Genomic DNA, 42,310 nt, shown 5'->3' on the forward strand with positions numbered 1-42,310 from the left:
AAAATCCCGACTAACCCCACCCCCAAGCTCATGGATCCTGCGAAGAAAATCGCTAAGCCACCCATGAATCCCAACAGAAAAAATATCCTCGATCCGAGTGAATTTAAGCTCGGCATGCAGTTTCCCCGCCCGCCGCTCCGTCTCCACTGACTGCGCATTGCGCACCTGCGCCAGCAACGAAACCACCTCCCGCAAACTGGCCGCCAGCGACCGCGGCATATCCGGATGCACGATCAGCAACTCGGCCACGCGCTCCGGCGTGACCACCGAGCGATAGACCTTGCGATACATCTCCAGCCCCGACACCGAGCGCAATACCGCAGCCCACTGGTAGAAGTCGTCCTGCTGCAGCCCGAGGTCGGTGGCCTGGAACTTGACGTCAAGAATGCGGGCGGTGTTGTCGGCGCGCTCCAGGAAAGTGCCCAGCCGCATGAAGCAGTAGGCTTCGTCCTTGAGCATGGTGCCGGCTTCCACACCACGCGTGAGATGAGAGCGGAACTTGACCCACTCGAAGAACTGCGCCGGATCGTGGCGCAGGATGCCGTCGGCAACCATCTGCTGGACATCGAGCCAGGTGGTGTTGATGGTCTCCCACAGCGGCGTGGTGAGTGCGCCGCGCACGGCGCGGGCATTTTCGCGGGCGGCGCGCAGGCAGGACATGATCGACGCCGGGTGGCTCAGGTCGCGCACCATGAAGTCGATCACTTCCTCGTGYACGACCGCGCCGTGGTGCTCGGCGAATACCGGCGTGAGCTCCGTCACGTCGAGCATTGCCAGCCAGCCTTGCTGCGCCACCTCGGGCGATTGCGGCAGCATCGAGGCCTGGTAGTTGACGTCGAGCATGCGGGCGGTGTTTTCCGCGCGCTCGGTGTAGCGGGCCATCCAGAACAGGTGGTCGGCGGTGCGGCTTAGCATGATGATTCCCCCATTTCTCGGCAAACCCAGGCTACTGACAAGCAATTGGCTTGCCAGCCGCTGACCGCGGCGCGGTGCCTACTCGACCGGCAGCACGCTGACCTCCACTTCCACATCGTGCGCGCCGCCGCCCACGATGACGCCGCGCAGCAGCGAGACGTCGCTATAGTCGCGCCCGAACGCCAGCGTGACGTGGCTGGTGTCGGCCAGCACGTCGTTGGTGGGATCGAGATCGACCCAGCCGGCCAGCGGGCAGTACACCGACAGCCAGGCATGGGAGGCGTCGGCGCCGATCAGCCTGGGCTGGCCGGGTGGCGGCTCGGTGCACAGGTAGCCGCTGACGTAGCGCGCCGCGAGGCCGAGCGAGCGCAGGCAGCCGATCATGACTTGGGCGAAATCCTGGCACACGCCGCTGCGCAGGCCGAAGGCTTGCAGCGCCGGGGTATCGACCTCGGTGGCGGTGGTCTGGTATTCGAAGTCGGCGTGCACGCGATGCATCAGGTCGATGGCGCCGGCCACCACGGGCACGCCGGGCGCGAAGCTGGCGAGCGCGTAGGCCTTGAGATCAGGATGCAGCGCCACGTTGGGCGAGGCGAAGCAGAACTCGCTTTCCGGCAGGAAGGGCTGCCCGGCGCGAAAGCGTAGCGCGGCGGCCGCCGTCTCCCACGGCATGCTGGCGGCGGGGTCGAGCGACGTCCAGCGCGGCGTGAGGCTGACCGTGCTCTCGCAGGCGAGCTGCATATAGTCGTGCGGCACGTCGATGGTGAAGTACAGCACGTTGTTGCCGAAGGCGTCGATGTCCGCATGCTCGTGCGACGGCGGCGGCTCGATCTGCGTGCTGTGCGCGTGCACCGCCTGCCACGGGCAGGTCACCGGAAACACCACGGCGCGCTGCTGGGCGTTCTCCACCGGCGCGGAGTAATCGTAGATGGTTTTGTGATGAATCGTCAGCACGGAGGCCACGCGTCCTGGCGCGGGCTCGGCCACGTCTTGCGCCTGGCTCATCGTCGCATTCATGGTTGCGCTCATGGTTACGCCCCGACGCGGGTGCCGGYCATGCCAGCATGGCTGAAGTAGCGCGCACTGATTTCGTCTGAGAGACGCACCATCATGTCAGTCAGTTGCTCGCATAGTTGCACCRGATTGGTGTATTTCCCGTCGGGGCCGCGCTGGCATAGTGCTTCCCAGCCGGGCAGCGTCTCCACGGTGGGCAGCCATTGCGGCAGTGGCACGCGCCCGGTGCCGGCCGGGCTGGCCGGCGGCGAGATCTGGCCGAGCTTGACGCGCAGCCGCGCCAGCAAGCCGTAGAGCCCGCGCGGGTTGGTCGGCTCGATCACCAGCTGGTCGACCAGCGCGGGCACATCGGAGCGGCCCGGGTACAGCGCGCGGAAGGTCAGCGTGCTGTCGAACAGATGCAGCAGCAGATCGAAGCAGGTCCGGTGCAGCAGCGCGCCGTTGTGCGCAAACACCCGCAGGAAGGTCGAGAGCGTGGCCACGCGCTCGATATGGCGGCCGATAAACAGCAGGCGCCAGGCTTCGTCGCGGGTCATGCGGTCGCCCTGCGCGCCGCTGATGGCGGCTAGCTGCATGGACAGGCGATCCAGCGCCGCCAGCACGCGCGGGCGGTCATAGTTGCCCGTGTCGCCACCGGGGATACCGGAGCTGCTGGGGCTCCCAACGGACGCCGCCTCCATGGCATCGCCAAAATCGTTGCGCGCGGCCAGGATGGTGCGCCAGTGATCGTTGGACAGCCGGTTGCGGATTTCGGTGGCGGCGTGCACGTGGCTGGCCAGGTTCTGGCCCACGCTGGTCCAGCCGGCGCTTTCCGCCAGCGCGGACACCAGGCTGCGCTCGAACACGCGCAGCGAGGCGCGCGGCTGCGGCGCGCCGGTCGGCAGCAGGCCGCAGGCGAGCACCAGTTCGCCGATCACGTCGAGCGCGCTGTCGTCGCGGTCGTCGCTGCTTTCGATCGAGCYCAGCACCAGCCGGCACAGGCGTACGTTGTTTTCCGCGCGCTCGGCATAGCGGCCGGCCCAGAACAGGTTCTCGGCGGCGCGGCTGGATACCGCCAGCGGCTTGGCCGCCGGCCCGGGCGCCGCGCCGGCCATGGGGAACTGCAGCGGCGTGCCGCCCGGCTGCGCCGGCTGGCTCGACAGCACCCAGGTGTCGACGCTGGAGCCGCCGAGCTGCATCGATACCGCCGGCTGCCCCTCGCCCGCGAGCCGGGTGAAACCGCCCGGCATCACCTGCCAGCCACCCCGTCCGTCGGCAATGGCGTAGACCCGCAGCATGGCGGCGCGCGAGCCGATATGCGGCCCTTCCCAGCGCGGCGCGTGCGACAGCGGCAGGTCGGCCTGGATGGTGAACAGATCCGGCACCTGCTCGATGCGCTCGCGCCAGTCCGCCAGGCGCTGCAGGCCGCGCTCCATGCCCAGGCGCGGGCCTTCCCACGGCTGCGCCATGCCGCGCGGGTAGGTTGGCATCAGGAAGGCTTCGGTGAATTCCCCGAGCGCCTCCTCGCGCGCCGTGGCCTCGCCACACCACCAGCTGGGCACACCCGGCAGCAGCAGTTCCTCACCCAGCAGCGCGCGGGAAATGGCCGGCAGGAAGCCGTGGATGGCCGGCGTCTCCAGGAAGCCCGAGCCGGGCGCATTGGACACCAGCACGTTGCCCGCGCGCATCGCCTGCAGCAGCCCGGGCACGCCGAGCGTGGAATCCTGGCGCAGCTCGACCGGATCGCAAAAGGCGTCGTCCAGGCGGCGCAGCACCACGTCGACGCGCTCCAGCCCGGCCAGCGTCTTCAGGTAGACCACGTCGTTGCGCACCGTCAGGTCCTTGCCCTCGACCAGCGTGATGCCGAGGTAGCGGGCCAGGAAGGTGTGCTCGAAATAGGTTTCGTTGTAGGGCCCCGGGGTGAGCAGCACGATGTGCTTGCTGACCGAGGCGGCGGCGTTGCCCGCGGATTCCGGCGCGGGTGGCTGCGCCGCGGGCTGCTGCGCCAGCGTGGCCACCAGTTGCGAGAACGCGGCGGGCAGGCGCCGCACCMGCAGCTCGCGAAAGGCATCGGCGAACAGGCTGGAGATGATGAGGCGGTTCTCCAGCGCGTAGCCCATGCCGGAAGGCGTCTCCGTGCGGTGGGCCATCACCGTCCAGCCACCCTCCAAGGTATGCGCGAGGTCCACCGCGACGATATGCAGGAAGTTGCCGCCCGGCGGCTGGTAACCCTTGAGCGGGCGCAGGTAGCCGGGATGGCCAAAGACCAGGCCGGCCGGCAGCAACCCCTTGGACAGCAAAGACTGCGGCCCGTAGATGTCGGCCACCATGGCATTGGCCAGCTCAGCGCGCTGCGCCACGCCGCGCTCGATCCGCTGCCAGTCCTCCTCGGTCACCAGGAAGGGCAGCAGGTCCAGCGCCCAGGCGCGCGCGCCTGCCTTGTCCGTGTAGTCGGCGTAGACGTTGTAGGTCACGCCGTTGTCGCGGATCTGGCGCGCCATGGCGGCGGCCTGCTGGTCGAGGCCGTCGATGCCCTCCTCGCCCAGTATCTGGAAAAAGCGTGCCCAGGGCTCGCGCAGCCCGTCCCCGCATGCCCCCAGTTCATCGAGGTGCCCGGGCGGCACCGGCCGCGCGCGGTGCATCACCGCGTCGACGGCAGGGGCGGTTTCATCAAAAGGCAGGGACGGCTGAAGAGACACGGGGCGCGGCTTTGGGGGCTGCCGGATCAGCGTTGTCGCAAATCCAGCGTGAACGGAAACTCGAGGCTGCGCCGGGGCGGTTCCACGCGCATCACGCCCGGCGTGTGGCCAAGCGTGAAGAAGCGTGTCAGGCGCCGGCTCTCAGCCTCGTACGCATTGACCGGGAAGGTCTCATAGCTACGCCCGCCCGGATGCGAAACATGATACTGGCATCCACCGATGCTGCGCCCCATCCAGGTGTCGACAACGTCGAAAGTCAGCGGCGCATGCGAGGCGATGGTGGGGTGAAGCGCAGACGGCGGCGCCCAGGCGCGGTAGCGCACCCCGGCCACGAACTCGCCGACGCGCCCGGTGGGCTGCAGCGGTACCGCGCGGCCATTGACGGTGACCACATGGCGGCTGTCGTTCATGCCCAGCACGCGCACCTCGATGCGCTCGAGCGACGAATCCACGTAGCGCACGGTGCCGCCGGCACTGCCCTCCTCGCCCATCACATGCCAGGGTTCGAGCGCGGTGCGCAGCGTCAGCGACAGGCCGCCGGCCGCGAGCTCGCCCACGCGCGGGAAGCGGAACTCGAAGTGCGGCGCGAACCAGGCGTTGTCGAATGCGAAGCCGGCTTCGCGCATCTCGGTGAGCACGTCCTCGAAATCCATCTGCACGAAGGTGCCGAGCAGGAAACGGTCGTGCAGCTCCGTGCCCCAGCGCGTGAGCCGCCCGCGATAGGGCTCGCGCCAGAAGCGGGCCACCAGCGCGCGCAGCAGCAACTGCTGCACCAGGCTCATGCGCGCATGCGGCGGCATCTCGAACGCGCGCAGCTCCAGCAGGCCGAGGCGGCCGGTGGGGCCGTCGGGCGAGTAGAGCTTGTCGATGCAGAACTCGCTGCGGTGGGTGTTGCCGGTGACGTCGATCAGGATATTGCGCAGCGCACGGTCGACCAGCCACGGCGGCATGTGCGCGCCGACCCCGCCCTCGGCGCCCGAGAGCCGGTCGAGCTGGTGCTGCAGTTCGGCAAAGGCGATCTCGAGCTCGTAGAGCTGGTCGTTGCGCGCCTCGTCCACGCGCGGCGCCTGGCTGGTCGGGCCGATGAACATGCCCGAGAATAGGTAGGACAGCGAGGGATGGTTGTGCCAGTACGCAATCAGGCTGGACAGCACATCGGGGCGCCGCAGGAAGGGGCTGTCGGCCGGCGTGGCGCCGCCCAGCACGAAGTGATTGCCGCCGCCGGTGCCGGTGTGCCGCCCGTCGAGCATGAACTTCTCGGTGCTGAGGTAGGTCTCGTGGGCAGCCTGGTAGAGGAATTCCGTATGGTCGACCAGTTCGTCCCAGTTGGCGGCCGGATGGATGTTGACCTCGATCACGCCGGGGTCTGGCGTGACCTGCAGGAGCTTGAGGCGCACGTCGCGCGGCGGCGGGTAGCCTTCGAGCACGATCTTCACGCCCAGCCCGGCGGCGGTGGCTTCCACCGCCGCCAGCAGCTCCAGGTAGTCCTCCAGCACGGTCAGCGGCGGCATGAAGACGTAGAGCATGCCGCGCTTGTCGCCCGCGGCCGCTTTTTCGGCCTTGGGGCCGGCGGCGCGGCTGGGATGGCGCACTTCCACGCACAGCGCCGTGCGGGTGATCCAGCCCGCGGATTCGCCGCGCTCGGGCACGCGCGCCAGGTCCGCCGCCAGGGCAGCGGGCGCGGCCGTGCCGCCGATCATGCCCGCCCCTGGCCTGGCCCCGGCACGCGTTGCCGCTACCGAGCCGGGTGCGGGGTAGGCCGCGGTGCTGGCGCGGAACGCCGCAGCCTGGCCAGGCTCGGCGCCTTGGCCGGCAAGCCCCGGCAACTGCGCGCGCAGCTGCGCCCCGGAGGGCAGCGGCGAGCGCGCCGCGAACGGGTCCTGGTCGAACTGCCACGGGTAGTCGGCCTCGCTGACCCAGGGCAGGGCATCCAGCGGCAGGCGGTAGCCCATCGGCGAATCGCCGGGCAGCAGGTACATGCGGTCGTCGCGGAAGAACCACGGCCMGCTGATCCAGCGGTGGGCGGCCAGCGCCGGGCCATCTTCCAGGCCGGTGCGGCGCAGCGGCAGCACATAGCCGGTGGGCCGCGCCAGGCCGCCATCGAACACGCGGCGCAGGCGCATGCGCTCCATCTCATCGTCGAGCCGCGCCTCCAGCGGGTCGACGTTGACCGGCAGGCGGCGCTCGCGCCAGAGGTAGTACCAGGTGTCCTCATAGCCGGGCTGCACAAAACCGGGGTCGATCCCGAGGCGGGTGGCCAGGCTATCGAGGAAGCGGCGCGCGTCGGCCTCGGTATAGTCGGCCGGCTCGCGCTCATCGGCGAACAGCGACGGGTCCTGCCAGCAGGGCTGGCCGTCGGCGCGCCAGCAGATCGACAAGGCCCAGCGCGGCAATTGCTCGCCCGGGTACCACTTGCCCTGGCCGAAGTGCAGGAAGCCGCCCCTGCCATAGCGCGCGCGCAGTTTATGCACCAGTTCGGTGGCATAGGCGCGCTTGGTGGTGCCGAGCGCATCGGTGTTCCATTCCGCGCCATCGCGATCCTTGACCGCGACAAAGGTCGGCTCGCCGCCCATGGTCAGGCGCACATCTTGCGCGTTGAGCTGGATATCGACCTCGGCGCCCACGGCCGCCACCGCCTGCCACTGCGCCTCGGTATAGGGCTTGGTCACGCGCGGCGATTCATAGATGCGGGTGATCGACATCTCGTGGTGGAAGGTCACCTCGCTCTCGTCGACCGCGCCGCTGACCGGCGCCGCGCTGCCCGGCTCGGGCGTGCATGCCACCGGGATATGGCCCTCGCCGGCGAGCAGGCCGGAGGTGGGGTCGAGCCCGATCCAGCCCGCGCCCGGCAGGTAGACCTCGCACCATGCGTGCAGGTCGGTGAAGTCCACGTCGGTGCCGCTGGGGCCGTCGATGGATTTCACGTCGGGCGCCAGCTGCAGCAGGTAGCCGGACACGAAGCGCGCGGCCAGCCCCAGGTGGCGCAGCGTCTGCACCAGCAGCCAGCCGGAATCCCGGCACGACCCCGAGCCGGTCTCCAGCGTCTGCTCCGGCGTCTGCACGCCGGGCTCCATGCGAATCAGGTAGCGGATGTCCTCTTGCAGGCGCTGGTTCAGGGCCACCAGGAAATCGCTCGTGGTCTGCTTGTTGCGCGGAATGCTCTCCACGAAGGCGGCAAAGCGCGGCGTCAGTTCGCCCTTGACCATATAGGGCGCCAGCTCGTAAGCCAGGCCAGGCTCATAGGTGAAAGGAAAATTCTCGGCGTAGGGCTCGAGGAAGAAGTCAAACGGGTTGTAGACCGCCATCTCGACCACCAGGTCGACGGTGATCTTGAACTCGGTGGTCGGCTCGGGGATCACCAGCCGGGCGAGGTAGTTGGCGAACGGGTCCTGCTGCCAGTTCACGAAATGCTGCTCGGGCTCGATGCGCAGCGAATACGAAAGGATCGGCGTGCGGCAGTGCGGGGCAGGACGGAGCCTGACCACCTGCGGCGAAAGCTTCACGGGCCGGTCGTACCGGTAGTGGGTGACATGGTTCAGTGCGACGTGTGTTGCCACTAGTGCCTCCCATTGGCGCAGGTTTCGTGTTGTTGTCTCAAGCAAGAGTTGTACCGCCCCCGGCGGCGCACCTCGGATTGCAGCCCTCGGCGGCCGCCCGTGCATGGCAACATGCCCAGACTACCGCAGCATTACATCGCGCCAGCCTGTTTTGCCTTCAGTCCCTGCTCGATCAGCGAGCGCAGCTTGGCCAGCGCCCCGGGGTCGCCGTGCGCGGCAGCGCGGGCGTACCAGATCTTGGCCTGCTCGATGTCCTTCTCGACCACGCCGGGCTCGCCACGCTCGTAATAGCTGGCGACAATGTACTGGGCACCGCCGTCGCCCGCCGTGGCGGCGCGCGTGTACCACTCGAAGGCCTTGCCGTAGTCCCGCGCCAGGCCCCGTCCGGTGAAGTAATTGGTCGCCAGTTCCACCTGGGCCTGCACATGGCCGCCTTCGGCCGCGCGGCGGTACCACTGGTTGGCGGACTCCAGCGAGCGCGGCACCAGCTCGCCGTGCTCGTACATCTCGCCAAAGGTGAACTGGGCCTGCGTCATGTCGTTCTCGGCCGCGCGGTGCAGCCAGATCAGCGCCTCCTCCTGGCGCACCGGCGTGCCCTCGCCGCGCAGCAGCATCATGGCGTAGTTGTACTGCGCGAGCCGGTTGCCTTGCTGGGCCGCCTTGGCGAAATCCCGCAGGGCCGAATCGAAGGCGCCGGCGTCGTAGGCGGTCACCGCCTGGCGCGTCAGTTCCTGCGCCGGCGCCGGGGGCTGGCGCGCGGCTTGGGCGTGCTGGAAGGCAAACAGGCAGAGGGGAAGCAGCGCGGCAATGGCGGCGGCGCGCAATCGCGAAGGAAAGCGGCCAGGAAAGTGGGCAGTGAAGCGAGCAGTAAGGCGCGCAGTGAAGCGAACAGGAAAGCGACGGACAAGCGGCATGGCAGGCTCCAGGCAGGGCACGCGCTGACTCCAAGTCTACAAGTGTAGGACTCCGAAGTCGCCAGGTGCAGTCGGAAGCGGCCGGCCAGACCTTACGGTTGGCGCCACCAGTTCTGCGCCGGTTCCGCAGGCGCGGGTACGCTGCTGGGCAGTGCTTGCGCCTGCGCCAGCAAGGCCTCGGCCTCCGTGTGCAGCCTGGACAGGCAACGCGCCAGCACCCGCGCCTCCTCCGGATCCAGGCAGGCGGCCAGGCGGGCGTTGAAGGCCTGGGCCTGCGCAAAGGCAAGTTGGTAGACCGCCTCGCCCTGCTCGCTCAGTGCAAACGCCGCCGCCMGCTTGTCCTGGCCGCGCGTGGCGCGCTGCACCAGGCCGCGCGCCATCAGGGCGTGCACGGCGCGGCTGGCCAGCACCTTGTCCAGCCCGGCGCTTTGCRCCAGCTCCGTCAGGCGCGTGCCCGGCTGCTCGCCGAGAAAGGCCAGCATGCGCCACTCGCGCCGGCTCACCCCGGCCGCGGCGCGCAGGTGATGCCCGCTGGCTTGCAGGGCAACGCGGGTCAGGTGATAGAGGCGGTAATTGAGGAAGTCCGCCAGACGGGCGGGATGCTGCAGCGTTTCGCCGGCGTCCCGCTCCCTGCGCTCCTGTGCCTGTGCCTGTGCCTGTGCCTGTGCCTGTGCCTGCTCGCCCGCCTGGCTGCCGTTCATGCCGCACCCGCAAATTTAGTTGATTTTGTCAATTATATGGCTGGGTGTTAGCGTCTGTGCCGCTGCATAAGAACTGGCGGGCCGCGCGCTAAGCGCATCCGCCGGGGTATGGCCGGGCAGGCATGGGTCCAGGAACGAAACGCGCACATCGTTGCGCGAAATCCTTCTTTGGCGCCTGCGGGCCATATCGATAAATTGGCCGGCTTCCCGCCGATGCCGAACCAACAGGAGAACCCGTGAAACCCGCCAAACTGCTGCGCGCGCTAGTCCCCACCCTCGCCACCATGACCGCACTGGCCACCCTGTGCCTGGCCAGCGCGCCGGCCAGCGCCCAGAACGACCGCCCGCTGCGCATCCTGGTGGGCTACCCCGCCGGCGGCACCGCCGACCTGGCCGCCCGCCTCATTGGCGACAAGCTGCGCGAGGAACTCAAGCAAACCGTGGTCATCGAGAACAAGCCAGGCGCTGGCGGCCGCCTGGTCATGGACTATGCGCGCACCCTGCCCGCCGACGGCAACACGCTGGTGGTCGCCAACTCCGCGGTGATGACCATCGCCCCGCTGACCTACCGCAAGCTGAACTACGACATCCAGCGCGATTTCGTGCCGGTGGCGCAAACCGCTAACTTCCAGCTGGCCCTGGCCACCGGCCCCGGCGCGCCGGCCAAGACGCTGAAGGAGTACATCGAGTGGCTCAAGGCCAGCCCGGCCAAGAACAATTCCTACGCCTCGCCGGCGCTAGGCAGCATTCCGCACTTCTTTGGCTTGCTGATCGGCAAGCAGGTGGGCGTGGAGATGTTGCACGTGCCATTCAACGGCTCGGCGCCGCTGATGAATGCGCTGGTGGGCGGGCAGGTGCCGGCCTCGGTCGATACGCTCGCCGATCTCACCGAGATGCATCGTGCGGGCAAGATCCGCGTCCTGGCGAGCTCAGGGACGCATCGCTCGGTGGCATTGCCGGATGTGCCCACGTTTACCGAGCTGGGCTACAAGGACATCGAGGGGCTTGGCCGGTACGGGTTCCTGGCGCCGGCCGGCGTGCCGAAGGCAACGATCGACCGGCTGAATGCGGCGATCGTGCATGCGGTGCAGTCGGCGGATCTGAAGGAGCGGTTCCTGAAGCTGGGGCTGGAGCCGCAAACCGGGAGCGCGGAGCAGTTCGGCAAGGTGCTGGCGGCGGATGCCGGACGGTGGGGGCCGGTGGTCAAGGCCTCTGGCTATACCGGGGATTGAAAACACCACATCATATTCCACCATATTTATTCATTTCATGAATGTTATTTTCTACATGGATTGAATAGACTCAAATTTACATTACGTTATTTATTGAATTGATGCCGATCAGGTCAGGGTCAGCGGCCCGACCGGCATCCACAAAGCCATGGCCACCCGAAACACCCTCTTCATCATGTGCGACCAGCTGCGCCAGGACCACCTGGCGTGCTACGGCCACCCCACCCTGCGCACAAAGCATATCGATGCCCTGGCCGCGCGCGGCGTGCGCTTCACCAAGGCGTTCGTCACCTCCGGCGTTTGCGGCCCGAGCCGCATGAGCTTCTACACCGGGCGCTACCCGAGCAGCCACGGCGCCACCTGGAACCGCGTGCCGCTGTCCGTTGGCGAAGTCACGCTGGGCGAATACCTGAAGGACAGCCACCGTGCGCTGGCGCTGGCCGGCAAGACGCACGTGATGCCCGACAACGCCAACATGAAGCGCCTGCATCTCGACGGCGGCAGCGAGCTGGAAACGCTGCTGCGCAGCGGGCACTTTGTGGAAGTCGACCGCCATGACGGCCACCACGCCGAGCCGCACAGCGCTTATGCCGAGTGGCTGCGCAAGCAAGGCTACGACAGCGCCGACCCGTGGACGGACTACGTGATCAGCGCCGAGAACGCGCAAGGCGAGATCGTGTCGGGCTGGCAGATGCGCAATGCCGGCCTGCCGGCACGCGTGGCGCAAGCGCATTCGGAGACGGCTTATACGGTGGGCCAGGCGATGCAGTACATCGCCGCGCGCGGCGACGACCCCTGGGTGCTGCACCTGTCGCTGGTCAAGCCGCACTGGCCCTACATGGCGCCCGCGCCCTACCACGCGGCTTATTCGCTGGACGACTGCCTGCCGCTCAAGCGCCACGAGGCGGAGCTGGACAACCCGCATCCGGTGCTCGACGCGTACCGCACGCAGGAAGAATGCGCCAACTTCATGCGCAGCGAAGTCTCGGACACGGTGCGTCCCGCCTATCAAGGCCTGGTGCAGCAGATCGACGATCGCCTGGGCGAGTTGTGGGAACAACTGGAGCGTCTGGGCCGCTGGGAAGACACGCTGATCGTGTTCACGGCAGACCACGGCGACTTCCTGGGCGACCACTGGCTCGGCGAGAAGGAGCAGTTCTACGACACCGTGCAGAACATCCCGCTGATTGTCTACGATCCCTCGGCCGAAGCCGACGCCACCCGCGGCAGCGCGGATGCGCGCATGGTCTCGGCCGTGGACGTGGTGCCGACCGTGCTGGACGCGCTGGGCCTGCCGCCGGCCGACCATCGCGTGGAAGGCCGCTCGCTGCTGGATCTCACGCGCGAGCGCGGCAATGGCCAGTGGCGGGATTTCGTGGTGTCGGAGCTGGACTACGCGTATCGCGGCGCGCGGATCGCGCTGGGCCGGCCGCCGGGCGAGTGCCGGGCGTGGATGGTGCGCAATGCGCGCTGGAAGTATGTGCACTGGCAGGGATTTCGCCCGCAGCTGTTCGACCTGGAACGCGACCCGGACGAGTTCTTCGACCTGGGCGAGGATGCCGGCCACGAGGCCATCCGCTCGGCAATGCGGCTGCACCTGCTGGAATGGTTCTGCACCCTCAAGCCGCGCACCACGGTGAGTAACGACGAGGTGGCGGCCAAGACCAATGTGTATAAGCAGGCGGGCGTGTTTTTTGGCGTTTGGTGAGGTGGTTTAGTTTGGTGAGGTGGCTTGGATCGTGGCGCGACGTGCCGGGATACCGCCGGGGAGGGGTAAAGATTCCCGCCGGTCTGGCCGTAATACCGCTTAGGCCACCCTGGGCGCCAGTGCCAGGGCAACGGCCAGGAGGGGGGAGCCTGGGCTGACGCCGTCGAACCTTGTCAGGCAAGCACGGAGATTCCTCGCCACGATCATCGAACGCAACCGCTGCAAGGTTTTGAAATGGGCAATGTAGTCCTGCTCGAGGATGAGGTCGAGCTGCGCGAGGAAATAGCGGCTTTCCTGCAAAAGCGAGGCTGGACGGTCAGCCAGGCCGRCAGCCTGGCGCAATTCCTGCCCCTGGCCGTGCAGGCGGACATCGCCGTCATCGACGTCATGCTCCCCGACGGCACGGGTTTCGATGCGGCCAGCCGCCTGCGCCGCGAGCGCCCCGGCTGCGGCATCGTCATGCTCACGGCCCGCGGCGAAACGCAGGACAAGCTGCACGGCCTGAACGGCGGGGCGRACCACTATCTGGTCAAGCCGATCAAGCTGCTCGAATTCGACGCCATCCTGCGCGCCTTGAGCCGCCGCGTCGTCTCCAACTGGTGGCTCGACCGGCAGGCCAGCACGCTGGTGGCGCCGGCGGGAGCCCGCATGGCCGTGTCGTCCAACGAGAGCAAGCTGCTCGAAATGCTGGCGCGCCATCCCACCCAGCCGGTCGATCGCCGCCAGATCGCCGAAGGCTTCGGCTTTGACTGGCTGAGCTACGACGAGCGCCGGCTGGAGACCATGGTCAGCCGGCTGCGGCAACGCTGGCGCAGCGAATCGGGCAGCGAATTGCCCCTCAAGACCGCCCACCGCAAAGGTTATACGTTCGCCGCGCCCATCGCGCTGGCCTGAGCCTGCAGGCCCGGCAGCGCCGACGGCAAAAAGATCGTGGCGCGGCAGCCCTGCCCGGGCGCGCTGTCCAGGGTCAAGGTGCCGCCCTGCATTTCCACCATGCGCCGGGCCAGCGACAAGCCAAGCCCGGTCCCCGGCTTCTGGCCCGCATTCTGGCCGCGATAAAAGCGCTCGAATACGCGCGGCAGGTCCGCCGCCTCGATGCCGGGGCCATTGTCCTGCACTTCCAGCACCACGCCTTCGGCCACTTCCCGGCCCCTCAAGACCACCCGGCAGCCCGCGGGCGTGTACTTCACCGCGTTGTCGGCCAGCGTGCGCAATGCCAGCCGCAGCAGGCTGGCGTCGCACAGGAAGGCTTCTGGCAAGCGCTCTCCATCCACCTCCAGCCGGTGCCCCTCCGAAAGCAGTTGCGCCGCCGCCGCGGCATCCGCCAGCAAATCCGACAGGCTGGTGGGCGACGGCCGGGAACCATGGCGCAGCAATTCGAAGCCATCTTCATGCAGGGAGTCATTGAGCAGCATGGTCAGGCGTTGCGTGGCGCGCAGGATCTTCTGGTACCGGGCCGAGGTCTGCGGGTCATCATGGGCATCGTCCAGGTCCAGGTTCTGCGCCGTGGCATCGATCACCGCCAGCGGCGTGCGCAGTTCATGCGAGACCGTGGACAGGAACTGCCGCTGCTCCTCCTGCGCGCGCCGCTCCAGCGACAGCGACGCTTCCACCTGCGCCATGGCATCCCTGAGCGCCTGGGTGCGCAAGGCGACCTTGACCTCCAGGTCGCGCTCGGCCTGACGGGCCACGCGCAAGGCTTCGGCCTGGGCGGCCTCCTTTTCGGCACGCATGTCGGTGTAGCGCCAGCTGATGGCCGAATTCATGATAAGCAGGAACGCCATCATGCCCAGGTAGTTGGCGTTATCGACGAACGCGCCGGGATCGATCGCGCCGACATTACGCGCCAGGCGCAGCACGGTGCCGCCAAAAAGCAGAACCAGGACGAACAAAAGCACACGCGCGGCCTTTTGGCCGCGCCAGGTCATCGCCGCGGAAGCGATCAGCAGTATGCCCATGGTGACGAGGCCCCAGAGCAGCGCCAGTGGGCGTATCCACCAGACGTTACCCAGCAGCAAACAGGGGGTCATGACCAGCGCCACGCCCCAGGCCAGCAGCGAAAAGCCGATCGCCCAACGCCGCCACGGCGACTCGTACAGGCCCAGGTAGTGCGCCGTGAACAAGGTGCCAAGCGGCGTCGCGAAAAACCAGCTCACCACGTAGACGGCATCGCTCGTCAGCGGCCATCCAGGCAGGAGGTACTGATACGTGAAGCCCTCGGCGGACAGCGAGGTGAACAGATTGGCCAGCACAGTCAGGCTGAACAGGCCAAAGGAAAGATTGCGCGTTACCCAATAAAACCAGACGCTGGTAATCAGCAAGACCAGGTGCGCTGCGTAGAACAAGCCAAACAGAAGCAGCTCGGTGCCGATAAAGGAAATGAACGCTTCTGGCGACCACGCCACCAGGGGAAAGCTCATCGTGCTGGTACTGCGCACGCGCAGATACAGCGTGACCGGCTTGTCCACCGGCAAGTCGAGCTGAAACACCGGATTGCGGTAATCCACGTCGCGCCCCGCCACCGGCCGCCTGTCGCCGGACACCCGCTGCGCGTATCCACCCGCCGCTAGTGGCTCGAACAGCGTGACGTCGTCCAGCAGCGCCGAGCGCAGCTCCAGCAACCATACCGGCGCGGCTTGCTCGGGGCGCGTCAGGGTGATGCGCAGCCAGACGGCCCCCTTCACGTAGCCAAGGGCGGGAGGGGAATACTGCGGCTGGAAGGCCGCCGCGAACTCCGGCCGCGATAGCTGCTCGATGGTCAGCACATCCTGCGGATCGCGCAGCAGCTCCCAATGCTCGCCCAGAGAAACCTCTCCCGCCTGCGGCAGACGCATGTCTGCCCACGCCGCGGAGTGGCAGAGCCAGCACAAGAGAACGATCCAGAATAGCCGAAGCATTGTCCCTTCAAGTCGCGTTTCGCGGAAAAGGCCACGACTATATCCCAGCAAGGATCGGGCCTTTTCGCTTTCCTTGGCAATGTCAGGATTTGTCAGTTTTGCGGTTGTTCCACTGGATAGGATCGGCGCTGATCAAAGCACTCGACTCCTAATCGCCATGCGTAATCCAGCCCTTCGCACTCACTGCGATATCCAACATGGCGTCACCGATGGGAAGCAGTCCGTAACGATGTCAGTGACGACACCGCAAGACAAAGCGCCGCGGCCCCGCTCCGCCACCCACGGCGCCGTCGCCGCCGTGGGCCTGGCCGCGTTCCTGCTGGCCGCGACCATCGTGCGGACCGACCGGCCCTTCGGCGATAACATGGTGCATTCGGCCCTGTTCATCGTCGGGGTGACGGCAGCGGCCATCTTCCTGCTCGACCTGATCTGGCAGAAGGTGCACTTGCGCGCCGCCACCGGCCTGGATTTCTCCCGGGACAATCCGTCGTGGCACCGCAGCCTGACCAAATTGGCGGGCCTGCTTGGCAGCATGGGCTTTGTCGGCCTGCTGTACTGGCTGTTCCCCGAATACCATGCGGCCTTCTACGCGCGTTACCTCTCCATGCTGGCAATCGTGCTGCCGGGCTGGGCCGCGCTGGCGCTGCCCTATTTCTTCTTCGTCGACCGCAAGATGGCCCGGCCCCTGGACGGCTACTGGCACATGGGCAAGCTGGTCACGTTGCAGTGGGGCAAGGTGGATGGCAAGGTGGCGGGGCAGCATCYGCTAGCCTGGTTGATCAAGGGCTTCTTCCTGCCCCTGATGTTCACCTATATGTGCAATGACCTGGCGCGTTTCATCGCCGCCGACTTTGCGCTGCTGGCGAGCTTCAAGGCCTGGTTCGACCTGCTCTACGGCTTCGTGTACTTCATCGATGTCGGCCTGGTGGTGATGGGTTACCTGATGGCGCTGCGCATCACCGACACGCACGTGCGCTCGGCCGAGCCGTCCATGCTGGGCTGGGCGGTGGCGCTGGTATGTTACCAGCCGTTCTGGTCGCTGGTCGGGCGGCAATACCTGCATTACGAGACCGGCCTGCAGTGGGGCGCGTGGCTTTGGAACACGCCGCTGCTCTATGGCATCTGGGGCAGTGCGATCCTGGTGCTGACGGCGATCTACGTMTGGGCGACGGTGAGCTTCGGCGCGCGGTTCTCGAACCTGACCCACCGGGGCATCATCACCAACGGGCCTTACCGGTGGACCAAGCACCCCGCCTAGGTGGCCAAGAACCTGTCCTGGTGGATGATCTCCATCCCCTTCATGGCCCAGGGCCCGGCGGATGAAACGCTGCGCCACTGCCTGCTCCTGCTGGCCTTGAATGGCATCTATGCGATGCGGGCCATGACGGAAGAGCGGCATTTGTCCCAGGATCCGGACTATGTGGCTTACGCCAGGTGGATCGACCACAACGGCATGTTCCGCTTCCTGCGCAATCTGCCCGTGCTGGGGAATCCGCGCTACAGGGCACCGGTGTCGCTTGAGCCGGCCGCCTGACTACCCATCGGCCGCCATCCTGTTGCCGGCAGAACGCGTTACCCCACGAACCGATATCCCACCCCCACCTCCGTCATCAGGTGCGAGGGCTGCGCCGGATCGGCTTCCAGCTTGTGCCGCAGGTGCCCCATGTACACCCGCAGGTAGTGGCTGCTCTCCGAGTGCGCCGGCCCCCAGACCTCGCGCAGCAGTTCGCGGTGCGTCATGACCTTGCCGCGATGCGCGATCAGTACGGCAAGCAGGCGATACTCGATCGGCGTCAGGTGCACATCCTGCCCGGCGCGGGTGACCACGCGGTTGGCCAGGTCGATCTGCACCTCGCCAAAGCCGATCTGCGGCGTGCCTTGCGGATTGGTCTTGGCGTGGCGGCGCAGCAGCACGCGCACGCGCGCGATCAGCTCGCCCACACCGAAGGGCTTGGTCAGGTAATCGTCCGCGCCGGCGTCCAGCGCGGCGATCTTGTCGTCCTCGCCGGAGCGCGCCGATAGCACCAGCACCGGCACTTCGGTCCAGGTGCGCATCTCGCGGATCAACGTCATGCCGTCGCCATCGGGCAGGCCCAGGTCGAGGATCACCACGTCGGGCTGGCGCGTGCCGGCATCGATCAGGCCGCGCTTGAGCGTCTCGGCCTCATGCACGGCGCAGCCTTCTGCCTGCAGCGCCTCGCGCACGAAGCGCCGGATATGCGGCTCGTCTTCGACCAGCAAGACAGTCGGCGAAAATTCAAATGCCATTTCAGTTGGACTCCTTGTTTGCCGCATCGCGCGCGGCCAGCCCTGCGCCGTTGCCCGGCGTGGCGAGTAGCGCCGGCTCAAGTGCCTCGGGCGGCTCGGGCTCGATCGCAGGCGGATTGCCGCGCGGCAGCGCCACGACAAAGCGTGCGCCAGTGTGGTCCGCGTTCACGCTCTCCACCCAGATGCGCCCGCCGTGCACCTGCACGATGGCCTCGCACACGGCCAGGCCGAGGCCAACGCCCGCGGTCGCGGACTCGCGCTCGCCGCGCGTGAATTTCTGGAAAATCGAGAGCTCTTGCCCGCGCGGCACGCCGGGGCCATCGTCCGCCACCGCAAGCCGCACCTCCGCTTCGACCACTTCGCCGCAGATGCGGATGCCGGTGCCCGGCGGCGTGTACTTGGCAGCATTCTCCAGCAGGTTGCACAGCACCCGCTCCATCAGCACCGCATCGCACTCCACCAGCGGCAGCGCCGATAGATCCGCGACCGACACGCGGTGCCGCGACAGCGCATCGCGCATGCCGGCCAGCGCCGCGCCCACCAGCTCTTCGAGCGACTGCCACTCTTTTTGCATGCGCACATCGCGGCTTTGCAGCCGCGCCATATCGAGCAGGTTGACCACCATGGTGCGCATGCGCAGGGCTTGCTCGCGCATGGCACCGACGGTCTCCGACAGCGACGGCGGCAGCGGCGGCTCGGTGCGCTGCATAGTCTCGGCCATGCCGATCAGGCTGGTCAGCGGCGTGCGCAGATCATGCGAGACGGCGGCCAGCAGCGAGCTGCGCAGCCGCTCCGACTCCATCGACACCAGCGCCTGCTGCGCCACCTCCACATAGTGCAGCCGCTCGATGGCGATGGMGATCAGCGTGGCGAACACGTCGATCTGCCGGCGCCGCTCGGGCCGCGCGAAGGCGCGCCACTCCTGCGGCTCCACCGCCAGCACGCCGCGCGTCTGCATCGGCGCCTTGAGCGGCAGGTAAAGCACCGTGCTGCCCGGCAGCGTGTGGGTGCCGGTGCCGGCGGGCTGGCCGTGATCGAACACCCATTGCGCCAGCACCGGATCGATCGCGTCATTGCCGCGCTGCGTGGGGTCGATCACCGGCGGCATCAGCCGCCCCTTGGGCGAAACGAGGAAGAACGCCGAGCGCGCGCCAAGCGCGGCTTGCAGGAAGCGGCTGCTGATGTCGATGATCTGCTCGGGCATCAAGGCAGCGGACAACTCGCGCGCCAGCTCGTACAAGGTGCGCGCATCGGTCTCGCGCTCCACCGACACCTGGGCCTGCTCGCGCAGCCCGGCGGTAAGCTGGCCGATCACCAGGCCCACCGTCAGCAACACCGCGAACGTGACGAGGTACTGCACGTCGCTCACCGCGAAGGACATGCGCGGCGGCACGAAGAAAAAGTCGAAGGCCGCCACCGACAGCACCGAGGCCAGCGCGGCGGGGCCGCGGCCGTGGCGCAGCGCCACGCCGACCACGGCCGCGAGGAACAACATCGCGATATTGACCAGGTCGAACCACGGCCGCGTCAGCGCCGACATCAAGCTGGCGCCCCCGCACCATGCCACCGCCCACAGGTAGTCGATGCGGTGCGCCACCACGCTGCTGTCGTCGATGCGCGCCGCATCCTCGCGCACGTCGGCGCGCCCGAGCGCCGGTTGCGCGCGGCCGCGCGTATCGGCGCCCATGGCATCGGCGGCCACGCGGATCACGTCGATCTCCGGGCAGCCGAGCGCCAGCGAATCGGCAAAGCTATGGCGCCCGAACAGCCAGGCGCGCGCACCCAGGAACGGCGACAGGCCGAGTGCCAGCAGCGCCCGGCCGCGCGCCAGGAGGCTGCCGCCGCTGCGGCGCCAGTTGCCGGGGGCCCGCCCGACCACCACCTTGGTGAGGTTGTGGCGCCGCACATAACCCGCCACCGCCTGCACGATATCGCTGCCGGCCAGCGTCTCGGTGCGCGCGCCCAGCTCTTCRGCCAGGCGCATCGCCTCCTCGATATTGGCGCGCTCGTGCTCGGCAAGCGGCGCCAGGCGCGGCGTGGCCACCGTGACCACGTGCCAGTCGCAATCGAGCTGCCCGGCCAGCCGGCGCGCGCTCTTGACCACCTGCGCGGCATCGTCGCCAGTGCCAATGCACGCCAGCACCGCCTCGCGCGTGCGCCACACCGGGCGGATGGATTCGGCATGGCGGTATGCGCGCACGTCGTCGTCGACGCGGTCGGCGGTGCGGCGCAGCGCGAGCTCGCGCAACGCGATCAGGTTGCCCTTGCGGAAAAAATTGGTGGCCGCGGTGCGCGCCTGCTCCGGCAGGTAGACCTTGCCGTCGCGCAGGCGCCGCAGCAATTCGTCGGCGGGCAGGTCCACCAGGATGACTTCGTCGGCATCATCGAAGACCGTGTCGGGTACCGTCTCCCACACACGGATGCCGGTGATGCCGCCCACCGCCTCGTTGAGGCTGTCCAGGTGCTGGACATTGACAGTGGTCCACACATCGATGCCGGCCGAGAGCAGTTCCTCGATGTCCTGCCAGCGCTTGGGGTGGCGGCTGCCGGACGCGTTGGAGTGCGCCAGTTCGTCGACCAGGACCAGCGCCGGGCGCCGGGCCAGCGCGCCGTCCAGGTCGAACTCCTGCAGCACGCGGTCGTCCAGCTTGTGATGCGGCATGGCCTTCATCGGCAGCCGCTCCAGTCCCGCGATCAGCACCTCGGTCTCGGCGCGGCCATGGGTCTCCACCACGCCGATCACGACATCGCTGCCTTGCTCGCGCAGCGCCCGGGCGGCGGTCAGCATGGCGAAGGTCTTGCCCACGCCCGCGGACGCGCCGAAATACACCCGCAGCTTRCCGCGCGCGGCGCGCTCCCCCTCCTGCTGCATGCGTTGCAGCAAGGCGTCGGGATCGGGCCGGCCGGGGGCGTCGCGCTGGGCGGTGTCAGGCATGGTGGGGGTCATTGCCCGGGAGGAGGATGGATGAAAACGATTGTGCCACGCTTAGCCGTAGCGAAGGCCGCATCTCCCTGCTGCGCTGCGCGGTAGAGTGAGAGCCCCTTCACCGCTTCCCGCCATCCAGCGCCAGGTTCAACTGGAGCACATTCACCACCGGATCCCCCATCACCGCGAGCAGCGGCTTTTCTGTGTTGGCCGCCACCAGCGCCTCTACGCGCTCCAGCGGCAAGCCACGCAGCCGGGCCACGCGTGCCGCCTGGTACTGCGCCGCAGCCGGGCTGATCTGCGGATCGAGGCCACTGCCGGAAGCCGTGACCAGATCCACCGGCACGGGTGCCTTGTTGCCGGGGTCCGCCTCGTGCAGCGCGTCGATACGGGCGCGCGCGGCATCGGTCAGGGCCGGGTTGCTCGGGCCGAGATTGGAGCCGCCGGAAGCCGCCGCGTTGTACGGCATGGGCGCGGTGGCCGACAAGCGGCCCCAGAAGTACTTGGGATCCGAGAACGGCTGGCCGATCAGTTCCGAGCCGACGACACGGCCATCCTTGACGATCAGCGAGCCGGCCGCTTCATGCGGGAACACGGCGCGCGAGATGCCGGTGATCACGCCGGGGTACAGCAGGCCGGTGACGGCCGACAGCACGACGAAGATCGTCAGCATGGGGCGCAGCAGGCCACCCTGGATGGGCGTGGCGGGCTGGGCGGGTTGGACTTGCGTATTCATGGATGGCTCCGTTTATGTTCAGCGCGTTCGATGCGTGCAATGCGTGCGATGCTGCGCTCAGACCCAGCCGAACAGGGTCAGGATCATGTCGATCACCTTGATGCCGGCAAAGGGCACCAGGATGCCGCCGAGGCCGTACACCAGCAGGTTGCGCCTCAGCAAGATGGCCGCGCCGAGCGGCCGGTACACCACGCCGCGCAGCGCCAGCGGGATCAGCACCACGATGATCAGCGCGTTGAAGATCACCGCCGACAAGATGGCCGAGGCCGGCGTCGACAAGCCCATCACGTTGAGCTGGTTGAGCTGCGGGTACGTGGTGGCGAACGCTGCCGGGATGATGGCGAAGTACTTCGCCACATCATTGGCCACGCTGAAGGTGGTGAGCGAGCCGCGCGTCATCAGCATCTGCTTGCCGATCTCGACGATCTCGATCAGCTTGGTCGGATTGCTGTCGAGGTCGACCATGTTGCCGGCTTCCTTCGCCGCCTGCGTGCCGCTGTTCATCGCCACCGCCACGTCGGCCTGCGCCAGCGCCGGTGCGTCGTTGGTGCCGTCGCCGGTCATCGCCACCAGGCGGCCTTCGGCCTGGTAGTCGCGGATCAGCTTGAGCTTGGCTTCGGGGGTGGCTTCGGCAAGGAAGTCATCGACGCCGGCTTCCGCTGCGATCGACGCGGCGGTGAGGCGGTTGTCGCCGGTGATCATCACCGTCTTGATGCCCATCTTGCGCAGCTCGCCAAAGCGCTCGCGAATGCCGGCCTTGACGATGTCCTTGAGCTCCACCACGCCAAGCACGCGTACGTGCTCGCCATCGGTGCTGGACTCCGCCACCACCAGCGGCGTGCTGCCGGCGCGGGCCACGTCGTCCACAGCCTGCATCACGGCATCGGGGAACTTGCCGGCGCGCTCGGTCACGTACTTGCGCACGGCATCGGCGGCGCCCTTGCGCACGCTGCGCCCGCCGGCGTCCACGCCGCTCATGCGGGTCTGCGCGGTGAACGGCACGAAGATCGGGCGCAGCGCGCTGATATCGGGCGTGGCGGCACCGGCCTGCTGGCGCGCCAGCGTGACGATGCTGCGGCCTTCCGGCGTTTCATCGGCCAGCGACGACAGCCAGGCGGCTTCGGCCAGTTGCTGCGCCGACACGCCGGGCGCGGCGATAAAGCGTGAAGCCTGGCGGTTGCCGTGCGTGATGGTGCCGGTCTTGTCGAGCAGCAGCACGTCCACGTCGCCGGCGGCCTCCACCGCGCGGCCCGAGGTGGCGATCACGTTGGCTTCCATCATGCGGCTCATGCCGGCCACGCCGATGGCCGACAGCAAGCCGCCGATGGTGGTCGGGATCAGGCACACCAGCAGCGCGATCAGCACGGTGATGGTGACGGGCATGCCGGCCTTGGCGACGAACACGCTGTACACCGAGAACGGCTGCAGCGTGGCGGTGGCCAGCAGCAGCACGATGGTCAGGCCCACCAGCAGGATGGTCAGCGCCAGTTCGTTCGGCGTCTTCTGGCGCTTGGCGCCTTCCACCATGGTGATCATGCGGTCGATGAAGCTCTCGCCCGGATTGGTGGTGATGCGCACCACGATCCAGTCGGACAGCACGCGCGTGCCGCCGGTGACCGAAGAGAAGTCGCCACCGGATTCGCGGATCACGGGAGCCGATTCGCCGGTGATGGCGCTCTCGTCCACCGAGGCCACGCCTTCGATCACGTCCCCGTCGCCGGGCACCATGTCGCCCGCCTCGACCAGCACCACGTCGCCGCGGCGCAGCGCGGCAGCGCCGCGCGCCTCGGTGGCGCCGGCGGCGCGGTAGTCGCGCCGGCCTTCCTTGACCAGCTTGGCGGTGACGGTGGTCTTGAGTCCGCGCAGCGCTTCGGCTTGCTGCTTGCTGCGGCCCTCGGCCAGCGCTTCGGCAAAATTCGCGAACAGCACGGTGAACCACAGCCACACCGACACGGCCAGGATAAACCCGGCGCTCTCGCCACCCGCCGTGGCGGGCGAGAACAGCGCGCGGAAGAACACGATCGTGGTCAGGATGCTGCCCGCATAGACCACGAACATCACCGGGTTGCGCAACTGGTCGCGCGGCGAGAGCTTCTTCACCGAATCGAGCAGGGCCGGCTTGACGAGCTCGGGGGCGAACATGCCGCCGCGCGGGCGATGATGGCCGCCGCTCTTTGGCGTGGCCAGGACCGGCGTGACCACGCTGGTGGCCGGGGTAGTGTTTGCCGGTGCCACGCCGGCGTTCTTGCTGCGCGTCACCATGGATTCTTGTTGCATGCGTTTCTCCATTACTTGCTAGCCGCCGAGACCGCYGGCGCCTGCAGCTGCTCCGCCACCGGGCCCAGCGCCAGCGCCGGGATATAGGTGAGCGCGCCCACCATCAGCACCGAGCCAACCAGCAGCACCACGAACAGCGGGCCGTGCGTGGGCATGGTGCCCCCCGTCACCGGCAGCCTGCGCTTGGCCGCCAGCGAGCCCGCCATGGCCAGGATCGGCACGATGATCCAGAAGCGGCCGAACCACATCGCTGCCGCCAGCGCCACGTTGTAGAAGGGCGTGTTGGCGGACAAGCCGCCGAAGGCGCTGCCGTTGTTGTTGGCAGCCGACGAGAACGCATAGAGGATTTCCGAAAAGCCGTGCGTGCCAGGGTTGAACACACCGGCGCGGCCCGGCTCCACCATCACCGCCACCGCCGTGCCCAGGAGCACCAGCAGCGGCGTGACGAGGATCGCCACCGCGGTCATCTTCATCTCAAAGGTCTCGATCTTCTTGCCCAGGTACTCCGGCGTGCGGCCGATCATCAGGCCCGCGATGAACACGGCGAGCACCGCGTACACGAGCATGCCGTACAGGCCCGAGCCCACGCCGCCGAACACCACTTCGCCAAGCTGCATCAGCAGCATCGGCACCAGCCCGCCGATGGCGGTGAAGGAATCGTGCATGGCATTGACCGCGCCGCACGACGCCGCCGTGGTGATGGTGGCGAACAGCGCGGTGGCGGCGATGCCGAAGCGCGTTTCCTTGCCTTCCATATTGCCGCCGGCCTGCAGCGCGCTGGCCGCATGGTCGATCGGCAAACCCGCCAGCGCGGCGTTGGCCTGCTGCTCGGAGGCCGCCGCGACGCATGCCATCACGATGAAGATCACCGCCATCGACGCCAGGATCGCCACGCCCTGGCGGCGGTCCTTGACCATCTCGCCGAAGGTGAAGCACAGCGCCGCCGGGATCAGGAAGATGGCCAGCATCTCGATCAGGTTGGCAAGCTCGGTCGGGTTCTCGAACGGATGCGCCGAGTTGGCGTTGAAGAAGCCGCCGCCGTTGGTGCCRAGCATCTTGATGGCWWSCTGCGAAGCCACCGGGCCCATTGCCAGCGTCTGCTTGTCGGTCTTCATGGCCTCCATCACCGGCGCGCCCTTGGCGTCGAGCACGGGCTGGCCGGCTGCGTCCACCTTGGGCTGGCTGTACTCGACCGGCGTGACCAGGCTGACTTCCTTGTAGCTGTCGAAGTTCTGGATCACGCCCTGGCTGACCAGCGCCAGCGCGATCGCGGCGGAGATCGGCACCAGCACGTAGAGCGTGCAGCGCGTCATGTCGACCCAGAAGTTGCCGATGGTGGCCGCGCTCTGGCGCGCAAAACCGCGGATCAGCGCGAACACCACGGCGATGCCGGTGGCCGCCGAGAAGAAGTTCTGCACCGTGAGCGCTAGCATCTGCGTGAGATAGCTCATGGTGGATTCGCCCGCATAGCCCTGCCAGTTGGTATTGGCGACGAAGCTCACGGCGGTGTTGAAGGCCGAGTCCGGCGACACCGCGCCGAAGCCTTGCGGGTTAAGCGGCAGCCAGGCCTGCATGCGCTGCAGCGCATAAACCACCACCACGCCCAGCATGTTGAAGGCGATGACCGCGATGGCATATTGCTTCCAGCCCATCTCGGCATTGGCGCGCACGCCCGCCACGCGGTACAAAACGCGCTCAAGCGGGCGGCCCCAGGCCGTGGCGAGGTAGCGGTCGTCTTCCATCGCGCGGCGGATATAACGCCCCACGAAGGGCGCGAGCGCCAGCAGGATGGCTAGGTAGAGGACCAGTAGTCCCAGGAATTCGGTGGACATCAGAATTTCTCCGGCCGGAACAGGGCGATCAGGAGGTAGATAAAGACAGCAACGGCGAGCACGCCGCCCAGCAGGTCAGCCCAGTCCATCACAGCCTCCTGTCGGTGGCGCTGTCCTTGCGGCGCGCGTCGGCGGCTTCTCCGCCTGGCCCCTCGGCCGCGCCCAGCGGTTTGCCTGCAAGCGCGGCGCACAAGAGCAGCAGTGCGCCAGTCAGCGCACCAAACAGCAACAAACCAATGAAATAGATCCMGTCCATGGCAACACACCGTGAGTGATTCACAGATGGCAGATTAGGGATCGAGCGGTAAAAACGGGGTAGAGAGGGAAGGCGGGGGTGTAAAGAAGATATAAAAATCGCGTAAAAACGGTGCGAAAGCGCGTGGCGGCCGCCAGGCATCGGCGCCAGCTTTTAAAAAAAAAGCCCCGCAGGCTGTTGGCCTTGCGGGGCTATGCAGGTCGCCGAAGCCGGCTGTGGCGCCGGCCGCGTCAGGAGCGCCTGATCCGTTGCATCGGTTATGTGGTCATTAGTACGATCAGTGATATGGCCAGTGATAGGGTCAGTTGTAAGTAAAGACCGCCGACTTGTTGCTGTTGTCCAACATGCGGTACCCGAACAGCAGCCCGCGGTTGGTGGTGGCCGTGAAGGCCGGCACCGCCGCGTTGACCACGATCGAGGTCGCGCCCCTGGGCGCCGGCGTGGATGTACTCCAGGTGCCGTTGTTGTCGACCGTGGCGGCAACGCTGCCGATCTGCTGGGCGGAGACGTTCTGCACCCAGTCCGCCGTCAGCGACGTCTGCGCACCGGCCAGGCTGGCGTTGGACGGGTCCAGCGCGGCCAGCGACTTGCTGCCCAGCGTGTTCCACGGCAGGTTCACCCCTTGGGTGGCCGGCACAAGGTCGCTCAACAGGGTCTTGTTGTAGCTGTAGGTCGGCGTGGTGTTGGTGCCATGGAACAGCTCGATGCGGTACTTCGCGCCCTTGACCACCTTGGAGGCATCGGCGTTGTCCGCCGCCTGCGCCCACACCAGGCTGACAGGATTGCCCGCCAGGGTGCTGGCCGCGCTACCGCTGAGGCCCGCGGTCCGCGAGAACCAGAAGTTCGGGCAGTTGTACGACGGCGAGGGCGGACTGAACTCGTTGCCGCACTGGGCGGTGACGGGCACCGTGCCGGTCTTGTTGCTCACGTCCATGTAAGTCTGGCCCACCTCGGCCGGGACCGGCGCGATATAGACGATGCCATTGCTCGGCAAGCCGGGCCCGGTCACGCGCGCATAGCTCAGGGGGGCGTTGTTGACGACGCTGCCCGGGCCCTTGGCGTTGATCAGGAACTGGATGCCGCTCTGGAAGTGGCTGTAGTTGTTGTTGCTCTTGTTGAAGCCCGGGTTCATCTGCTCGACGCGCCGGATCTGGAGCTTGAGCGTGACGTCGACCGGCTGCTGGTTGCCGACCAGCCACCAGGTCGACGGATGCGCGCTGGACGCGCCGCCCCCGATATCGCGGGCCGTGGTGATGATGTTGCCGGGGTTGCCGCTGGCGTCAAGGTACCGGATGTTGAAGATGGCTTCGTCACGCCCCGAGGCCGTCGATGCGGCGGGATAGAACGCCATGATTTCCGGCACGCTGAACTGCGCGCCCGTCATGGTATCGCTGGTCAGGATGCCGTAGAGCAATTGCCCGAAGTAGTAGCCGTTGTGCAGGAAATCGACACCGGCCGCATTGCTGACGTCGGCAGCGATGTTCTGGCATGCGGACGCCACCCCATTGACCTCCGGGCCGCCTTGCGACGCGCTCAGGCTGGCATTGGAGGACGTCACGCGCTGCGCGACGGGCAGTGCGAAGCAGGCTGAGAGCCCCTTGGCGACCGCTTGCGCTGCCTGCGGCAGGGCCGCGACGCCGGCGGGCGGCGCTTTGAGCGTGCCGCCCGTGCTGGTGGCGGTGGCGATAGCCACGGGCGTCGGGTTGTCGACGGTGGCCAGCGCCAGCTTGCCGGTGGCCGGATCCGTGACCACCTTGACGATATCGAGCACCTGGTCGGCGGTATTGCCCACGCCGGCGGACGTGGCGGCGGTGATGGCGGTCGAGAACGGATCGTAGCTGGCGGGCGCGCCGATGGCGGCGAGCACGCTGGCGAGCTGCGCGACCACATTGGCGGTGACCTTTTGCAAGGCAGCGGTGTCCACCGTCTTGCCACTGACGAACGTCAGCGGATTGCCGTCGGCAGCGAGTTGCGCCACGATGGCCGTGGTCAGCGGCGTGGCGTTGATGGTGAGCTTGGCGCCGGCAGCCGGCGTGACGGTGCTCACGCTGACCAGCGGCGCGGTGTTGCCCGTGGGGTCGGTGACGACCACGAAGAACGGCGCCACCTCGCCCGTCTTCAGGGTACAGGTGTAGGTGCCCAGCGCGCTGGTGGTKATCGCGGCTTCCTGGCAGGGGGACGCGCCCGCGCTGTCGGTAATGGCCACATTGGCATTGGCCAGCGCCGCGCCGGTGGCGGCCGTGCCGGTCACTGCGGCCGCGGCCAGGACCGGCTTGTCGCCGGTGGAGCCGCTGCTTGTGCTATCGCTGCCGCCGCCACCGCAGGCGGCCAGCGCCAGCAGTGCCGCGCCGCTCAGCGCGACCCCGAATGTCTGAAGTTGGAGCTTCATTGGATTTCCCCCCTGAGAATGGATTCCGGTGTTTCTTCTGCTTTTTTTGCCAGCGCCGTGCCGGCAACATGATTTACGGCAGGACCCTGTAATTCGTTAGCCGGCCGATGGCAGCGGTCTTGCGGCCCCCGGCACGGGCAAGACTAAGCAGCCGGCCAGCAGGTGGGAATCCCATAAACATGGCATGGCGCCCCGCCCCGGACTGCGCAGGGAGGATCGGTGGGGATTAACGGGGGCTTCGTGGGGGCGGCAGGCGTGGCAACCGGGTTGCGGCGCCGCGCAGGTCAGATCCAGCCGGACTTATGCAGCTTGCGCCAGAGCCCGCCGCAGGCCAACGCGGTCACCCCGATCACGGTCGGATACGCATAGTGGAATTTCAGCTCCGGCATGAAGTTGAAGTTCATGCCGTACAAGCTGAACACCACGGTGGGAATCGCCAGGATGGCGCCCCAGCCGGCCAGGCGCTTGACCACTTCGTTCTGGCCCACCGTGACCAGCGCCAGGTTCACCTGCACCGCGGTGGTCAGCATCTCGCGCACCACGTCCAGGCTGCGCACCAGGCGGCTGGCATGGTCCTCGATGTCGCGGAAGTACGCGCGCAGCTCCTTGGGGACCAGGTCCTCGTGCAACCGGATCAGTTGTCCGCAGATCTCCTCGATCGGGTAGACCGCATTGCGCAGGCGCAGCACCTGGCGCTTGATGTGGTACAGGTGCTCGATCGCGGCGCGGTCGAACTCGTCGCGGAAGATGCCTTGCTCGAGCTGCTCGAAGCCGTCCTCGAGCCGGGTGACGATGGGCATGTAGTGGTCCACCACGAAATCCATCAGCGCGTAGAGCACGTAGCCCGGGCCGTTGGCCAGCGCGCGCGCGTCGCTCTCGCAGCGCTCGCGCACCGGCGCGTAGCTGCTGCTCACGCCGTGACGGACCGACACCACATAGTTGGGGCCGACGAACAGGTGGGTCTCGCCCACCACCACTTCCTCGTCCACCAGTTGTGCGGTGTTCAGCACGATGAAGATGGAGTCGCCGTAGGTCTCCAGCTTGGGGCGCTGGTGGGCATCAAGGGCATCCTCCACCGCCAGGTCGTGCAGGCCAAACTCCTGCTGCACCTTGCGCAGCAGCGGCAGGTCCGGTTCGTGCAAGCCCAGCCAGACAAAGGTGCCCGGGACCGAGATTGCCTCGCTGATCTGGTCCAGGGCGACATCACCCACGCGCTTGCCGCTGCGGTAGGCCACACTATTGACGATCGCGCCCATGGCTRCTCCATTGTTCAGATGGCGCAATCGTAACAAGGGCGCCGTCAACGCGCCGCATCCGGCACTGGCCTCGGGTCATCCGGCATTTGTTACAGTTCTGCACCCAGACGAAGTTAGAATGTCCCATTTCCACGGTCACCGACTATGTCCCAGAAGAAATCGCCACGCTTCGAGCTGCGCAGTGGCAATGTCGACGCCCTCCTCCTCGCTCTCAAGACCACCGACATCGCGGCGCTGCGTGACGATCTCCTGTCCCGCTTCGAATCGACTCCCGATTTCTTCTCCAATGATGTGGTGGCCCTGGACCTGCGCCGGCTGGAAGGCGACGACCAGGTAGCCCTGGACACGGTGATCGAGACCCTGGCCCTGCTCAAGGCCCGCGCTATCGGCGTGGTGGCCCGCGAGGCGCAGCGGGGCTGGGCCGAGTCGTTTGGCCTGCCGCTGCTCGACAGCCAGAGCCGGCGCGGCGGCCGGGACGAAACCCCGCCGGCCGAGCCGGCAGGCCCCTCCCCGGCCGAAGCCCTGGCCGACGCCCAGGCTGYGGCCCAGGCCGAGGCAAAGGCTGCGGCCGCCGAAGTGGAAGCCGCCGCCGCGGCCGCCATTGCCGAAGCCGCGTCGCGCAGCGTGCCCACCATGCTGATCGACAAGCCGCTGCGCTCCGGCCAGCAGATCTACGCCGCCGGCGACGTGGTGATCCTCGACCTGGTCAGCTACGGCGCCGAGGTCATCGCCGAAGGCAACATCCATATTTATGCCCCGCTGCGCGGCCGCGCGCTGGCGGGGGTCAAGGGCTACGCGCAGGCGCGCATCTTCTGCACCTGCCTGGAACCCGAACTGCTCTCCATCGCCGGCATCTACCGCACCGCCGAACTGCCGCTGCCCGCCGATGTGCTGGGCAAATCGGCCCAGGTGCGGCTGTCGGGGGAGAAACTGATTCTCGAACCGCTCCGGATGAAGTAACACCCGCCGCAGAGCCCAAACCACAGCAGCGCAAGCTTCAACCATTACTGGATCCAAGAGCCATGGCAAAAATCATCGTTGTGACCTCCGGCAAGGGAGGCGTAGGCAAGACCACCACCAGCGCCAGCTTTTCCGCCGGCCTGGCCCTGCGTGGCCATAAGACTGCCGTGATCGACTTCGACGTCGGCCTGCGCAACCTCGACCTGATCATGGGTTGCGAGCGCCGCGTGGTGTACGACCTGGTCAACGTGGTACAGGGCGAAGCCAACCTGAACCAGGCGCTGATCAAGGACAAGAAGTGCGAAAACCTGTTCATCCTGCCGGCCTCGCAAACGCGCGATAAAGACGCGCTCACCAAGGAAGGCGTGGAGAAGGTCATCAATGGCCTGGTCGACATGGGCTTCGAGTACATCGTCTGCGACTCGCCCGCGGGCATCGAGTCCGGCGCCCTGCTGGCCATGTACTTCGCCGACGAGGCCCTGGTCGTGACCAACCCCGAGGTGTCCTCGGTGCGCGACTCGGACCGCATCCTGGGCATCCTGTCGTCCAAGACCAAGCGCGCGGCCGAAGGCGGCGACCCGATCAAGGAACACCTGCTGATCACGCGCTACAACCCGAAGCGCGTGCACGGCGGCGAAATGCTGTCGCTCACCGACATCCAGGAAATCCTGCGCATCAAGCTGATCGGCGTGGTGCCGGAATCCGAAGCCGTGCTGCATGCGTCCAACCAGGGCACGCCGGCCATCCACCTGGAAGGCTCCGACGTGGCCGACGCCTATGGCGACCTGGTGGACCGCTTCCTCGGCAAGGACAAGCCGATGCGTTTCACCGACTACCAGAAGCCGGGGCTGCTTTCGCGCATCTTCGGCAATAAGTAAGGGGGGTCTACCATCATGTCGATTCTGTCCTTCCTGCTCGGCGAGAAGAAGAAGTCCGCCTCGGTTGCCAAGGAGCGGCTGCAGATCATCCTCGCCCATGAACGCACCGGCCATTCCGCGCCGGCCGATTACCTTCCTGCCTTGCAGCGCGAGCTGGTCGCGGTGATTTCCAAATACGTAAAGATCAGCGACCAGGATCTGCGCGTGAGCCTGGAACGCCAGGACAATCTCGAGGTGCTCGAGGTCAAGATCGAGATCCCACAGGGATAACCCTGAGCCGGGCCAGCACGCTCCGGCCCGCACTCAAGCGGCGGCGCTTCACCGTGAAACGCCCGCCTAGCCTGCCTCGGTGGCCGGAGCGCGCTCGCGCTGCCGGCACCATCCCCCACACCGTGGGGTGCGCGAGTCACGCTGGATTCATCTCGCGATGCACCATTGTGTAAATTTGTCGCGGCGTCGCAACGTTTTTGCACCAATTGCCAGCTTAGAGGCGGCCAACGGCGTGCATTAGTGTCTAAATCTTTTCTGTTTTGTTAAATTTTCGCGGGCGTTTACACGAAACGTAAACTCGTCAGCCATCGCGATCCGACCGCTGACACTACAGAATAGAAAAGGAGCCACATGAAGAAATCAGCCCTGACCCTCGCACTTGGTACGCTGCTGGCCGGCAGCGCCTACGCACAAACGTCCGTGACCCTGTACGGTATCGTTGATCAGAGCATTCGCTACAGCAATAACTCGAATGGCAACAACGATAGCCTGTATCAGCTGACCAACGGCGCCATCACCAACAGCCGCTGGGGCATCAAGGGCAGCGAAGCCTTGGGCAACAACCTGAAGGCAATCTTCCAGCTGGAAAACGGCTTCGATCCGGATACYGGCAGGGCCAACCAAGCTAGCGCAGCCAATCCGGGCGGCCGTCTCTTCGGCCGTCAGGCTTATGTGGGCCTGGCCGGCGACTTCGGCACCATCAAGCTGGGCCGCCAGTACACCGAAGGCTTTAACTTCTTCGGCGACTACGATCCGCTGACCATCGGCAACTACACCGCGAACGCCTGGCCGTTCTTCCTGACGAACTTCCGTAATGACAACGTAGTCAGCTACGGCGGCAAGTTCGGCGGCCTGGACGTAGGCGCCAGCTACGGCTTTGGCGAGAAGGCTGGTTCCATCACCTCGTCGCAATACTGGGGCACCCGCGCTGCGTACACCGTTGGCCCGTTCGGCTTTGGTGGCGTGTACCAAGAGGTCCGCGACGCCAACGGCAACAAGCAGCAAATGTGGGGCGCGGCCGGTAAGTACAGCATCGGCCCGGCCAAGATCTTCCTGGGTTACGTGGGTGGCAAGGACCGCACCGGTAACGTTGATGCCAGCCTGAATGGTGACGCGCTGGCCGCTGGCACCGCCAACGCAGTACCGGCGGGCAACTTCACGTCGAACCCGCGCAAGGACACCATCGGTTACCTGGGCGTGACCTACCAGGCAACCCCGGCACTGGCTCTGACTGGCGTGTTCTACGGCGATCACGTCAAGAACGCGAACGGCGTTTCTAACAACCAAGGCAACCGTTACACCGGCGTGCTGCTGGCTGAGTACTCGCTGTCCAAGCGTACCCAGGTCTACGGCACCGTGGACTACAACAAGGTGACCGGTGGCACGAAGACCGAACTGCCGGGCAAGAACAACCAGACTGGTGCGGCACTCGGTATTCGCCACATTTTCTGATTGCCCTTGTCGGCATGCCCCGCGCTCGCGCGGGGTAACGCCTGATTGCAAGAAAGCACCTTCGGGTGCTTTTTTGTTGTTCAGAGCATTTTTCAGAGCGACATGGGCAGGTGCAGATGCCAGGTGACCCTGCCATCGGCTTCAGTTCCGTCTTCAGTTCCGTCTTCAGTTCCGTCTTCAGTCCTGGCTTTGGCATCCGCGGCGCGATCCGCATCGAGCGCGCCGCCATGGCGCAACAGCACGCGGCGGCAAAACTGCATCGCCGGCGTCCCGGCACGCGCGTCCTGCCACGCATCAACATCGGCATCGGCATCGGCATCAGGCACGAAGGCGATCGAAATCCGGCAGAGGCGGCCGTCGAGCCGCTGGCACACCCGCGGCGGCTTGCCCCCGGCGGCGGACATCATGGCCAGCGCCATCAGCACGCGCAGGGCTTCGGGCAGCATGGCGGTATCGCCCCGTATCCAGGCCTTGTGGCCAGCCAGCTCGAGTTCGGGCGCGGGCGCGGCATGCAGGCAGAGCGTGTCGGCGGACTCGCGCAGCAGCGCTGTCAGGTCCAGTATCTCCATGCGGTAACCGTGGGCGAGCTCGCGCAACAGCCGCGCGATGTCGTCGGTGAGCCGCAGCGACACCTGCGCATAGCCCGCCGTCTGCGCCACAAATGCCGCGTGCGCGCGTGCGGACGGCACGTCCTGGTGCAATTGCACCAGCGCCAGGATGGCACTCTGCGGCGAGCGCAAATCGTGCGACAACGCCCGCATGGCGGTTTGCCAGGATGCCAGCGCCGCGCTGTCGCAGGCCGCCGCATCGATGGCGCCGCCGGCAGGCAGCATGGCGCGGATGGCGGCCATGCCAACGGGCTTGTCGCGCGCGCCCTCCTCCGTGCCTGCCCCCATCCTGTGAGCGAGACGCTCCAGGTGCCGCGCGGCCGCGCGCAGGCCGGCCACCCAGCGCAGGATTTCACAACGCAGCCACGCCGTCATGGCGCCGTGCTGGTGAGTTCGAGACGGTAGCCATGCGTGTAGACCGGCAGCAGGCGCAGCCCGTGTTCCGGGTGCAGGGCAAGCTTGCTGCGCACACGCGACATATGCGTATCGATGGTGCGCGACAGCGGCGAGATCTCGCGCCCCCAGACCGCCGCCACGATATGGTCGCGCGACACGATGCGGCCTTCGTTGCGAAACAGCAGCACGGCCAGGTCGAACTCCTTGGGCGTCAGCCTGAGCGGCTGGGCGCGATGCGCCACCGTGCGCGCGGCGCAGTCGATGACATAGTCGGCCAGCGCCACCTGCGCGCCGCCGCTGCCCGGGTCCGGATAGGCGCGGCGCAGCAGCGAATGGATGCGCGCCAGCAGTTCGCCGCGGCGCACCGGCTTGAGCATGTAGTCGTCGGCGCCGGTGGCGAAGCCATCGACGATGTCTTCTTCTTCCACGCGGCAGGTCAGGAACATCGCGGGCACGCGCCGGTCCAGGTTGGCGCGCACCCAGGTCAGCACCTCCTTGCCGGAAAGATCCGGCATCTGCCAGTCGAGCAGCAGCAGGTCGAAGTTTTCCTCGCGCAGTTGCCGCAGCAGGTCGCGGCTGCGCGTGAAGGTGGTGCAGGCATGCCCGGCCTCGCCGAGAATCTGCCGGATCAGGGCCGCCTCTGCGGGTTCATCTTCCAGTGATGCGATCTTCATACCCATGCAATTTGGCCGGAAAGGCTTGGACGCCTGCCGGTCTCGCGGTAATTGGCGCCGCCGGCGCCAGGGAGTGACCCGACGATGCGGGGCTATCCGTCATTAGAAGCCGCGAGAGAAATCTTTCGTATGAGAAATTTCGCAATCTGCGGCGGCAGCCTCGATTAACGATCCGCCACGCAGGCCGCGACGCTAAGATGCCCTGGCAATGCCGCGCACGAGGAGAGAGTTCATGCGAGTCGCAGTACTGGAGGACAACCCGGCGCGAGCCGTCCTGCTGGAGCAGACGCTCAGGCTCAGCGGCCATGAGGCGGTGCGCTTTCGCGAAGGGGGCGCGCTGATGCAGGCGCTGCGCAACGAGCCATACGCGCTGCTGCTGATGGCCTGGGAGGTTCCCGGCATCCCGGCGCGCGACGTCTTGCTGTGGATACGCCGTACCCTAGGCGATGCGCTGCCGGTGATGCTGCTGAGCCAGCACAACGACGACGACCATATCGCCCGGTGCTTCGCCCATGGCGCGGATGCCTTCCTGCCGCCGCCGGTGCGCCACGCCGAGCTGGCCGCGCGCGTCGACGCGCTGCTGCGGCGCATGGCGCCGGTAGCGCAGGCCTGCGGCGACCTCGAGCTGGGTGCGTACCGCTTTGTGCTGGCCGAGCGGCGCGCTTTCGTCAACGGCCGCCTGGTCAAGCTAGCGCCCAAGGAGTACGAGCTGGCGGTCTTGCTGTTTCGCCATGCCGGCCAGTTGTTGCTGCGCCAGACCATCGAGGAATCGGTCTGGCGCCGCAGCATGCCGCCGGCATCGCGCACGGTGGACAGCCACCTGTCGCGCGTGCGCACCAAGCTGGCGCTGGAGCCGCGCAACGGCGTGCGCCTGTCGTCGGTGTATGCCACCGGCTGCCGGCTGGACCTGATCGAGCAGCCGTGATGCGGCTGCTCGATCACCCGTGCTGTCGCCCGCCCTGCCCCGTCAGTCCGCCTTGATGCCCGCTTCCTTCACGATGCGGGCGTTGTCGTCGTATTCCGCATGGATGGCCTTGGCGAATTGCGCGGCGGTACCGCCGGTGGGGACTTCGCCGCCCTTGAGCAGGCGCTCGCGCACCTCGGGCTCTTGCAGGGCCTTGTTCAGTTCGGCATTCAGCCTGGTGATGATGGCCACGGGCGTGTGCGCGGGCGCGAAGATGCCGAAGGTGGAAGTGAGGTTGGCCTTAGGGTAGCCCAGCTCGGCAAAGGTCGGCACATTGGGCAGCGACTCGATGCGCTTGGGTGCGCCCACCGCCAGCGCGCGCAGCCGGCCGGCTTGCATGTGCTGGGTCAGCATGGGGCTGGCGTTGGTGCTCATCACCTCGAACTGGCCGCCGAGGGCGTCGTTCATCTGCTGGCCCGCGCCCTTGTAAGGGATCAGGGTCAGGTCGGCCTTGGCCTTCGACTTGACCTGTTCCAGCATGACATGGCCCACCGTGCCCAGGCCCGACGTGGCCCAGCGTACCGAACCGGGCTTGGCCTTGGCTTGCGCCAGCAGATCCTGGAACGACTTGCCGCCGAAGCTCGACGTGGCGATCACCAGCACCGGCGAGTACATCACGCTCATGACCGGCGCGATGTCGCGCTGCGGATCGTAGTTGACGCGGCCTACGTGCGGGTTGAGCGTGAGCGGGCTGGTCGAGGCAAAGCCCAGCGTGTAGCCGTCCGGCGCGGCCTTGGCCACGGCGTCGATGCCGATGCTGCCACCCGCGCCCGCCTTGTTTTCCACCACCACCGAGGCGCCCATCTGGGCCGACAGGCGCTCGCCGAGCGCGCGCGCCACGGTATCGCTGATGCCGCCGGTGGGATAGGCCACGATCAGCCGGATCGGGCGCGCGGGATACGCACCAGCCGTGCCAGCGGCGTCAGCAGCGCTGGCGAGCGGGCACGTCAGGGCCGCAAACACGGAAGCAGCAGCCAGCAGGGGAATTCGGTGGGAAGCGGACATGGCGGGGGACGACGAGGACAACGGTTGGAAGACGGAACAACGGAACAACGAAACTGGCCGTGCTGGCGCCGCCGGGCGGCCCGGAACCGGGCGCTGGACCGACAGCACGCAGGCAGGAAACAGGCGCTATTTTATCCGATCGGCGCCGCGGCCCAGCGCACGGTCCGGCACCCACGAGACAAAGAGCTCGTTGGCGCGGTCATAGAGCCGCCATACGGTGCCGCACTCGCGGCACGTGAACGTGAGCATGCTGAACGGCACGCCAGCAGCGCTCTGGCTGACCAGCGGCGCGGTGTGCTTGAGCACAAGCCGCTCATGTGGCTCGCGCCGGCGGGAATCCGCCGCTAGCGCCAGACAGTGATCGCAAGCGGGCCGGGTGGGGGTGGGGGAAGGTACGGCGGACGTCATGCCCGCCATGATGCCGCAAAAACGGCGCGCCATTCACCCTGGTCGTTCACCCTTGCGTTCACCCTTGCCGCGGCGCCAACGGCGGATGCGCCTTACCTGATGCCCCAGAGCCTCCGGCAGCGGCCTGCGCCGCCTTCGGCGCGCGCTGCCCGAGCCACACGCTGGCCAGCACCAGCAGTGCGCCGGCCATCTGCGCCGGGCTCAGGATCTGGCCGAGCACCAGGAAGCCCAGCACGGTTGCGCTAACGGGGCTGAGCAAGCCCAGCGCGGACACCGCCGCGGTCGGCAAGCGGCCGATGCCACGGAACCAGAACGCATAGCTCACGCCGGCACCGGCCACGCACAGCCACAGGTAGCCAAGCACGTTGGGCAGCGTCAGCCGCGCCGGCAGCGTCTCGAAGGCCAGCGCGAAGGGCAGCAGGAACAAGGCGCCCGCGGTGAGCTGCCACGCGGTGAGCACCAGCGGCGAGACTGGCGCTCGCCAGCGTTTGGCGAGCACCGTGCCCAGCGCCATGGACACCGCGCCGGCCGCCGCGGCCGCCACGCCCACGGCGTCCAGCCGCGCGGCGGGCCCCAGCACCAGCAAGGCCACGCCACCGATGCCGCCCAGCCCGGCCAGCCACGTAGCCAGATGCGGCCGCGCGCCCAGCAGCAGCCACGCCAGCAGCACCACCAGCAACGGCTGGATTGCGCCCACGGTGGCCGCGACGCCGCCTGGCAGCCGGTAGGCGGCGATAAACAGCATGGCCTGGAACAGGCCAATATTGAGCACGCCCAGCACCGCCGCCTTCCACCACCAACCGCCACGCGGCAGTTGCCGGCCCCACGCCAGCATCGCCAGGCCGGCCGGCAGCGCGCGGATCACGCCGGACAGCAGCGGCTGTCCCGGCGGCAGCCACTGGCTGGTGACCAGGTAGGTGCTGCCCCAGATCAGGGGTGCCGAAGCGGTCAGCAGGACATCCGCCGTGCGTACCTGAACCTGCGGGGCAGGCGTGGAAGACGGCGAGGATGGGCGCGCTGCGAGCAGCGTTGGCGAGGCGGGCTGGGGATCGGGCTTCATGTCGTCATGGCTCCATTTTCTTCAAGCCAATATTCTTGATATCAAGATATAAAAATCCACTTTACGAACTGAAAGCCTTGATGTCAAGATTCTCGTCAACCAGGATCAACAGCAGCCCACCATGGCCACCCGCGGCAAACCCAAGGCAAGCAGCGCGACGGCGCCCTCCCCGAAAGCCGGCAACGACGAGGCACACGAAGGCGGGGACGGGGGCGATCGCGTCGACCATATCCTGGCCCAGTGGGCGCGCGAACGCCCGGACCTGGACGCCGCGCCGATGGGCATCATCGGCCGGGTCTGGCGCCTGGCGCGCCACACCGATCGCGCGGTGGAGTCCGCGCTGGCGCCGACCGGCCTGAATACCTGGGAGTTCGACGTGCTGGCCACGCTGCGCCGCTCCGGCCCGCCTTATGCGCTGTCGCCGGGCGCGCTGATCGATTCGCTGATGATCACCTCGGGCACCATGACCAACCGGATCGACCATCTGGAGCGCGCCGGGCTGGTGCGCCGCAGCCCCAACCCGGATGACCGGCGCGGGCTGCTGATCGAGCTGACCCAGCCGGGCCGCGTGCGCATCGACCACGCGCTGGAAGTGCACGTGGCCAATGAGCATCGCTTGCTGGAGCGGCTCTCGGCCGCCGAGCGCAAGCAGCTGGCAAGCCTGTTGCGGCGCTGGCTGCAGGGCTTCGAGGCCGCCGGCGAATGACGCGGCAGACAGGCGCATCGCAGCAACGCACGCGCCACGCCTGGCACGAACCCTGCGATCCGTCCTGCCTTTTATCTGTTTCCCCCCCACTGCCTTTTTCCTCACTGCATCACGGAGCCCCCCACATGCGCTTGAACCTTAGCCCGCGCGCCAGCGCGCTTGCCCACCGCCGCCGTGCGTCCTTGAAGGCGGCGGCCGCGCTCGTCGCCCTGCTCTGCGCCGCTGCCGCGCAAGCGGCGCCGGTGGAGCCCGCCTACCAGCTGTCTCAGCAAGAAAAGCCGGCGCTGATCGCCACCCTCAAGGACCTGGTCTCGATCGAGTCCGGCAGCAAGGACATCGAAGGGCTGGACCGCATCGCCACGCTGATCCGCGACCGCCTGGCCGCGATGGGCGGCGACGCGCAGCTGATCGAGCCCACCGAGGTCTACCGCATGGAAGACACGCCCAAGCAAGTGGGCAAGATGGTGATGGCGCAGTTCAAGGGCACGGGCAAGCGCAACATCATGCTGATCGGCCATATGGATACGGTCTACCTGCGCGGCATGCTGGCGCAGCAGCCGTTCCGCATCGACGGCGAGCGCGCCTACGGCCTGGGCATCGCCGACGACAAGAACGGCGTGGCGGTGATCCTGCATACGGTGGCCATCCTGCAGAAGATGGGCTTCAAGGACTACGGCACGCTGACCGTGCTGATCAACGGCGATGAGGAAATCAGCTCGCCGGGCGCGCGCGCCATGCTGACCAAGATGGGCAGCCAGCAAGACGCGGTGTTCTCCTGCGAAGCCACGCGCGTGACCGGCGACCGCCTGTCGCTAGCCACCAGCGGCATCGGCGCCATCTCGCTGACCGTGCATGGCAAGGCCTCGCACGCCGGCAGCTCGCCCGAGAACGGCCGCAACGCGCTGTATGAACTATCGCACCAGATCCTGCAGATGCGCGACCTGTCCAACCMSGASACCGGACTCAAGGTSAACTGGACGATCTCCTCGGCCGGCACCAACCGCAACGTGATCCCGGCCACCGCCACGGCCCAGGCCGACGTGCGCGTGCTGCGCACCGCCGACTACGACAACCTGGAGCGCACGCTGCAAGAGCGCGTGAAGAAGCAACTGATTCCCGATACCAAAGTCGAGGTCAAATTCGAACGTCGCCGGCCGCCGCTGGAAGTCACCGACGCCGCGCGCAAGCTGGCCGCGCATGCGCAAGGCGTGTATGCGGAGATCGGCGAGAAGCTGGCCGTGTACGACACAGCCGAAGGCGGCGGCACCGATGCGGCCTTCGCCGCGGCCGCCACCAAGGCGCCCGTGATCGAGCGCTTCGGCCTGCGCGGCTTTGGCGCGCACTCCAACGACGCGGAATACGTCGACCTCAACTCGGTCACGCCGCGCCTGTACCTGCTCACACGCATGATCATGGACGTGTCGCAGGACAAGACCGGGCGCTGATAGGGCAGCCCCGCAGGTACGCCAGGCACCGCGTGGGGTTGCTGCAATGTGCGCGTGAGCACCGCGACGGTGCATGGCATTGAACACCGATATCGTCGCGAGCCGCTGCGCGCAGGCTCAGGGCAGCTTTTTTCGCCCGCCCAGGTCCGGCAGGAAAATAGCCAGCAGCCCCAGCAACGGCAAGAACGCGCACAGCTGGTAGACCGATTGGATGCCGTGCGCATCGGCCAGCTTGCCCAGCACCGCGGCGCCGATGCCGCCCATGCCGAACGCAAAGCCGAAGAACAAGCCCGACACCATGCCCACCTTGCCCGGAATCAGCTCCTGCGCGAACACCAGGATGGCCGAGAACGCCGAGGCCAGGATAAAGCCGATGATGAACGACAGCACGCCAGTCCAGAACAGGTTGGCATGCGGCAGCATCAGCGTGAACGGCGCCACGCCCAGGATCGACGCCCAGATCACGCGCTTGCGGCCGATGCGGTCGCCGATCGGGCCACCCAGGATGGTGCCGGCCGCCACCGCGAACAGGAACACGAACAGGTAGAGCTGTGAGCTCTCCCGCGACAGGCCAAAGCGCTCCATCAGGTAGAAGGTGTAATACGTGTTCAAGCTCGCCATGTAGAAATACTTGGAGAACACCAGCGCCATCAGCACCACCATGGCCCGCACCACGGTGCTGCGCGGCAGCGGCGCGGCGGCAGCGACAGCCTTGCGCTTGCGCGTGGTGTGCGCCAGTTCACGGCCATACCAGCCGCCGATCTGCCACAGCACGGCAATCGCCAGCAGCGCCGCCAGCGAGAACCACGCCACGCTGCTCTGCTGATGCACGATCCACGCCGCCAGCAACGGCCCGGTCGCGCTGCCCGCGTTGCCGCCAACCTGGAAGATCGACTGCGCCAGCCCGTGCTGCCCGCCCGACGCCATGCGCGCCACGCGCGACGACTCCGGATGGAAGATCGACGATCCGGTGCCCACCAGCGCGGCGGCCACCAGCAGCACGCCATAGGTAGGCGCCACCGACAGCATGAGCAAGCCGCACAACGTGAACCCCATGCCGATCGACAGCGACTGCGGCTTGGGATGCTTGTCGGTGTACAGGCCCACCACCGGCTGCAGCAGCGAAGCGGTGATCTGGTACGTCAGGGTCAGCAGCCCGATCTGGGTAAAGCTGAGGTTGAAGCCGCCCTTGAGCATCGGATAGATGGCCAGGATCAGCGACTGGATCATGTCGTTGAGGAAGTGCGAAAAACTGATCGCCCCCAGCACCCGGAAGCCGGTCCGCTCGGTGGCCTGCGCGGTCGTGGGAGTCTGGGCCAAGCCTTGTGGCGAGGCATTCGCGCCGCCGGGCGCGGTTTCGATACGGCTGCTCATGATGGAAACGGGGGCTGAAAAGGCAATGGGGGAATCCTGGCGCTCATCCTAAATGGCACGATCCCGCCTGTCCTGCGAGAATAGGGCCAGAACCTTGGAGAAAAGGACATGCCCCGCCTCCCCAGCCCGATCGCACAGCGAAGCGCCGAAAACACCGCGCCCACAACACGCTCCTCCCCGCCCGCCATCCACCGCGCCGACAGCTACTCCAAGTCGCCCGCCTACCTGCAGTACGACCGCAGCGCCATGCCGGTCACGGCCATGGCCGCCGACTATGTGCCCGGCCACGTTACCAAGCCGCACCAGCATCCCAATGCGCAACTGGTGCACGCGGTGCATGGCGTGATGGTGGTCGCCACCGCCGAAGGGCAATGGATCGTGCCCCCGACGCGCGGCATGTGGATGCCTKGGGGCATGGTGCACTGGATCCGCATGGTCGGGCACGTGCGCATGCGCACCGCCTACATCCGGCCGGACGCCGCCGACAACCTGCCCACCCGCTGCACCGTGCTGGGCATCACGCCACTGCTGCGCGAACTGATCCTCGCCGCGAT

At 67.2% G+C, this 42,310-nt stretch carries 35 protein-coding genes; 13 read left to right on the plus strand and 22 right to left on the minus strand.

Annotated features, from left to right (window positions below; all coding sequences use genetic code 11):
- The 6 genes from AC1DS3_RS05805 to AC1DS3_RS05830 form a co-directional block, all read right to left on the minus strand.
- On the minus strand, nucleotides 1-915 hold a 915-nt coding region (locus tag AC1DS3_RS05805; RefSeq protein ID WP_477126828.1), incomplete at its 3' end, for an alpha-E domain-containing protein.
- A 78-nt stretch (nucleotides 916-993) separates the two neighbouring features.
- Nucleotides 994-1,920, minus strand: coding sequence for a transglutaminase family protein (locus AC1DS3_RS05810; protein ID WP_441640191.1), 927 nt, complete (start codon nucleotides 1,918-1,920; stop codon nucleotides 994-996).
- A 26-nt stretch (nucleotides 1,921-1,946) separates the two neighbouring features.
- Nucleotides 1,947-4,607 (minus strand): circularly permuted type 2 ATP-grasp protein, encoded by a 2,661-nt coding sequence (locus AC1DS3_RS05815; protein ID WP_477126829.1) that lies wholly within the window; start codon nucleotides 4,605-4,607, stop codon nucleotides 1,947-1,949.
- A gap of 26 nt (nucleotides 4,608-4,633) precedes the next feature.
- Nucleotides 4,634-8,164 carry a transglutaminase family protein gene (locus tag AC1DS3_RS05820; protein ID WP_477126830.1) on the minus strand — a complete coding sequence of 1,177 codons (3,531 nt, stop codon included), beginning with the start codon at nucleotides 8,162-8,164 and terminating at the stop codon, nucleotides 4,634-4,636.
- Between the two features lie 131 nt (nucleotides 8,165-8,295).
- Complete coding sequence (locus AC1DS3_RS05825; protein ID WP_441640166.1) at nucleotides 8,296-9,078, minus strand: tetratricopeptide repeat protein; 783 nt, start codon at nucleotides 9,076-9,078, stop codon at nucleotides 8,296-8,298.
- 92 nt (nucleotides 9,079-9,170) lie between these two features.
- Complete coding sequence (locus AC1DS3_RS05830) at nucleotides 9,171-9,779, minus strand: MarR family winged helix-turn-helix transcriptional regulator (protein ID WP_477126831.1); 609 nt, start codon at nucleotides 9,777-9,779, stop codon at nucleotides 9,171-9,173.
- Nucleotides 9,780-10,063: 284 nt separating this feature from the next.
- Between AC1DS3_RS05830 and AC1DS3_RS05835 the strand changes: the two genes are divergently transcribed.
- The 3 genes from AC1DS3_RS05835 to AC1DS3_RS05845 all read left to right on the plus strand — a co-directional run bounded on the left by AC1DS3_RS05835 (nucleotide 10,064) and on the right by AC1DS3_RS05845 (nucleotide 13,613).
- Nucleotides 10,064-11,011, plus strand: coding sequence for a Bug family tripartite tricarboxylate transporter substrate binding protein (locus AC1DS3_RS05835; RefSeq protein ID WP_441640192.1), 948 nt, complete (start codon nucleotides 10,064-10,066; stop codon nucleotides 11,009-11,011).
- Nucleotides 11,012-11,159: 148 nt separating this feature from the next.
- Complete coding sequence (locus AC1DS3_RS05840; RefSeq protein WP_441640168.1) at nucleotides 11,160-12,719, plus strand: sulfatase-like hydrolase/transferase; 1,560 nt, start codon at nucleotides 11,160-11,162, stop codon at nucleotides 12,717-12,719.
- A gap of 234 nt (nucleotides 12,720-12,953) precedes the next feature.
- Nucleotides 12,954-13,613, plus strand: a complete 660-nt coding sequence (locus AC1DS3_RS05845) for a response regulator transcription factor (protein WP_477126832.1) — start codon at nucleotides 12,954-12,956, stop codon at nucleotides 13,611-13,613.
- Here the strand turns inward: AC1DS3_RS05845 and AC1DS3_RS05850 are convergent.
- Nucleotides 13,580-15,553, minus strand: a complete 1,974-nt coding sequence (locus AC1DS3_RS05850) for a sensor histidine kinase (protein WP_441640170.1) — start codon at nucleotides 15,551-15,553, stop codon at nucleotides 13,580-13,582. The genes AC1DS3_RS05845 and AC1DS3_RS05850 overlap by 34 nt on opposite strands.
- A gap of 292 nt (nucleotides 15,554-15,845) precedes the next feature.
- On the opposite strand from AC1DS3_RS05850, the gene AC1DS3_RS05855 reads away from it, so the two are divergent.
- Both AC1DS3_RS05855 and AC1DS3_RS05860 read left to right on the plus strand, forming a co-directional pair.
- On the plus strand, nucleotides 15,846-16,874 hold the full coding sequence (locus tag AC1DS3_RS05855) for a hypothetical protein (RefSeq protein WP_477126833.1): 1,029 nt from the start codon (nucleotides 15,846-15,848) through the stop codon (nucleotides 16,872-16,874).
- On the plus strand, nucleotides 16,875-17,150 hold the full coding sequence (locus AC1DS3_RS05860) for a hypothetical protein (protein ID WP_441640172.1): 276 nt from the start codon (nucleotides 16,875-16,877) through the stop codon (nucleotides 17,148-17,150).
- Nucleotides 17,151-17,188: 38 nt separating this feature from the next.
- On the opposite strand, the gene kdpE is transcribed toward AC1DS3_RS05860, so the two are convergent.
- The 9 genes from kdpE to AC1DS3_RS05905 all read right to left on the minus strand — a co-directional run bounded on the left by kdpE (nucleotide 17,189) and on the right by AC1DS3_RS05905 (nucleotide 29,556).
- Nucleotides 17,189-17,884: a two-component system response regulator KdpE gene (kdpE, locus tag AC1DS3_RS05865; RefSeq protein WP_253932621.1), complete on the minus strand. Its 696-nt coding sequence runs from the start codon at nucleotides 17,882-17,884 to the stop codon at nucleotides 17,189-17,191.
- 1 nt (nucleotide 17,885) lies between these two features.
- Nucleotides 17,886-20,819, minus strand: coding sequence for a DUF4118 domain-containing protein (locus AC1DS3_RS05870; protein ID WP_477126834.1), 2,934 nt, complete (start codon nucleotides 20,817-20,819; stop codon nucleotides 17,886-17,888).
- A gap of 109 nt (nucleotides 20,820-20,928) precedes the next feature.
- Entirely contained in the window at nucleotides 20,929-21,546 is a 618-nt protein-coding gene (gene kdpC / locus AC1DS3_RS05875) for a potassium-transporting ATPase subunit KdpC (RefSeq protein WP_441640174.1), read from the minus strand.
- A 57-nt stretch (nucleotides 21,547-21,603) separates the two neighbouring features.
- Complete coding sequence (gene kdpB, locus AC1DS3_RS05880; RefSeq protein ID WP_441640175.1) at nucleotides 21,604-23,823, minus strand: potassium-transporting ATPase subunit KdpB; 2,220 nt, start codon at nucleotides 23,821-23,823, stop codon at nucleotides 21,604-21,606.
- Nucleotides 23,824-23,834: 11 nt separating this feature from the next.
- Nucleotides 23,835-25,655 carry a potassium-transporting ATPase subunit KdpA gene (kdpA, locus tag AC1DS3_RS05885; protein WP_477126835.1) on the minus strand — a complete coding sequence of 607 codons (1,821 nt, stop codon included), beginning with the start codon at nucleotides 25,653-25,655 and terminating at the stop codon, nucleotides 23,835-23,837.
- Nucleotides 25,655-25,744 (minus strand): K(+)-transporting ATPase subunit F, encoded by a 90-nt coding sequence (gene kdpF / locus AC1DS3_RS05890; protein ID WP_006164365.1) that lies wholly within the window; start codon nucleotides 25,742-25,744, stop codon nucleotides 25,655-25,657. The genes kdpA and kdpF overlap by 1 nt, the downstream gene beginning before the upstream one ends.
- Nucleotides 25,744-25,911: a hypothetical protein gene (locus tag AC1DS3_RS05895; RefSeq protein ID WP_477126836.1), complete on the minus strand. Its 168-nt coding sequence runs from the start codon at nucleotides 25,909-25,911 to the stop codon at nucleotides 25,744-25,746. The genes kdpF and AC1DS3_RS05895 overlap by 1 nt, the downstream gene beginning before the upstream one ends.
- A 301-nt stretch (nucleotides 25,912-26,212) precedes the next feature.
- Nucleotides 26,213-28,300 carry a hypothetical protein gene (locus AC1DS3_RS05900; RefSeq protein ID WP_441640178.1) on the minus strand — a complete coding sequence of 696 codons (2,088 nt, stop codon included), beginning with the start codon at nucleotides 28,298-28,300 and terminating at the stop codon, nucleotides 26,213-26,215.
- Between the two features lie 284 nt (nucleotides 28,301-28,584).
- A complete protein-coding gene (locus AC1DS3_RS05905) occupies nucleotides 28,585-29,556 on the minus strand; it encodes a magnesium and cobalt transport protein CorA (protein WP_441640179.1) in 972 nt (323 codons plus the stop codon).
- 144 nt (nucleotides 29,557-29,700) lie between these two features.
- On the opposite strand from AC1DS3_RS05905, the gene minC reads away from it, so the two are divergent.
- From minC to AC1DS3_RS05925, 4 genes are all read left to right on the plus strand, one after another.
- Nucleotides 29,701-30,516 carry a septum site-determining protein MinC gene (minC, locus tag AC1DS3_RS05910; protein WP_477126837.1) on the plus strand — a complete coding sequence of 272 codons (816 nt, stop codon included), beginning with the start codon at nucleotides 29,701-29,703 and terminating at the stop codon, nucleotides 30,514-30,516.
- 62 nt (nucleotides 30,517-30,578) lie between these two features.
- Nucleotides 30,579-31,394: a septum site-determining protein MinD gene (minD, locus tag AC1DS3_RS05915; RefSeq protein ID WP_043342744.1), complete on the plus strand. Its 816-nt coding sequence runs from the start codon at nucleotides 30,579-30,581 to the stop codon at nucleotides 31,392-31,394.
- A gap of 15 nt (nucleotides 31,395-31,409) precedes the next feature.
- A complete protein-coding gene (gene minE, locus AC1DS3_RS05920; RefSeq protein WP_006164360.1) occupies nucleotides 31,410-31,664 on the plus strand; it encodes a cell division topological specificity factor MinE in 255 nt (84 codons plus the stop codon).
- Between the two features lie 351 nt (nucleotides 31,665-32,015).
- Nucleotides 32,016-33,116, plus strand: a complete 1,101-nt coding sequence (locus tag AC1DS3_RS05925; RefSeq protein WP_441640181.1) for a porin — start codon at nucleotides 32,016-32,018, stop codon at nucleotides 33,114-33,116.
- Between the two features lie 92 nt (nucleotides 33,117-33,208).
- Here AC1DS3_RS05925 and AC1DS3_RS05930 read toward each other — a convergent pair whose 3' ends face one another.
- Complete coding sequence (locus AC1DS3_RS05930; RefSeq protein WP_441640182.1) at nucleotides 33,209-34,099, minus strand: ATP-binding protein; 891 nt, start codon at nucleotides 34,097-34,099, stop codon at nucleotides 33,209-33,211.
- Nucleotides 34,096-34,794 (minus strand): response regulator transcription factor, encoded by a 699-nt coding sequence (locus tag AC1DS3_RS05935; protein WP_441640183.1) that lies wholly within the window; start codon nucleotides 34,792-34,794, stop codon nucleotides 34,096-34,098. The genes AC1DS3_RS05930 and AC1DS3_RS05935 overlap by 4 nt, the downstream gene beginning before the upstream one ends.
- Before the next feature lie 232 nt (nucleotides 34,795-35,026).
- Here AC1DS3_RS05935 and AC1DS3_RS05940 point away from each other — a divergent pair, with 232 nt between their 5' ends.
- On the plus strand, nucleotides 35,027-35,719 hold the full coding sequence (locus AC1DS3_RS05940) for a response regulator transcription factor (RefSeq protein WP_441640184.1): 693 nt from the start codon (nucleotides 35,027-35,029) through the stop codon (nucleotides 35,717-35,719).
- Nucleotides 35,720-35,761: 42 nt separating this feature from the next.
- Here the strand turns inward: AC1DS3_RS05940 and AC1DS3_RS05945 are convergent, their stop codons facing one another.
- The 3 genes from AC1DS3_RS05945 to AC1DS3_RS05955 all read right to left on the minus strand — a co-directional run bounded on the left by AC1DS3_RS05945 (nucleotide 35,762) and on the right by AC1DS3_RS05955 (nucleotide 38,231).
- Nucleotides 35,762-36,763: a Bug family tripartite tricarboxylate transporter substrate binding protein gene (locus AC1DS3_RS05945; RefSeq protein ID WP_441640185.1), complete on the minus strand. Its 1,002-nt coding sequence runs from the start codon at nucleotides 36,761-36,763 to the stop codon at nucleotides 35,762-35,764.
- Nucleotides 36,764-36,889: 126 nt separating this feature from the next.
- Nucleotides 36,890-37,180, minus strand: a complete 291-nt coding sequence (locus AC1DS3_RS05950; protein WP_441640193.1) for a hypothetical protein — start codon at nucleotides 37,178-37,180, stop codon at nucleotides 36,890-36,892.
- A gap of 49 nt (nucleotides 37,181-37,229) precedes the next feature.
- Nucleotides 37,230-38,231: an EamA family transporter gene (locus AC1DS3_RS05955; protein ID WP_441640186.1), complete on the minus strand. Its 1,002-nt coding sequence runs from the start codon at nucleotides 38,229-38,231 to the stop codon at nucleotides 37,230-37,232.
- Between the two features lie 121 nt (nucleotides 38,232-38,352).
- On the opposite strand from AC1DS3_RS05955, the gene AC1DS3_RS05960 reads away from it, so the two are divergent.
- Both AC1DS3_RS05960 and AC1DS3_RS05965 read left to right on the plus strand, forming a co-directional pair.
- The gene (locus tag AC1DS3_RS05960; protein ID WP_441640187.1) at nucleotides 38,353-38,937 is read left to right on the plus strand and encodes a MarR family winged helix-turn-helix transcriptional regulator; all 585 of its coding nucleotides are present in this window, start codon (nucleotides 38,353-38,355) and stop codon (nucleotides 38,935-38,937) included.
- A 125-nt stretch (nucleotides 38,938-39,062) separates the two neighbouring features.
- On the plus strand, nucleotides 39,063-40,382 hold the full coding sequence (locus AC1DS3_RS05965) for a M20/M25/M40 family metallo-hydrolase (RefSeq protein ID WP_477126838.1): 1,320 nt from the start codon (nucleotides 39,063-39,065) through the stop codon (nucleotides 40,380-40,382).
- Between the two features lie 117 nt (nucleotides 40,383-40,499).
- On the opposite strand, the gene AC1DS3_RS05970 is transcribed toward AC1DS3_RS05965, so the two are convergent.
- Nucleotides 40,500-41,756, minus strand: coding sequence for an MFS transporter (locus AC1DS3_RS05970; RefSeq protein WP_441640189.1), 1,257 nt, complete (start codon nucleotides 41,754-41,756; stop codon nucleotides 40,500-40,502).
- Nucleotides 41,757-41,864: 108 nt separating this feature from the next.
- Between AC1DS3_RS05970 and AC1DS3_RS05975 the strand changes: the two genes are divergently transcribed.
- Nucleotides 41,865-42,310: AraC family ligand binding domain-containing protein (locus AC1DS3_RS05975; protein ID WP_477126839.1), on the plus strand; the 446-nt coding region annotated here is incomplete at its 3' end.

Source organism: Cupriavidus sp. 01L46 (assembly GCF_056399905.1).

Excerpts from the sequence above, each read along its gene's own strand:
- AC1DS3_RS05810 (WP_441640191.1), bottom strand. The coding sequence starts at position 1,920 with ATGAGCCAGGCGCAAGACGTGGCCGAGCCCGCGCCAGGACGCGTGGCC.
- AC1DS3_RS05825 (WP_441640166.1), bottom strand. The coding sequence starts at position 9,078 with ATGCCGCTTGTCCGTCGCTTTCCTGTTCGCTTCACTGCGCGCCTTACT.
- AC1DS3_RS05835 (WP_441640192.1), top strand. The coding sequence starts at position 10,064 with ATGACCGCACTGGCCACCCTGTGCCTGGCCAGCGCGCCGGCCAGCGCC.
- AC1DS3_RS05840 (WP_441640168.1), top strand. The coding sequence starts at position 11,160 with ATGGCCACCCGAAACACCCTCTTCATCATGTGCGACCAGCTGCGCCAG.
- AC1DS3_RS05850 (WP_441640170.1), bottom strand. The coding sequence starts at position 15,553 with ATGCGTCTGCCGCAGGCGGGAGAGGTTTCTCTGGGCGAGCATTGGGAG.
- kdpE (WP_253932621.1), bottom strand. The coding sequence starts at position 17,884 with ATGGCATTTGAATTTTCGCCGACTGTCTTGCTGGTCGAAGACGAGCCG.
- kdpC (WP_441640174.1), bottom strand. The coding sequence starts at position 21,546 with ATGAATACGCAAGTCCAACCCGCCCAGCCCGCCACGCCCATCCAGGGT.
- kdpB (WP_441640175.1), bottom strand. The coding sequence starts at position 23,823 with ATGCAACAAGAATCCATGGTGACGCGCAGCAAGAACGCCGGCGTGGCA.
- kdpF (WP_006164365.1), bottom strand. The coding sequence starts at position 25,744 with ATGGACTGGGCTGACCTGCTGGGCGGCGTGCTCGCCGTTGCTGTCTTT.
- AC1DS3_RS05905 (WP_441640179.1), bottom strand. The coding sequence starts at position 29,556 with ATGGGCGCGATCGTCAATAGTGTGGCCTACCGCAGCGGCAAGCGCGTG.
- minD (WP_043342744.1), top strand. The coding sequence starts at position 30,579 with ATGGCAAAAATCATCGTTGTGACCTCCGGCAAGGGAGGCGTAGGCAAG.
- minE (WP_006164360.1), top strand. The coding sequence starts at position 31,410 with ATGTCGATTCTGTCCTTCCTGCTCGGCGAGAAGAAGAAGTCCGCCTCG.
- AC1DS3_RS05930 (WP_441640182.1), bottom strand. The coding sequence starts at position 34,099 with ATGACGGCGTGGCTGCGTTGTGAAATCCTGCGCTGGGTGGCCGGCCTG.
- AC1DS3_RS05935 (WP_441640183.1), bottom strand. The coding sequence starts at position 34,794 with ATGAAGATCGCATCACTGGAAGATGAACCCGCAGAGGCGGCCCTGATC.
- AC1DS3_RS05940 (WP_441640184.1), top strand. The coding sequence starts at position 35,027 with ATGCGAGTCGCAGTACTGGAGGACAACCCGGCGCGAGCCGTCCTGCTG.
- AC1DS3_RS05945 (WP_441640185.1), bottom strand. The coding sequence starts at position 36,763 with ATGTCCGCTTCCCACCGAATTCCCCTGCTGGCTGCTGCTTCCGTGTTT.
- AC1DS3_RS05950 (WP_441640193.1), bottom strand. The coding sequence starts at position 37,180 with ATGGCGGGCATGACGTCCGCCGTACCTTCCCCCACCCCCACCCGGCCC.
- AC1DS3_RS05955 (WP_441640186.1), bottom strand. The coding sequence starts at position 38,231 with ATGAAGCCCGATCCCCAGCCCGCCTCGCCAACGCTGCTCGCAGCGCGC.
- AC1DS3_RS05960 (WP_441640187.1), top strand. The coding sequence starts at position 38,353 with ATGGCCACCCGCGGCAAACCCAAGGCAAGCAGCGCGACGGCGCCCTCC.
- AC1DS3_RS05970 (WP_441640189.1), bottom strand. The coding sequence starts at position 41,756 with ATGAGCAGCCGTATCGAAACCGCGCCCGGCGGCGCGAATGCCTCGCCA.